The sequence below is a fragment of the Marinobacterium sp. YM272 genome (genome assembly GCF_050908845.1).
Lineage (GTDB): Bacteria > Pseudomonadota > Gammaproteobacteria > Pseudomonadales > Balneatricaceae > Marinobacterium_D.
The window spans coordinates 4,034,484-4,090,092 of the sequence record NZ_CP194171.1 but is presented as its reverse complement, the minus strand read 5'-3'; the positions used below and the strand labels follow the sequence as shown (position 1 = coordinate 4,090,092).

Here is a 55,609-nt window from a genome sequence, read left to right as displayed (position 1 = left end):
GTGTTGGCGAACATCTTCTTCTCGATCACGGTACGCATCTTCTCGTAGCTGTTCCAGGCCGGGTTTTTACCCATGTTGCTGGCCCTGGCACGCAGCACGAAGTTGACGATCTCGTGGCGGAAGTCTTTCGGGTTGCTGATACCCGCCGGTTTCTCGATCTTCTCCAGTTCCTCGTTGATCGACTGGCGGTCGAGAATGTCGCCGGTTTCGGGATCACGGTATTCCTGGTCCTGAATCCAGAAGTCGGCATAGGTCACATATCGATCGAAGATGTTCTGACCATACTCGGAGTAGGATTCCAGGTAGGCGGTCTGGATCTCCTTGCCGAGGAAGTCGATATACTTCGGCGCGATATACTCTTTCAGATAACCCAGGTAACGCTCCTGAACCTCCGGCGGGAACTGCTGTGCACTGATTTCGCGCTCCAGCACATAAAGCAGGTGCACCGGGTTGGCAGCCACCTCGGCGGCATCGAAGTTGAATACCTTGGAAAGGATCTTGAAGGCGAAACGGGTGGAAAGACCCTCCATCCCCTCATCGACACCGGCAGAATCCTTGTACTCCTGCATCGACTTGGCTTTCGGGTCGGTATCCTTCAGATTCTCGCCGTCGTAGACGCGCATTTTGGAGTAGATGCTGGAGTTTTCCGGGACTTTCATCCGTGACAGTACGGAGAACTGGGCCAGCATATCGAGCGTGTCCGGCGCACAGGGCGCCTGGTTCAGGGAGCTGTTTTCCAGCAGTTTCTCGTAGATGTGGATCTCTTCGGTCACCCGGGTGCAGTAAGGCACCTTGACGATATAGACACGGTCGATAAAGGCTTCGTTGGTCTTGTTGTTCTTGAAGGACTGCCACTCCGATTCGTTGGAGTGAGCCAACAGTATACCGTCGTAGGGAATAGCGCCCATCCCCTCGGTGCTGTTGTAGTTACCTTCCTGGGTGGCTGTGAGCAGCGGGTGCAGCACCTTGATCGGCGCCTTGAACATCTCCACAAACTCCATCAGACCCTGGTTGGCGCGGCAGAGCGCGCCGGAGAAGCTGTAGGCATCCGGATCGTGCTGCGGGTACTCCTCAAGCTTGCGGATATCGACCTTACCGACGAGGCTGGAGATATCCTGGTTGTTCTCGTCACCCGGTTCGGTCTTGGCGATGGCAATCTGGTTAAGGATAGAAGGGTAGAGTTTCACGACGCGGAACTTGGTGATATCGCCACCATACTCCTGCAGGCGTTTTGCCGCCCAGGGTGACATGATGCCGCGAAGATATCGGTTAGGAATGCCGTATTCTTCTTCCAGAATCTGGGCGTCTTCGCTTGGGTTGAACAGCCCCAGCGGCGATTCAAAAACGGGTGAGCCCTTGATGGCATAGAACGGGATATGCTGCATCAACGATTTAAGCCGTTCTGCGAGTGAGGACTTACCACCACCTACCGGGCCGAGCAAATACAGGATCTGCTTCTTCTCTTCGAGTCCCTGAGCAGCATGACGGAAGTAGGAGACAATCGCTTCGATCGCTTCCTCCATACCGTAGAATTCGTGAAACGCCGGGTAGCGCTTGATCACCTTGTTGGAAAAAATGCGGCTCATTCGAGGTTCGAGCGAGGTATCGATCAGCTCTGGTTCACCGATCGCCTGCAGCATTCGCTCTGATGCATTGGCGTAAGCAATTGGGTCCTCCTTGCACAGGTTGAGATACTCCTGCAGGCTCATTTCCTCCTGCTGGATTGATTCATAACGCGCTTTGTAATGATCAAATATACTCATTGGTCACCTTCCTGTACTCGGACGCCGATTCTTCGCATAACAACTTGTTTTCAAAGTTGTTGTCACAGCGTGTTACGCCGCATTCCTGTTTCAGTGTAGTCCAAAGCTGCTGGTTGCAAGGGCTGGTACTGACTTCTTTTCCGGCTCTCCCTGGGCGTGTTTTGCTGTGTATGTTCAGAGCTGCTGCGACAGCCGGTATGGCTACGCTTGTAGAAACAATTTGCATTAAACGTGCCGCTCTCCGCTTGCAGCGATGTTTTTACTGCAATCAGAAGCGTGGCGGGGTTAATTGATTAGACAGCATTAAACGGTCAAGTTGCATCGGATAATCAGCGGCCGGCCGCCGGATTTCGATGCTTTCGGCGGTGTACGCAGAAAAAGGTCTGAGTGGATTGGTTCTGCAGTTTCAGGCAGGGCGATAGCCAGTAAAGTGCAGAATGGAGGCTGCACCGAAGCGGAGGCCGTGAGGAAGCTGACAAAGACCTGGGTGCACAATAAGTGGTCAGTGCGTGATCAAAACAGGGCGCCCCTGGGTTTGGGTGCTCCAAGATGGGGAGTTAATCGCAGCTCGGTGTCAGGGGAGGTGGTCAATCATCTCCAGTGTCGGCTTTGGTGCCGGCAGGTCCGGCTGCAGCGCCCGTTGAGCAGAGGCTGAATACAGCGCTTTCAGATTAGCCTGAATACGGGCGAAGCTTGGATCTGTCGTGAACGCCTTTTGCAGTGTACTTATCGCGGCGCCGGTTTGCCCCTCGGCGGCCTGGATAGTCGCCAGGTTATTGTATAGCTCAGGCGCCCCCGGATGACGGTCGATAGCCGCCTCAAGCCGGGTGCGTGCCAGCGAGTAATCACCGCTCAGGAACAGTATCCGTGACTCCACCAGGGTGGCGGACAGGTCGTCGCCGGTCAGGGCTCTGAATTGCGCAGTCAGGGACAGTGCTGGCCCATATTCGCCCCGCTGAGCAAGTGCCAGGGCGGCCGCCAGTGCTTCTTCGGGCGTGCTGTTCGGTGGCGGGGCTTGCGGCGCCTCGGGGATCAGCGGTGCCGCGTCTTCCTCGACCGGAGCTGCGCCACTTAACTCCGCTTTACGGGCAGCCAGCCAGCGTTTGGTTTCTTCGAGGCGCGCATACAGCGTCTCGTCGTCGATCGGCAGATCGCGGATTCTAAGAGGGCCGGTATAGGCTTCAGGGGCATCGCTGTTGCAGTCAAAGGTCTGATCCTTGCCGGCGCTCAGGCAATACTGCTCGGCGTCAGTCTGCTTCGAATCCATCGTGCCGCAACCTGTCAGCAGCAGAGCAAGGGTAGTTTGGGCGATCCGTAATCCGTAGTGATTTGGCCGACTGGACTGAGCCATGGGTTCCGATCCTTGAATGCTTTGCGATTGTCAAAGTGTTGCCGTTGAGAGTACCAGACCTGCGATTATCAATGCACTGCCAGAGACGCGGTTCTGCCAGCGCAGTGCAGTCGGGTTCTGCATCCAGCGACTGAGGTGGGAGGCCAGACCGCTGTAACCGGTCATCACGCTCCAGTCGACGAACAGCAGGGTGGCCGCAATCACCAGCAACTGTGGCGCTTTGGGCAGGGCCGGATCCATAAACTGAGGCACCAGCGCGACCAGGAATACCATGCCCTTGGGGTTGGTGATATTGATCAGGTAAGCACTGATAAAGTGCTGGCGTTTGCGGCCGCTGGTGTCACGGTCCAGGCGCAGGTGCCCCCGCGCCCGCCAGAGGTTGATGCCGAGCCAGATCAGGTAGCCGGCGCCGATCCACTTGATGGTCTGGAACAGCAGGGGAGAGGTGGCAATCAGGCCGCCAAGGCCCACCGCGACAATCAACAACTGGGTGCCGTAGCCGGCGATCAGCCCGGCCACCGCCGGAGCCGCACCGCGGATGCCATGGTTGAGTCCAAAGGTCATGGCCGTGGCGGCCCCCGCTCCGGGGGAGAGACTGATAAGAATTGAGGCGCTCAACAGGGCCAGCCAGGCTTCCAGTGGCATAGGATTCCTTAAACAATTTTCCCTTAAACCAAAACAGCCGCCCGAGGGCGGCTGTTGTTGCTACGTGTAAAGAGCTGAGTAGGTATTACTCAGTTCGCATTTTCCCGCGCAATCGCCCGGTAGGCGATATCGGTGCGGAAGTAAGCGTCTTTCCAGCTGATCATATCGACCAGTTCGTAGGCGCGCTTCTGCGCATCGGTGACGCTGTCGCCCAGAGCGGTGGCGCAGAGCACGCGACCGCCTGCGGTGACAACCTTACCGTCAACCAGCTTGGTACCGGCATGGAACACCTTGCTGTCGGCAGGGGCTTCCGCCGGCAGGCTGATCTCGTCGCCCTTGTTGTAGCTGCCGGGGTAACCACCGGCGGCCATGACAACGCCAACGGCAGGACGCGGATCCCACTCGGCTTCCACCTGATCCAGCTTCCTGTCGAGCGCGGCGTTGCACAGTTCAACCAGGCTGGACTTGAGACGCAGCATGATCGGCTGGGTTTCCGGGTCGCCGAAGCGGCAATTGTACTCGATCACTTTCGGGGTACCGTCGGCCATGATCATCAGGCCGGCGTACAGAAAGCCGGTGTACTCGTTACCCTCTGAAGCCATACCGCGCACGGTGGGAAGAATCACCTCTTCCATGGCGCGGTTATGGATCTCCTGGGTGACCACCGGAGCCGGAGAGTAGGCGCCCATACCACCGGTGTTCAGGCCGGTGTCGCCATTACCCACACGCTTGTGGTCCTGGCTGGTAGCCATCGGCAGTACGTGTTCTCCGTCGACCATGACGATGAACGAGGCTTCCTCGCCATCGAGGAACTCTTCGACCACCACACGGTGACCAGCGTCGCCAAAGGCGTTGCCTGCCAGCATGTCGCGAATCGCGTCTTCTGCTTCTTCCAGGGTCATCGCGACGATAACGCCCTTGCCAGCGGCAAGACCGTCCGCCTTGATCACGATCGGCGCACCTTTCTCACGAACGTAGGCCAGCGCCGGCTCTACCTCGGTGAAGTTCTGGTATTCCGCGGTCGGAATCGCATGGCGGGCCAGGAAGTCCTTGGTGAACGCCTTGGAGCCTTCGAGCTGGGCCGCACCGGCGGTAGGGCCGAACACCCGCAGTCCCTGGTCGTTGAACTTGTTGACGATACCTTCCACCAGCGGTGCTTCCGGACCAACGATGGTCAGGTCAACCGCGTTCTCTTTGGCGAAGGCCGCCAGTTCATCCAGAGCCAGCACATCGATATCGACGTTCTGGCACTTGGCTTCCTGCGCCGTGGCAGCGTTACCCGGAGCAACGAAGACCTTTTCGACGGCCTCGTCACGGGCAGCGGCCCAGGCCAGCGCGTGTTCGCGCCCGCCGGAACCGATTACGAGAATATTCATCAGCAGCTAGCCTCGATCAGTGACGGAAGTGGCGCATGCCGGTGAAGACCATCGCCATACCGTGTTCGTCGGCGGCGTCGATCACTTCCTGGTCACGCATGGAGCCACCCGGCTGAATCACGGCCTTGATGCCGGCTTCAGCAGCGGAGTCGATACCGTCGCGGAACGGGAAGAACGCATCGGATGCCATCACGGAACCGGCCACTTCCAGACCCTCATCAGCGGCTTTGATGCCGGCGATCTTGGCGGAGTAAACACGGCTCATCTGACCAGCGCCGATGCCGATGGTCTGACCGTTCTTGGCGTAGACAATGGCGTTGGATTTAACGAACTTGGCCACTTCCCAGCAGAACAGCAGATCGCGGATCTCCTGCTCGGTGGGCTGAACCTTGGTAACGATCTTGAGCTGGGAAGCGTCGACCATACCCAGGTCACGATCCTGAACCAGCAGGCCGCCGTTGACGCGCTTGTAGTCGAATGCCTGGGCGCGCTGAGCACCCCACTCGCCGCACTCAAGCAGACGTACGTTCGGCTTCTTGGAAACGATATCGGACGCTTCGGCGCTGACGCTCGGCGCGATGATCACTTCCACAAACTGACGCTCGACAATCACCTTGGCGGTTTCGGCATCGAGTTCACGGTTGAACGCGATGATGCCACCGAAGGCCGAGGTCGGGTCGGTCTGGAAAGCACGGTTGTAGGCTTCGAGGATGTCATTGCCGATCGCCACACCGCAGGGGTTGGCATGCTTGACGATAACACAGGCCGGTTCCTGGAACGGTTTGACGCACTCCAGCGCGGCGTCGGTGTCGGCCACGTTGTTGTAGGAGAGTGCCTTACCCTGCAGCTGACGGGCGGTGGAAACGCTCGGCTCGGCCGGGTTGGTTTCCACATAAAACGCCGCGCGCTGGTGCGGGTTCTCGCCGTAACGCATGTCCTGCGCTTTGACGAACTGGGTGTTGAAGGTACGCGGGAAGTCCGCCGGCTCTTCAGCATCGCCTTCAACGATGGCGCCCAGGTAGTTGGCGATCATACCGTCGTAACCGGCGGTGTGTTCGAACGCCTTCACCGCCAGGTCGAAACGGGTGGCCTGGCTCAGGCCGCCGTCAGCTTCCAGCTCCTTGAGAATGGAGTCATAGTCGCTGGCGTTAACAACGATGGCAACGTCCTTATGGTTCTTCGCCGCGGAACGGACCATGGTCGGGCCGCCGATATCGATGTTCTCGATCGCCATCGGCAGATCGCAGTCCGGGCGGGCGATAGTCTGAGCAAAGGGGTAGAGGTTGACGACGACCATGTCGATCGGGTCGATGCCGTGCTCGCTCATCACCTCATCGTCGGTGCCGCGACGACCGAGGATGCCGCCGTGTACTTTCGGGTGCAGGGTCTTGACGCGACCGGCCATCATCTCCGGGAATCCGGTGTAGTCGGATACTTCGGTAGCCGGGATGTCACTGTCCTTCAGCAGCTTGAAGGTGCCACCGGTGGACAGGATTTCAACGCCGCGTGCGGACAGGGCGCGGGCAAAGTCAACAATACCGGTTTTGTCCGACACGCTGATCAGGGCGCGGCGGATCGGTGTAGTGTTCTGCTCAGACATAGTCTTAGGTTCGCTTCTCTCTATTAGCCACCTCGGAAAACCTACTGCGCGCCTCATTGACTGCGTTGCGCGGTGCTGGTACGCCAGCCCGGTCGAAATCCTCATGTATTCTTCAATACGTTCGGTTTTCGTGCGCCTTGCCTCTGAGTCGCTGCTAACGGTTTTTCGAGTTGTCTTATTCGCTCGATTACAGCAGGCCGTACTGCTTCAGTTTCTTGCGCAGGGTGCCTCGGTTCAGACCGAGAACCTCGGAGGCCTTGGTCTGGTTATCCTTGGTGTAAGCCATCACGCTTTCAAACAGCGGTGCTTCGATCTCAGACAGGACCATCTGGTACACGTCGGTTACCGGCTGCCCATCGAGCTGCTTGAAGTAGCTGGTCAGTGACTGGTGAACTGTGTCACGCAGAGTCTGTGCCGGTTTACCCGCCTGCGGCTGGGTGCTTTGTGCATACTGTTCCAAATCTTTGCTATCCACTGTACTCATGTACCCAAATCCTGGATTCAAGCAGCCACCGAATCGCCCAGCAGGACGTTAACAGCGCTTACCTGATCGCTTGCTGTTTCTAATTGATTGAAATGCTTCCTGAACCCGGCAGCCTCCGGGTGTTGCTGCAGATACCAGCCCACATGTTTGCGGGCGATACGTACCCCCATGAACTCGCCATAAAAATCGTACAGCTCCTGCAGATGTCCGGTCAGTATAGACAGAACCTCTGCGGTCTCGGGCTCGGCCAGTTGCTCACCATGACGCAGGTAAGCGTCGATCTGGCGCAGCAGCCAGGGACGACCCTGGGCAGCACGCCCGATCATCACCGCGGCGGCACCGGTGTGGTCCAGCACCTGGCGGGCCTTGACGGGCGAGTCGATATCGCCGTTGGCGATAACGGGAATGGAGACCCGGTTCACGATACGGGCGATGGTGTCGTACTCCGCGTAGCCCTGATAACGGTCGGCGCGGGTCCGGCCGTGTACGGCGAGTGCGGCGATACCGGCCTGTTCGGCCAGATCGGCGATACGCTCACCGTTACGCTGCTCCGGCGACCAGCCGGTGCGTATTTTCAGGGTCACGGGAATATCCACAGCGCTGACCACCGCGTCGAGAATCTCGGCAACCAGCTGTTCATCGCGCAACAGGGCGGAACCTGCCGCCTTGTTGCAGACCTTCTTCGCAGGGCAGCCCATATTGATGTCGATGATCTGCGCGCCGCGCTCCGCATTCATGCGGGCCGCGTCGGCCATCATCTCCGGATCACCACCGGCAATCTGTACCGAGCGGGGCTCGGTTTCGCCGCTGTGATCCAGTCTCAGGGAGGATTTGCGTGAGTTCCACAGGCGTGAATCGGAGGTAACCATCTCCGAGACCACCAGTCCGGCACCCATGCGTTTGCACAGCGTACGGAAAGGACGGTCCGTTACCCCTGCCATCGGTGCCAGTACAACCTGACTGTCAATGGTGTAAGGGCCGATTCGGAACATCATGCACCTGCCAAAAGGAAGAAGGATTCTGGCCCGGACCTAAAGGTCCGAGTCCCGGGTTCTCAGGGAAACCGAGGACGGGCTCGATCGACAACGACAAGCGACGTAAAGGATCGATACCGTACTGGCACCCTGTTTGGAAGGTGGGCAATGATACTCTTTCGGGGCAGGTGGTCCAACCCGTTTTTGTTGCTTTTTTGATCGATTTCGGGCTTGACCAGAGTGGCGTTTTAAGCGTGTGCAGCGTAGTTTCAGCGGTCCGGAAGCAGGTCCAGGCTATAGCTGATGGCGCTCTCACCGGGATCGGTGATTTCCAGCTGTATCTCCACCGGCGAGTGCGGTGGCATCATCGTGTTCTGTCGAGCGGTGGCGAGATATTCAGAGGGGTGGAACACCCGGCGGGCGACCAGCTGCCCTTTGACATCAGTGAAGGTTAACCCGAGGGAAGGATAAGGTTGAGGGAAAGCGGCATCGTTCTGCAAACGGAGATCGACGCGCAGGGCATCCGCAAATGCCGGGTGAGGCCGCACCACCATCTGCTGGTTTTCTATCTCGGTGAACGAGGCGCTGTTCAGCGCGCAGGGCAGGGATTCGCAGGCCAGGGTGTACAGCGGCCTGAGATCCGGAGCCAGGGCCAGGGTGGCGCGCTCGAACCAGAGCAGTTGCGCTGCCAGCATCAGGGCGGCAGCCAGGGAGGCGAGGGACCAACCTGCAATCGCGTAGGGATCGCTTTGCTCCCGGCTCACTTCCAGCAGTATGGGTTCGGCGTAGAGGTGAGGGATATCCTTTTCCGGCGGCGTATCGCTGCGCTCGTCTGAAGCGGGTGCTGGCGCTGCGGACTCGGTCTCCGGCGGATGCGCCTGTTTTTGGGCTGGCTCCTCCAGGGGGCTGGCGTCCATGTTGGACGCAGACCGGCTGCTGTTCTCATCTGCGCTGGCATCGGCAGGAAGGGGCTCAGCACTTTCTGAGTGCTCGGGCAGAGGCGTGTCCGCTTCGCTGGACTCTTGCTCCGGTTGCGCAAGACTGGAGGCTGGCTCCTGCTCCTGCTCCTGCTCCTGCTCCTGCTCCTGCTCCTCGGACGCCGTTACGTCAGCTTCCTCGATCGGGGAATGTAATTCTTGCAATTGGCCGGCGTCATGCAGGGGCGGTTCGGGCGGCGGTTCCGGTAATTGGGGGGGAGTGACCGGCTCTGGCGTCGCTCCGGTGTCGCTATCGCCCGGCAGGGTCTCGCTGGCGCCGGCGCCTGAAGACTGCGTCTCTGATCCGGATAAACGGGTACCGATCGCACTCATATACGATTTGAGTTCGTCGATGCGGATAACCGGTTCGCGGGGCTCATCCAACGACCCGTTCTGCGGGTCCAATGCCTGGCTCAGTATTGGTTTGGGTGGCTCGCTTTTGGCTTTCTGTTCCAGACGTCGTTCCAGACGATGGGCCTCGGTGCGGGCGTCAAACACCAGCAGGCAGGCGCCGCAGCGGACCTGCCCCTGAGCCATGCGTAACTGTCCCTGTGTCACCCGGAAGCGGGAATGACAGCTCGGGCATTCGGTGACGATCGCTTCGCTCATCCTGCCTGGTGTTTGACCCCGGTTAAACGTATCCAGCCATCTTTTTCGACCGCAGGCTCCATGTCAAACCATTCGCTGTACGCGGTTGAAACCTCGTCCGCCTGCTCGGCCAGCAGACCAGACAGCAGCAGCTTACCGCCCGGGCGCACCAGCGCCTGCAGTGTCGGGGCCAGTTCCACCAGCGGACCCGCCAGGATATTGGCGACCAGAGTGTCGGCCTGCACCTTGGGCGTGGCGGCTGGCAGGTAAACCTGCAGCAGTTCCTCGGAGAGTTTATTGCGTTCCAGGTTGTCGCGCGTGGCGGTCAGCGCCTGGGGATCGATATCGACGGCAACCACTTCGCGGGCGCCAAGCAGCAGGGCAGCGATACCGAGAATGCCACTGCCGCAGCCGTAATCGACTACCAGCTGGTCGTCGAGAGGCTGGCCATCAAGCCATTCCAGGCAGAGGGCCGTGGTGGGGTGGGTGCCTGTGCCAAACGCCAGTCCCGGGTCGAGCATCATGTTGACCGCGTCGGGGTCCGGCGCCTCCCGCCAGCTGGGGCAGACCCAGAGGCGCTGCCCGAACTGCATCGGATGGTAGCTTTCCATCCATTCCCGCTCCCAGTCCTTGTCTTCCAGGATCTCCGCCTTGAACTGCGGCAGCGGCCCCTGGCCGGCGGGGAGTTGCTGCTGCGCCAGGGCCAGCAGTGCCAGTGTCTCTTTCAGGTCATGCTCGGCGGCAAACAGGCCGGTGACAACGGTCGAGTTCCAGAGCGGCGTGGTGCCAAGGTCCGGTTCGAAGATCGGCTGGTCGGCAGCATCCTGATAGGTGACGGCGGCGCAGCCGGCGGCTAATAGCAGGTCTTCATAATGCTCGGCTTGGTCCGGGGCGGTTTCGACCTTGATCTGTAACCAGGGCATGGGGGTAAAACTCCAACATCGGCAATGGGGGAAGTATGTCGCAAACCCCGCCTGCGGGAAACCTGTGGCGGGGCTGCAGAGATCAAAAAGCCCGCATGCGCGGGCTTGTGTCTATACGGAGAGCGTTGGCTTTATAGCCCCAGCTTTTTCTCCAGATAGTGGATGTTGACGCCACCACGGGCAAAGTTGGCATCGCGAACGATGTCCTGATGCAGCGCGGTGTTGGTCTTGATGCCTTCAACCACCATTTCGTCCAGCGCGTTCTGCATCCGCAGCAGAGCGGTCTCGCGGTCTTCACCCCAGGTGATCAGCTTGGCGATCAGCGAGTCGTAGTGCGGCGGAACGGTGTAGCCACTGTACAGGTGAGAGTCGAAGCGAATGCCATTGCCGCCCGGGGCGTGGAAATAGGTTACCTTGCCGGGGCTGGGCATGAAGTTACGCGGGTCTTCGGCATTGATGCGGCACTCGAAGGCGTGGCCGTTGAGTTTCACATCTTCCTGTTTGATCGACAGCGGCATGCCGGAAGCGATACGCAGCTGCTCCTTGACGATATCGACGCCGGTAACCTGTTCGGTGACCGGATGCTCGACCTGGACGCGGGTGTTCATCTCGATGAAGTAGAAACCGCCGTCCTCGTAGAGGAACTCAAAGGTGCCGGCGCCGCGGTAGCCGATCTCGATGCAGGCATCGACGCAGGCCTTGAGAACCGCTGCACGTGCTTCCGGGTCGATACCCGGGGCCGGGGCTTCCTCAACCACCTTCTGATGGCGACGCTGCAGTGAGCAGTCACGGTCATACAGGTGAATAGCGTTACCCTGGCCGTCGGCGAGCACCTGAACTTCCACGTGACGTGGCTTCTCCAGGAACTTCTCCATGTAGACGGTTTCATCACCGAATGCAGCCTTGGCTTCGGAGCGGGTGACCTGCATCGCGTTGATCAGGTGCGCTTCGGTGTGAACGACGCGCATACCGCGACCACCGCCACCGGCAGCCGCCTTGATGATCACCGGGTAACCGATACGCTTGGCGGTCTTGTAGATCGCCTCATGGTCGTCGCCCAGCGGGCCGTCGGAACCCGGAACCGTTGGTACGCCGGCTTTCTTCATCGCTTCGATAGCGGAGACCTTGTCACCCATCAGGCGGATGGTCTCGGCACGGGGACCGATGAAGGTGAAGCCTGACTGCTCGACCTTCTCGGCAAAACCGGCATTCTCAGCCAGGAAGCCGTAGCCCGGGTGGATGCCGACTGAGTCGGTGACCTCGGCGGCGCTGATGATCGAGGGGATGTTCAGGTAGCTTTGCGTGGAGGGAGCGGGGCCGATGCAGACCGCTTCGTCAGCCAGGCGTACATGCATCAGGTCGCGGTCGGCGACGGAGTGCACGGCCACGGTCTTGATACCCAGCTCTTTGCACGCGCGAAGAATCCGCAACGCGATTTCGCCGCGGTTCGCAATGAGCACTTTATCCAGCATGGTTAGATAATCCTCGGTTCGCGGCGGATCAGGAGATAACGATCAGCGGCTGGTCGAATTCGACCGGCTGGCCATCTTCTACCAGGATCGCTTCGACGACGCCGGACTTGTCAGCTTCGATCTGGTTCATCATCTTCATCGCTTCGACGATGCAGACAACGTCACCGGCCTTGACGCTCTGGCCTACTTCAACAAATGCGCCAGCGGTGGGAGACGGCGCGCGATAGAAAGTACCCACCATCGGTGATTTTACGGAATGACCTGCAGGTTCTGCGGCGGGCGCTGCCACTGCGGCTTCCGGAGCAGCCGCCGGCTGGGCCGGAGCGGCGGCCGGTGCCGGCGCGACCATCGGCATCGGAGCGTAGGCAGCCTGCTGAACCAGGCCAGAGGTCCGGCTGATGCGAACCGACTCTTCTCCTTCTTTGATCTCGATCTCGTTGATGTTGGATTCTTCGAGCAGTTCGATCAGTTTTTTAACTTTGCGGATATCCATCGGAATAGAGTCTCGGAACTTTTGGGTGTTTGGGGAGAATAGCTTTTCTCCTGTGAACCGTTCGGCGGCGCTGATGTCTCGGAGAACTGACCGGCTGAATCGGGCGACAGAAGAGCATTAACATCTAAAGGCGTAAGTGTGCATTAAAGGGGTTTAGCTGTCCACGGGAATCGGCATCTTTCCCGCATTAGCCCGCCTGTTTGCCGACGTTTCCCGCTCTTTTGCCTTAAAGGTGGTCGATAATTACGCATCTGTCCACTTTGGCGGAAGTGACGTGTGTCTGCCCGTGAACGGGGCCGGGCGCGTTGACCGGAATGGGTAAATTGGCCATAGTGCAACGCATCATTGGGAGTGTTGCGGCCTGATATCAAAACCCCAGTGTTATTAACCGGGAGCTTGCCGAAAGCCAGCCGGTAGAGGTTACCGCCGGCGCCCCGGTATACGGGGCTCGCCGATGAAGCAGCGCGATAATTCGGACGTATAAAGGGATAGCATGTTAGAGAGTGTGCAGCGAACCTGGTTAAAGTTTTGGGATGCTCTGGTCGCCCGGCTGGGGGCTGGCAAGGTCGCCAAGGCTGTGTTGGTGCTGCTGGCCGTGTATCTGGTCGGTGCTGCCGGTATAGGTATCTACTGGAGTTTCGAGCCGGGTCGTTTCGATGTGGCCGAAGAGACCAGGATCGATGCCGAGGCTGCTGGTGAGAAGCCGGTGATCGGTTATCAGACCTCCACCGCGCTTATCCGCACGATGGAAACCCTGCTCGATAAGCCGGGCGGTTATATCACCAACGACCGTTTCCCGCCGGGACTATGGCTGGATAACATGCCGCACTGGGAGTACGGAGCGTTGGTTCAGGCCCGGGATATGGGCCGGGCGATGCGTAAGACATTCAGCCGCTCCCAGTCTCAATCCACCGAAGACCCGAACCTGGCCAAGGCGGAGCCGCTGCTGCAGTCCGACTCCAATTTCTGGATACTGCCCTCCTCGGAAGGGCAGTACCGCAAGGCACTGAAAGCGTTGCGCGCCTACCGTGCGGACCTGTCCAACCCCGCTCAGGGAACGGCCCAGTTTTACGCTCGTGCCGATAACCTGCGTGACTGGCTCGGCGATGTCTCCACCCGTCTTGGCAGCCTGTCTCAGCGGCTCAGTGCCAGCGTCGGCCAGCGCCGCCTGAACACCGATCTTGCCGGTAGCCCTGGTGCGGCCCAGTCCACGGCGACAGCGCCGGAATCGCTGATCCAGACGCCCTGGCTTGAGATAGACGATGTTTTCTACGAGGCACGGGGCACCGCCTGGGCGCTGATCCATCTGCTGCAGGCGGTGGAGGTCGACTTCGCTGACACCCTGGAGCAGAAGAGTGCCCGCGTCAGCCTGGATCAGATCATCCGCGAGCTGGAGGCGACCCAGGAAACCATCTGGAGCCCGATGATTCTCAACGGTACCGAGTTCGGTCTGCTGGCCAACCACTCGTTGGTCATGGCTTCCTACATTTCACGCGCCAACGCTGCAATTATCGATCTACGCGACCTGCTCTCGCAGGGCTGAGTGGTCGAGTTGCCTGCTGGCGCCCCAGTGCGCGAGTGATAGAGGTGTATTAATGCGTCGAGTTGTGTTCAATCAGAAAGGCGGTGTCGGGAAATCGAGTATCGCTGTCAACCTGGCGGCGATCAGCGCTGCCAGAGGGAAGAGGACACTGGTGGTCGACCTGGATCCCCAGTGCAACTCCACGCATTATCTGCTGGGTGATGGAGCCAATAACCCGGATACGGACATTCGCGACTTTTTTGAACAGACGCTGAGCTTCCAGCTTAAGCCCGCTGACCCCAATACCTTTGTCCACACCACGCCGTTCGACAACCTGTGGATCATCCCGTCCCACCCGGATCTTGGCGATCTGCAGTCGAAGCTTGAATCCAAGCACAAGATTTATAAGTTGAAAGAGGCGCTGGAAGCGCTGCTGGACGGGTTCGATGCGATCTACATCGATACGCCGCCGGCGTTCAACTTCTTCACGCTGTCGGCGCTGTGCGCGGCGGAGAGATGCCTGATTCCGTTCGACTGTGACGATTTTGCCCGCCAGGCACTCTACAGCCTGCTGAACAACGTGCAGGAAACGCGCATGGATCATAACGATGCGCTGGAAGTGGAGGGGATAGTGGTGAACCAGTATCAGCCGCGCGCGTCGCTGCCGCAGAAGATCGTCGCCGAACTGCTGTCGGAATCGCTGCCGGTGTTGAACACCCGTATCCCGTCATCGGTGAAGATGAAAGAATCTCACACGGCGGCGCAGCCGCTGATCCAGCTGGCGCCCAAGCACCGGCTGACAGCCGAGTTCGTCAACCTTTATGACGAGCTGCACCCCGCTTGAGATCAGTTTGAATGCCGGCGCGTTAGCGCTGCGGGCGGCGACCGTTCAGCGCCTTGCGGCGCAGGTTCAGCAGCCAGCACCCCAGTGCAGCCGCCGATACGGTCAGGATCACGACTTCCGTCATGGTATACCTGTTTGATTTGTAATTACCCCGATTCTAACGGCTGCTGTCTGTCACGCAACCCCTGAATCCGGACCTGTCGCGCTCAGGTAATTACAGGCCTTTCACCGCAAAGATGCCGGGGGCGTTGCGCCAGTATCCCTGGTAATCCATGCCGTAACCGAAGATGTAGCGATCCTCCACCTGCAGGCCGATGAAATCCGCTTTCAAATCCGGCCGTGCCTTACGCTCATGCAGCTTATCCACAAGCACGGCGCACTGCACGCTGGCAGCGCCGGCATCGCGGCAGTGATCGATAATGGCGGCCAGGGTATGACCCTCGTCCAGAATATCGTCGATGATCAGTACCGGGCGGTCCTTGAAGTCGATCATCGGCGGCACCTTCCACTCCAGCTCGTGGCCGGACGTGGTGTTGCGGTAGCGGGTGGCGTGCAGATAGCTTGCCTGCAGCGGGAAGTTGAGCATCGGCAGCAGTTGTCCGGCGATCACCAGGCCGCCGTTCATGACACTGAAGACCACCGGGTCGGCATCACCGAGCTGCTCTGTGATCTTCGCGGCCATCTGCTGGATCGCGGACTTGACCTCCATCTCGCTGAATAGCAGGTCTGATTCGATGTAAACCTGCTTGATGTGCGCCAGATCGGTGCTGCTCATGCTGATCCCCTGATTTCGCAGACAGTAAAAACGCGAACCATAATGCCCTTTGGCGGTAAGGGCAACTCTCATGGGTGACAGTTGGTGGTGCTTTGGTTAGTCTTGCCGCGAAATTTTGATATGTTGGTCAGATTCTTGCGTGGTAAATGTTCAACGAGGGGGTAGGTCATGAGCGTACATGAGATTCGTCATCCGCTGGTGCGGCATAAACTGGGACTGATGCGTTCGGTCAACAAAAGCACCCGCAGCTTCAGGCAGCTTGCAGCCGAGGTCGGCTGCCTGCTGACCTATGAGGCTACCAAGGATCTGGAGCTGGAAGAGTACGAAGTCGAAGGTTGGTGCGGTCCGATTCAGGCGGAGCGGATCAAGGGTAAGAAGTTTACCGTGGTGCCGATTCTGCGTGCCGGTATCGGCATGCTCGATGGTGTGTTGGAAGCGGTGCCGAGTGCCAAGATCTCCGTGGTCGGCCTTTACCGCGACGAAGAAACCCTGGAGCCGGTGCCGTACTTTGAAAAACTCGCCAGCGATATCGACTCCCGCATGTCACTGATTGTGGATCCGATGCTGGCCACCGGCGGCTCCATGATCGCCACCATCGATATGCTCAAGGAAGCGGGCTGCACCAGCATTCGTGCGTTGGTACTGGTGGCTGCGCCAGAAGGGATCAAGAAAGTGCAGGAGGCCCATCCGGATGTGGAGATCTACGCGGCGGGCATCGATTCCCACCTCAATGAGCAGGGATACATCATCCCTGGGCTGGGGGATGCCGGCGACAAGATCTTCGGCACCCGCTGATGGAGCGCGACATGGTTCAGTCCAATACCCAGTCGCTGGGCAATTTTAACTGGAAGATGATCCTGGCCGGTGCGCAGATGCTGTTCGTGGCGTTCGGCGCGCTGGTGCTGATGCCGCTGCTGACAGGCCTGGATCCCAACGTGGCCCTGTTCACCGCCGGTATCGGCACACTGCTGTTCCATCTGGTAACCGGGCTCAATATCCCTATCTTCCTGGCATCGTCGTTCGTATTTATTGCGCCGATCAGCTACTCGACGCAGACCTGGGGCGTGCCGGCGACCATGGGCGCCCTGATGGGGGCCGGTGGCGTCTACATGCTGCTGGCTCTGCTGGTGAAGCTGAAAGGTCCCGGCATTATCCATCGCATTATGCCGCCGGTGGTCACAGGTCCGGTGATCATGATTATCGGTCTTGGCCTGGCGCCGATGGCGGTGAATATGGCCATGGGCAAGACCGGCGATGGCGCCGTAGAGCTTTTCCCCTATGTCGATTCCATCATCGTTTCTATGATCGCGCTGCTGACGACACTGCTGGTGTCGGTGTTTGCCCATGGCATTTTCCGCCTGCTGCCGATCCTGTCCGGTGTCTTTGTCGGCTATCTCGCCGCCTGGGGGATGGGCATGGTGGACTGGAGCGTTATCAATGAAACGCCGATGGTCTCGGTGCCGTCGTTCGTGATGCCCGAATTCAACTGGCAGGCGCTGCTGTTTATGATTCCGGTGGCGATCGCGCCGGCGATCGAGCATGTGGGTGATGTGATCGCCATCGGCAATGTCACCGGCAAGGACTATATCCGCAAGCCCGGTCTGCATCGCACCCTGTTTGGTGACGGCCTGGCCACCAGTGCGGCGGCGTTGTTTGGTGGACCGCCCAATACCACCTATTCAGAAGTGACCGGCGCCGTGATGCTGACCCGTGCATTCAATCCGGTGGTGATGCTCTGGGCCGCCGCTGTCGCCATCACCCTGGCTTTCGTCGCCAAGTTCGGCGCGCTGCTGCAGACCATTCCGGTGCCGGTGATGGGCGGCATCATGATCCTGCTGTTCGGCTCTATCGCCTCGGTGGGTCTCAATACCCTGATCAAGGCACACGTGGATCTGGGCAAGCAGCGCAACCTGGTGATCGTGGCCACTGTGCTGGTGTTCGGTATCGGCGGTATGGCATTGGGTAATGGCGATCTGAACCTTCAGGGTGTCAGCCTCTGCGGTATTGTCGCGATTATCCTGAACCTGGTGCTGCCGGGGGCGGATCCGCTGCCCGGTGATCTGCACGAAGAGGAAGAGGTGGTCGACGATATCGTCGAGCATTCACGCTGATCAGAAAGGGCGGCCAAGGCCGCCCGGTTTGCTCCTCTGGGAATGAAAAAAGCCCGCAGTCGTTAACCGGCTGCGGGCTTTTTCAGGTGCTTTTTTCAGGAGCACTGGAAGGCGCTTATTTCTGCGCTTCGTAAGCTTCTACAGACTTGCGGACCGCTTCGCGGGCAGCTTCGGCGTCGGACCAGCCTTCAACCTTGACCCACTTGCCTTTCTCCAGCTTCTTGTAGTTTTCGAAGAAGTGAGAGATCTGGTCTTTCAGCAGCTGCGGCAGGTCGTCGACATCGTTGATGTCGTTGTAGGCCTGGCTCAGTTTCTGATGCGGAACCGCAACCAGCTTGGCGTCTTCGCCGGCTTCGTCGGTCATGTTCAGAATACCGACCGGACGGCAGCGGATAACGGAACCGGTCATTACCGGGTGCGGGGTCAGGACCAGCACGTCCAGCGGGTCGCCGTCGTCAGCCAGGGTGTTGTTCACGTAGCCGTAGTTGGCCGGGTAGAACATCGGTGCCGCCATGAAACGGTCAACGAAGATCGCGTCCGCATCCTTGTCGATCTCGTACTTGACCGGAGAGCTTTCGGCGGGGATTTCGATGATCACATAGAGGTCATCCGGCAGTTCTTTACCGGCAGGCACTTTCGCAAAGCTCATGCGTCTCTTCCTGTTAGTCGTGTTAAAGGGTCGGATCTGATACCTGAACGGCATTATACGCAACGTGCCGCTCAGGGATGAATACTACTTACTGCTGAATAATCGTCGGCGTGTCCTGGTGGTACTGCATTGCCGTTTCCACCTCTTCCTTGGACCCGAGCGCAACAGCGACACGCTGGTGAATGTGCGCCGGCTGGACGTCCAGGATGTCTTCGTAGCAGGTGGTGGAGCGTCCGCCGGCCTGCTCGATCAGCATGCTCATCGGATTGCCTTCGTACATCAGGCGCAGCTTGCCGGGCTTCTTCGGATCGCGGGAATCCCAGGGGTAGGTGAAGATGCCGCCGCGGGTCAGTACGCGATGCACTTCGGCCACCATGGAGGCAATCCAGCGCATGTTGTAGTTCTTGCCGCGCGGGCCTTCGGCGCCAGCGAGCAGGTCGCCCACATAGTTGCGCATGGCCGGTTCCCAGTGACGCTGGTTCGACATGTTGATTGCGAACTCCTTGGTGCTCTCCGGCACGCTGACCTGTTCGCGGGTCAGCAGGAAGTCACCGGTGTGCGCCAGGGTGAACATGTTGACGCCGTGGCCGGTGGTCAACGCCAGAACGGCGGACGGGCCGTAGAGTACGTAGCCGGCGGCTACCTGTTTGCGGCCAGGCTGCAGGAACAGATCGACGCTGTCCGGGGTGCCGGTTTCCGGCACTTCCAGGATGGAGAAAATGGTGCCGACAGAGACGTTGACGTCGATGTTGGAAGAGCCGTCCAGCGGATCGAAAGTGACCAGGAAACGACCGTCGGGATTGCCGAACACAGGATCGTCTTCCTCTTCCGAGGCAACGCCGCGTACCAGGCGGTTATCAAGCAGAACTTCCTTGAGGATATCGTTGGAGATGACATCCAGCTTTTTCTGGGTTTCGCCCTGAACATTGGTGTCGCTGGTGGTGCCGTGGATGCCGGCAAGTGCGCCTTCACGCAGTTGCAGGGCGATCTCCTTGCAGGCGACCATCAGGATGTCGATCAATTCGACCAGTTCGGTATCGGTGTCGTGGTTTTTTAAGTAGGCGCTGAGCAGCTGCATCGGATTAGTGGACCTTGTCAGTTCCGGGTCAAGAGTGCGCTAAATTATACGCCAACAATGGCCATATTGCATGGCGTTATGCGGCTTTCAACCCGATGGGAGTAACAGCCCGCGGGCAAAAAAGTTATCATGGCGGCTTATTTTTTCGGGGGGACCGACGTGCACATTCATATCCTCGGTATCTGCGGCACTTTCATGGGGTCACTGGCGCTGCTGGCCCGTGAACTTGGCTACCGCGTGACCGGCTCCGACGCCAATGTCTATCCGCCGATGAGCACCCAGCTCCAGCAGCAGGGTATCGAGTTGATCGAGGGCTACGATCCGGCGCAGCTGGAACCGGTACCCGACTGCGTGGTGATCGGCAATGCGATGACCCGCGGTAACCCCTGCGTCGAGGCGGTGCTGGAGCGTGGTCTGAACTACACCTCCGGTCCGCAGTGGCTGCACGATCATGTGCTCAGGGAGCGCTGGGTGCTGGCGGTGTCCGGCACCCACGGCAAAACCAGCACGGCGACGATGCTGGCCTGGATCCTGGAGCAGGCCGGTATGGCGCCGGGCTTCCTGATCGGCGGTATTCCGCACAACTTCGACAGCTCGGCGCGTCTCGGTGAAACGCCGTTTTTCGTCATCGAGGCGGATGAATATGACACCGCCTTTTTCGATAAGCGCTCCAAGTTTGTGCATTACTGCCCGCGCACGCTGATCATGAATAACCTGGAATTCGACCACGCCGATATCTTTCCGGACCTGGCCGCGATCCAGCGCCAGTTCCACCACCTGATTCGCGTGGTACCGGCGGGTGGGCAGGTGATCTGCCCCGCCGACAGCGCAGCGCTGGCCGAGGTGATCGATATGGGCTGCTGGAGTGAGACCCTGCCGACCGGACAGGATGCGCAATGGCGAGCCGAAGCACTGAGTGACGATGGCAGCCGGTACGCGATCATCCAGAGCGACGAAAACGTCGCCGAGGTTAACTGGGCGCTCACCGGTGCCCATAACGTCAGTAATGGCTTGCATGCGCTGCTGGCCGCCCGGCATGTGGGCGTGACCCCGGTGATCGCCGCCGAGGCGCTGAGCAACTTCGGCGGTGTAAAACGTCGCATGGAACTGCTCGGTGAGGCGGATGGAGTCAAGGTCTACGATGACTTCGCTCATCATCCCACGGCGATCGAAACCACCCTGGCCGGCATTCGCGCGAAGATAGGTGATGCGCCGCTGCTGGCGGTGATCGAACCGCGCTCCAACACCATGCGTCTTGGTGCTCACAAGCAGGCGCTGGCAGCGTCGGCGGCACTGGCCGATGCGGTCTACTGGTATCAGCCGGAGGGGATCGACTGGTCGCTGGACAGCGTGATTGACGCCAGTACGAACCCGGCCAGTCCGCACCGTGATATCGCTGCGCTGGTCGAGCAGCTAGCGCTGGATGCCCAGCCCGGCACTCACCTGGTGGTGATGAGCAATGGCGGCTTCGGTGGTATCCACGGCAAGCTGCTGGCACGCCTGCAGCAGAGGAGCGGGCAATGAGTGCAGAGTTTTCACGCCGCGTGACCCTGGCGATCACCGGTGCGTCCGGTGTTCAGTACGGCCTGCGCCTGCTGCAGTGCATGCTGGCGGCGGACGTGCAGGTACTGCTGCTTATCTCGCGGGCGGCGCAGGTGGTAATTGCCACCGAGACCGACCTGAAGCTGCCGGGACAGCCGGATCAGCAGGAGGCGTTTCTCAGTGAGCTTTACGACGCGCGGGAAGGGCAGCTGAAGGTCTATGGCCGTGAGCAGTGGATGGCGCCGGTGGCGTCCGGCTCTGGTGCGCCCAGCTCGATGGTGGTCTGCCCCTGCAGCACCGGCTCGCTGTCGGCCATCGCCTGCGGTGCCAGCAACAACCTGATTGAACGCGCCGCCGATGTGGTACTCAAAGAGCGGCGCCAGCTGATACTGGTACCCCGGGAGGCACCTTATTCCGAGATCCACCTGGAGCATATGCTCAAACTGACCCGCATGGGCGCGGTGGTGATACCGGCAAGCCCCGGCTTTTATCAGCGCCCCGGCAGTGTCGAGGAGATGGTGGATTTTATCGTCGCCCGCATACTTTCCCAGCTGGGGATCGAACAGTCCCTGCTGCCGCGCTGGGGCGACAATCTGCTTTGACTTAATAAAACCTCAAGCTGCGTCGCCTAGAGTGACGCAGGCTTTTAGCTTACGGAAAACCGATGTCCCGAATACTTGCCCTGGATACCTCGACCGATGCCTGCTCCGTGGCCTTGAGTCTTGAGGGGGAAATACACCACAAATTCGTCGTCGAGCCGCGCCGTCATACCCATCTGTTGCTGCCGATGGTTGAAGAGGTGCTGGCCGAGGCCGGCGTAAAACTGGCGACCCTGGATGCGATCGCCTTTGGGCGCGGCCCCGGTTCTTTTGCCGGTATCCGGATCGCCACCGGTGCGGCCCAGGGGCTGGCGCTGGGTGCGGATCTGCCGCTGCTGCCGGTCTCGACACTGGCGGCGATGGCGGTGACGGCCGGTGAGCGATTCCCCGAGGCAGTGCGCGTGGCCACGGCCCTGGATGCGCGGATGGACGAGGTCTACTGGGGCGCCTTCGATCTGAGCGGAGATCTGCCGCGGGCGTTGATCGACGAGTCGGTGCGTGCCCCCAAGGATGTTGAGCTGCCAGAAGCGGATAGCTGGATCGGCGTTGGCAGCGGCTGGCGCTATAGCGAGCAGATGCCCCAGGCGCTGACAGCGACCATCCAACAAACCGACCTGGAGTGCTACCCGGATGCCCGCGCCATGCTGGTGCTGGCCGAGGCGCAGCTGGCGGCGGGTGAGGGGCTCAAGCCGGAAGACGCATTGCCGGTGTACCTGCGTGAAGGCAGCTGGAAGAAAAAGGACCAACAGTGACACTGGCCGACTGGATTCACACCGTTTTTCTCGCCCTGATTCAGGGGCTGACCGAGTTTCTGCCGATATCAAGCTCGGCCCACCTGATCCTGCCGTCCCAGCTGCTCGGCTGGCCTGATCAGGGGCTGGCGTTCGATGTGGGGGTGCACGTCGGTACACTGGTCGCGGTGGTGTACTACTTCCGCCGCGAGGTATTAACCATCAGCCTGGCCAGCATTGCCGCCATGGGCGGGCGTCGCAGCCCGGAAGGCAAGCTGGGCTGGCTGGTGGTGTTGGCAACTATCCCGGCGGTGATCTTCGGCGGCCTGTTTGGTGACCTGGTGGATGAGTATGGCCGCTCGATCCTGGTGATCGCCGCTACTACGCTGATCTTTGGTGTGCTGCTGGGTTGGGCGGATCTGAAAGGCAGCCGCGTCAGGAAGACCGACAGCCTCGGCGTGAAGGATGCGCTCACTATCGGCCTGGCCCAGGCGGTAGCGCTTATTCCCGGTACATCGCGCTCGGGTATCACTATCACCGCGGCGCTGATGCTCGGCTTTGAGCGTCAGAGTGCGGCGCGTTTCTCTTTCCTGATGTCGATCCCGGTTATCCTCGCGGCTGGCAGCCTGAAAACCCTGGAGCTGATCCAGAGCGACGCAGAGGCCCACTGGATGATGATCGGCAGCGGCGCGGTGCTGGCTGCACTGAGCGCGTTCGCCTGTATCTACCTGTTCCTGAAATGGCTCGACCGCATCGGCATGATGCCGTTCGTAATCTACCGCCTGGTTCTGGGCTTCGTACTCCTGGGTGTCTGGTTTGCTGGCTGACGAGAATCTGCTCCTGGTGGTCGCATCGAGCTGTGCCGGGCGTCTGGACGAGGCGCGGCTGCTGGCCGAACAGCTCGGGCTGCCTTTTGCCGAATCCCCGGATCTTGAATCCACTGAGGTCGCGCAGTACCTGCTGTTGACGGAAGAGGCACTGGTGCTGCAGCAGACCGGGCGCAAGCGGCCAGGTCCGGTACTGGCCGATTTTGTCACCGGTGCCGTGGCGCACCGGCGCCAGTTTGGCGGTGGCAAGGGGCAGATGATCGCCAAGGCTTGTGGCATCAAGGGGAGTATCAGGCCAAGCATCGCGGATGTGACCGCAGGTCTCGGTCGGGATGCCTTTGTGCTCGCTACCCTGGGCTGCGAGGTCAGCCTGGTGGAACGCTCGCCGGTTGTGCATGCGCTGCTGGCCGATGGTCTGGCGCGGGCGGCGCAGTCCGAGGTGGCCGATATAGTGGCGCGGATGACGCTGCATGGTGGCGATGCCCGTGACTGGCTCCGTTCGCTGAGCGAGGCAGAGCGGCCGCAGGTGGTGCATCTTGATCCGATGTTCCCGCACAGCGATAAGTCGGCGCAGGTGAAAAAAGAGATGCTCGCCTTCCGTGATCTGGTCGGTGCCGATGCGGATCAGGCGCAGCTGCTGGAGGCTGCTCTGGACGTGGCGCAGTGCCGGGTGGTGGTGAAACGGCCGCGCAAGGCGCCCCCGATCGACGGTCCCGAGCCCTCCTATCGGCTGGAGGGCAAGTCAGGCCGCTATGATGTGTATGCGCTGAAAAAACTGGATTAGTGCTGGCTCAGCCAGTGGTCGCTTTCACGTATCAGTACATCGGGCAGCAGTTTTCGGCCCACGCGCAGGATCGGGGACAGATCCCGGGCTGCGCTCAGGCGGCCCTCCCTCCTGTTCAGCAAATGCTGTCTTTCCAGGGTATCCACCAGCGGTTTCAGCTGGCGCTCGTCGGCATAATCCGGCGCTTGGTGCCCGTACCAGCGGTGAATATGGGTGGCCAGTGCGCAGGTGGTTTCCACCAGCTGCTGCTCCCGGATCTCCGGTTGCTGGGCGATCAGCCGCACCAGCAGATATTGGCGCAGCAGCAAGGTTTCGGCCAGACGCATCAATGCCAGTGCCAGCAGACTTTCCCTTGGTCGTAGATAGATCCCTTCGGCTCTCAGCAGCCCCTGCGTCAGCAGAACCTCTCGTGTCTGCTGGGCCGAGAGTGCCTGCGGCGCCAGGGTGAATTCTGCCGCGATATAGGGTTCCAGTGCGTTCATCAGCCGGGTGAGAGTGGAGCGGTTCGGTGCGGGCAGACGGGCGGCGAGCAGCAGGAGCAGGCCGGGCATGATCAGTGCGTGTGCCAGATTGTTACGGTAATAGCAGAGCTCGCCGCTCTGTTTTTCCGAGGCGACCAGATGCTGGCCGTACAGACTGAGTTGCTGTCTGCGGATAACCGACTTGAGCAGCTGCTGCGGCGGTTGGTCCCCGGCCGGCAGGGCAACGCCCAGCCCGGGAAGCAGTTGGTTGATATCCGCGATCCCCTGTTCCAGTGACTGCCGCTGGATTGAGTTGTCGGCACCGCCGAGGACCAGTGTGGCAACGCGGGCGGTTTCCGAGGCCAGGGTAGCGCCGCTGATCTGCTGCATAACCTGCTGTGCGATCTCTGGGGTGGGCTGGCGCGCCTGTGTGGGAGCGGTGAACAGCGGTTCCCCCACCTTCAGATAGGCACCGCCACAGCGGCGGAACAGCAGGGTGATCGAGGAGAGCAGGCCAAGCAGGCTTTCCGGACGCTTGGGGGTGCCGGCCAGTTCACGCTGGTACTGGCTGTTATCGAGGCAAAGGTCGTAATTGACGGAGATAGGTACCAGTGCCAGCGGGGCCGCCTTCTGCTGTTCCCCGTGGCTCAGCAGCATCTCCAGCAGACCCAGTTTGGGAGGCAGCAGGCGACCGGTACGACTGCGTTGCCCCTCGATAAACAGCTCGAAGCTGTGCTCTTTGAGCAGTAGTTGCTCCAGATAGACGCGCACCAGGCAGGTATAGAGTGGATCGTCGAGAAAGCTGCGCCGCAGGAAAACCGCGCCGCCACGTTTCAGGATCCGGCCGACCAGCGGCAGGTTCAGGTTTTCCCCGGCGGCGATGTGCGGCAACGGCAGACCGCGCTGGTACAGGCCCCAGGAGATCAACAGGTAGTCGATATGGCTGCGGTGGGCCGGCAGGTAGACAAGCTGATAGCTCTCGCTCAGTTGCTGCAGGCGCTGCAGGCCTTCGAACTCGATACGTGGATAGAGATGTCGCAGTAGCAGCCCAAACAGCGGGTCGAGCCAGCGCACGGTGTTGTGGTGATAGTGGGCGCTCATTGACTCAAGTCTCTGGTGCGCCTCTCTTTCCAGCTCGAAGGCCGGCCTGTCGAGCCGCTGCGCCTCGCTGGCGATCGCCTGGCGCACCCGCTCGTCCGAGAGTATCTCCCCGATCTGGCTGCGCCGCTGCTCCTGCCGGGCTTTCAGTGCGCGGGGCAGGCGACGGATACGTGCGTAGAGTGAGGCCAGCATCGACATGCGGCTGTCAGTAGTGAGGTGGGGGTTGGTCGTTTTCCTCGATGCCGGCTGACTTGATTTCGGTGTTCAGGAACTGAATCATCCGCTTCAGCTGTTCAAGGTCTTTCTCCTGCCTGGCCACGATATCGCTGAGTTTGTCGATCGCTTCTTCCTGGAACGCGATGCGCGATTCGAGCTCGGCGATCCTGTCTGCTTCCGACATGGCGATCTCCTGTTTCTGGTGGTGGATGGCTTTTGGGGAAGCATAGTCAAAACCGGCGGGAGTTAAAACAACCCGAACCGCTGTATTTAGGGTATAAGTTGTTGAAAAAATGCGCTTAATGCGATATATCTCGACGGTTGACCGTGTCGGAAGCACAGGCACGGCGTTTCTAACGATAAAATTTTTACTGAGAAGAGAAAACGTATAAATGAGTGGTATTCAGGTATTTAAAAGCATAGTTCTTAGCATCGTTGCGGCTGTGGCTATTCCGTCCGTATTGTCGCAGGTGACGTCTGCAGAGATTGAACTGAACGCAGTGGTGTTGGGCGTTACGTTTGTTATCGTACTGGCGGCGACACTGGTGTCTGCGCTGGGTAATTCTGCTGGCGCCACTGCGAAACCGCGTCCGCAGGCAGCACGTACCGAGCAGGTCGAGGATGACGAAGAGTCAGAAAACGACGGCCGCGAAGAGGGTACGGTCAAGTGGTTTAATGTCTCCAAGGGGTTCGGTTTTATCACCCGCTCCAACGGTGATGATGTGTTTGTACACTTCCGCAACATCCGTGGTCGCGGTCATCGTTCCCTGACCGAAGGTCAGCAGGTGCGATTCAACGTGCATCAGAGCGACAAAGGGCTGCAGGCGGAGGACGTATCGGTCGTTCGCGGCTGATCTGTCAGCAGCAGTAAAGAGGGGAGCCCGATGGCTCCCCTCTTTCGTTTCTGGCCTTAGCAGCCTTGGTCATCGAGCCACGCTGATGCAGTCAGGCGCTTCAGGCTTTCTGGATCACGCTGTTCAGCATCTGCTTGAACAGGTTGATCTCGGTATCGTCAAACTCGCTGAACACCTGGTTCTGCTCTTTTTCGGCCAGTACCCAGTATTCCCTGGCTCGCTCAGCCCCCGCTTCCGACAGCTCCAGCACCGGGCCGGACCGGGTGACCAGTCCCCCCATCTCCAGGTTGTCGGCTGCTTCAACCACCTCAGACCCCGGCAGGCTGGATTCTTTCTGCAGACGCTCCACACCGGAGGGGCCGAGCACGCTGAGCAGGATCAACAGGCGAGCTTCGCTGACACTGAGACCCAGCGCCTGCTGCTTGGGCAGATAGCTGCTCTGGTAGGCATTAACCGCCTGCAGCATCAGGTAGAGCAGGTTATTGGACAGGTTCTGCGCCAGCGCACTGCCCGCGGTGCTCGTGGCGGGCGGGTTTTTCTCCACTCTGGGATGCGGCAGGGCGACGGAATAGGCGCCCTGATGATAGAGCAGCGGAGCGCGGCCGAGGTCGTCGAAATCGAGTACCCGTCCGATCAGGATCCAGTGATCACCGGCTTCGACAAACTCATGCAGGGCGCAGTGAAAGCGCGCCGCACAGCTCTCCAGCAGCGGCGAACCGCCTGGGCCCTCGGTATACTGGATCAGCGCAAACTTGTCGTCCTGGGGGCGGGCGAAATGGTTCGACAGATCCAGCTGGTCGGCAGCCAGCACATTGACGGCAAAGTGCCCCGCTTCGCGGATCACCTCCAGGCTGTCGGCGGAACGCTTGTCCAGACTCCAGAGTATCAGTGGTGGATCCAGCGAGACGGAGTTGAAGCTGTTCACCGTCAGGCCTATCCGTTCGCCGGCCGGATTCTGGGCGGTGACGATGGTGATGCCGGTAGCGAAATTGCCGAGAGCACGGCGGAAGGCATGGGGGTCCAGTGTGTCGGTCATCGGCTCACTCCTGTTGGGAAGGGGCGTCAAAGAGGTTAGGATGCAGGTCCGGCCTAATTGCCGGACGTCTTTATGAACCATAGCACCCATGGACGAGATGTCTCCACGGAGGACTGCTTTTGAAATCGACATTGAACCGTTTGAGTATCGCTTTCGTCGCCCTGATGACGCCGTGGACCGCCTCCGCCGCGGATTCTGCAGCGGCCTGTGCCGAGCAGACCCTGGGCCGCTTTGCCGGCGCCACACTTGAATACCAGGTGAACTGGAAAGGGTTTTCGCTGGAGAGTACCCGTTCACTGGACAAGCTGGATGACGGAGTCTGGCAGGCCAGCAACAACAGCAGCCTGCTGTTCATGTCTATCGACGAAGAGAGCCGCTTCAAACTCCAGGATGCCAGCCTTTATCCCCAGGATTACCGCTACGAGCGCAAGGGGTTAAGCAAAAAGAACAATCTACATCTCAGCTTTGAAAATGCGGGCAAGTACCAGGTCTACTCCCCCCGCGGAGATGACGAAATCGCTTACCAGGGCGCCATCTATGACCTGTTGAGCCATCAGATGCAGATCCGCATCGACCTGGCCTGCAAGCCGCCCCGGGATGATTATCAGTACCCCGTGGCGCGGCGAAAGGGGATCAGTGACTACAACTACCGCTATGTCGGTGAGCAGAGTGTGGAAACGCCGGCCGGCAGCTTTGAGGCGGTGCTGCTGGAGCGCGGCGAGGAGGGCGATAAAATGGACCGTATCTGGCTGGCGCCGGAACTGGGCTATCTGATCGTGCGTCTGATACACCAGGAGGATGATGACGAGCCGGCGGAGCTGCTGCTGACCCGCCGGCCCGGTTAATCGGCTGTAGCTGCTGCCCGGGCCGGTTCAGCTGCCCAGCAGCAGCGCGGCGGCGATGCCCCAGGTCATCGCCCAGATAGCGCCATCCAGCACTTTCCAGGCCAGCGGTTTGCGAAACAGCGGCGCCATCCAGCGGGCGCCGGCGCAGATGCCGGTAAACCAGATCGCTGAAAAACAGACCGCTCCGACACCGAACCAGAGTTTCAGATTGGCGTCGTACTGACCGCCGATGCTGCCGATCAGTACCACCGTATCGATCCACGCGTGTGGGTTCAGCAGGGTGACGGCCGCAGTCATCAGCAGGGCACCCTTGAGACTCGAGATCTCACGGCCGCCGGTTTCCATCACCTCATCGCGGAATACCCGCTGCGCAGCGCCAAAGCCAAACCAGAGCAGAAACAGTGCGCCTCCCCAGCGGGCCAGCTCGGAGAGCAGGTCAGACTGGCTGATCAGTACGCCCAGCCCGGCAACCCCGGCGGTAATCAGCAGCGCATCGAAGAAGATGCACAGCAGCGCTATGGGCCAGTGAAACTGGCGCCTGAGGCTTTGTGTCAGCACAAAGGCGTTCTGTGCGCCGATCGCCATAATCAAACCGGCGGACGTGGCCAGTCCCTTGCCCCAGGCAAGCCATTCCAAGCTCATTACCGGCAGCATTTCCCCTCCAAAAAACTGATTCGTGGTTGCTGGCGCCATGTTGCGGTCTGACCCTATGTAAGTAAAACTAATGTTTTTAATAACTCATTAGATAAATTAATAATGTTGGATTCCCGGCAACTGGCCGCGCTGGCGGCGGTAATCGATGAGGGCAGTTTCGAGCGCGCGGCGCGGCAGCTGCATGTGACCCAGTCCGCCGTGTCTCAACGGGTCAAACAGCTGGAGGAGCGTCTCGGGCAGGTGTTGGTGGTGCGCTCGACGCCGGTACGGGCTACCGAGACGGGACTGCAGGTGCTGAAACACTATCGCCAGGTTGCCCTGCTTGAGCAGGAGCTGCTCGGCGCCCTGGCGCAGCGCGACGAGCGCGGTTACACCCGGGTCTCCATTGGCGTCAACGCCGACAGTCTCGAATCCTGGTTTGCCGATGCGATGGCACGCCTGGTGGAGCGGGAACGGTTGCTGATGAACCTGAAAGTGGATGACCAGGATGCCACTCAGCAACTGCTTAAAGATGGCGAGGTGGTGGGCTGCGTCACATCCGAGGGCCGCGCCATGCCCGGCTGTGTCAGTGTGCCGCTGGGGGTGATGGTGTACCGCTGTCTGGCGACGCCCGCATACATTGAGACCTACTTTGCCGACGGGATCACGGGTGAGGGATTTCGCCGGGCGCCGGTGGCCGAGTTCAGCCACAAGGATCAGCTACAGAACCGCTATCTTGAGCAGTTCTTTGGCGTAAAGCCCCACGAGTACCCGCGTCACCGGGTTCCCTCGCTCTATGGTTTCAACGGCATCGTCGAACGCGGTCTGGCCTGCGGTATGATTCCGGACCAGCTCGGCAGGGAGATGCTGGAGCGGGGAAAAGTGGTGGATATGAGGCCGGGGTATTACATCGCGGTGCCGCTGTACTGGCACGCCTGGAACCTGGGATCGAAACTGATCCGGCAGATCACCGATGAACTGGTTCGCAGCGCCGCCGAGACGCTGGAACCGATGGCGCAGCACCCGGGGCTGGGTTAATCAAAACACGCGGATCAGCCCAGTCCGATCTTGATCCCCAGGGCAACCATGGCGCCGCCGAGAAAACGCTCCAGCTTGCTTTTTACCCGCATCAGCCAGGTTCTGATTGCCGGCGTTCCCAGCAGCGCCAGTACCAGCATGAACCAGCTGATTTCAGCCAGCGCCGGTGTCGCCACGTAGAGCAGCTTGGTCGCCAGGGACTGATCCGGCGACAGTACCTGGGAGAAGATCGCCAGAAAGAACACCAGCACCTTGGGGTTGAACAGGCTGATCAGCAGCCCGGCCAGGAAGGGGGAGCCGCCCGGCTGCGGTTCCACCCTGTCCTGGGGCGGCTGACGATGGAACAGCTGCCAGCCACCGAGAATGATCAGGTAACCCGCGCCGAGCCAGCGGATCGCTTCAAAGGCAGCGGGTGAGTTCTGGATCAGCGCGCTGATACCGAGCAGCGTCAGGGTGCCATGGATCATCAGTGCCGTGGCCAGTCCGCAGACCGTCAGCAGGCCGGTGCGGCGGGATCCGTTCAGGGTGTTACGCAGCACCACGGCGAAATTCGCCCCCGGTACCATGGCGCCACCGACAGTGATTCCCAGAAAAAGCAGCCAGTCCAACATCCCGTTCTCGCATAATCTGAAGTGATGCGGGCCAGTCTATTGGCTCAAAAGCAGTGCTTCCAATCGTGCTTTTTCATTTGGGTTATAACAAAAAGTGATGACGTGGCGGCGGTCTGAATGGCGTGCCTATACAGCGCGTCAGCGGGAGAAGGGGGAGTCGATCAGTGCCCGGTGCAGCCGTTCACGCAGATAACGGTGGGCCGGGTCATGCTGCTGGCGCCGGTGCCAGAGCAGGTAATACTGCACCGGCTCCAGCTTCAGCGGCAGGGGGCGCAGTACCAGGCCGAAATCCGGGGCGATATTGGCCGCCATGTGTGCCGGTAGTGTCAGCAGGGCATCGCTGTTGGCGGTGAACGCCAGCGCCGCCTGAATAAAGGGTACGCTGGTGCGGATACGTCGACGCATACCCTGCCCGGCCAGCGCCTCGTCCACCGCGCGGTTTTTGTCGCCGCCGCCGCTGATGCTGATATGGTCCGCCGCGGTGTAGGCATCCATATCCAGAGGTCCCGAGGCCAGCGGATGATCCCGGCGCATCAGGCAGGTCCAGTGGTCCGAGCCGACGGCCCGGCCATGAATATCATCGGGTACCCGGTCCAGCAGACAGGCCGCCATATCCAGGCGTCCTTCACGAAGATCGCCCACCATACCCGGCTCCCAGAGGCGAAAATGCAGCCGCAGACCGGGCACTTCCTGCATCAGCTCACCCACCAGCTCAGGCAGAATTCGCTCGGCGATATAGTCGGTGATGGCGATATTGAAGCGCCCGCGGAAGGTCTCGGCGTTGAAGTTGCCAGGGGTGAAAAACGCCTCCAGTGGCTGCAGAACCCCGGGCAGCTGCTGCTTCAGCTCTTCGCCACGGGGTGTCAGCTGCATCTGGTTGCCCACCCGCACCAGCAAGGGATCGGCGAACAGCTCGCGCAGCTGTGCCAGACTGCGGCTGATCGCCGGCTGGGTCAGGTTCAGGTTGCGGGCCGCCTGACTGACGCTGCGCTGCTCCAGCAGTTGCTGCAACACCAGCAGCAGGTTCAGGTTGATGCGCGATAGATCCATAGTCTTAAGCGACCTGTCCCCCGGTAACAGACTTATCCCCGATAACTGCGGCCAGTATATCGCCGCCCTGTCAGGATTGCGCGCCGGAGCGGCGACGCGCAATCCTCAGGTTGCGCAGGCGCACGCCGGCAATGGCCGAGCCGGCGACGATCAGCAGGCAGGCGATCAACAGTCTTGGTGTGGCCTGTGCCTCGCCGGCGGCGATCAGCAGCAGCGTGGAGATCAGCGGTGCCGCGTAGGCCAGAGTGCCGAGCAGCTGGATATTGCCCTTCTTGACGCCGATATCCCAGGTCAGAAACGCGATACCCACAGGCCCTAATCCCAGGCCGACAATACCGATCCACTGTAGCGCACGCTCCGGCCAGACGGTCTGCTCAAACAGTAGATGGCAGACCAGGCCCAGCAGCGCCGTGCCGGCACAGAACCAGCCCACCGTATCCGTGGGTACATGCGCGTGACGGCGGCTCAGCACCGAATAGCTGGACCAGATCAGCGAACAGGCGCCGGCAGCCAGGTAGCCGGCGCTGTATTCGCTGCTGAAGCCCGATTCACCCTTGAGCAGCAGCATGGCACTGCCACCGGCGGCCAGCAGTGCGCCGACAATATGGGCAAGGCGCAGCTGCTCGCCGGGTAAAAGTGCAGAGAGCAGCACGATCAGCAGGGGCCAGAGGTAGGCGATCAGCCCGGCCTCCGCCGCCGGTGCGTTGGCGAGGGCGATAAAGTAGAACAGGTGATAACAGAACAGCCCGCCGATACCCAGCAGCCAGACCGGCAGCGGCTGGCGCAGAAAGCGCGCACCACTCTCGCCGCGCAGCCACCAGCGTGTCTGCATCAGCAGCCAGGCCAGGGTGAAGGTCATCGTCAGGAGCTGAAAAGGAGGAATCTGCGCATCGGTCCAGCGGGTCATCAGGGCCAGAGTACCCCAGAGCAGGATAGAGATGCTGCCGATCAGCGTGGCATTGTGGGTTTTCATGCGCTTTTCCGGTCCGATTGAAACAGGCTGTTATGTTAGCCCCGGGCGCAGCGACGGTCTTTGCCGATCTGGCAGTATTGTTTGTGCAAATGGGGCGTGTAAGCAGCGAGCCCAGTGGCAAGTGACTTCCGGCCCTGTTGGCTGATCGCCGTTGTTTGTCCGGTATAACCTGTAGCGCTTTTCCGGAATGGGACAGCCGAGTAACATTTCCTGTGCCAACCAAGGCAGTGTGGGATCCGGAAGGCTTCAGCGGTGTAAATCTGTTAAACGAGAGCGTATATGAACGTAATGATCGATCTCTGCGTCATCCCCATGGGCGTGGGTGTTTCTGTATCCGAGTATGTCACCGCCTGCCAGCGGGTACTTGAGGATGCCGGGCTAGAACATCAGTTACATGCCTACGGCACCAACATAGAGGGTGAGTGGGATGAGGTGATGGCGGCGGTGAAGCGCTGTCACGAAGTCATGCATGAAATGGGTGCGCCACGCGTAAGTTCGTCCATGCGTTTAGGCACCCGGACTGATCGCGAACAGAGTATCGAGGATAAAATTCAGAGCGTTACATCCAAGCTGGCAGCGGATTGAGCGCTAGCCCTGCGTATTTGACCACCAGGCCTCCGATACCCGCGTATCAAGCTGCTGCAGCGGGATCGGCTTGCCGATCGTTGGTGTAACCAATCCAAACGAACGGTTACGACTGGCTTCGGTAATACGCTCGAACGGTTCCTGCCAAGGGTGTTTGGCGAGGGCATATTTGCCCACATGGGATGGCAGCAGGAATTGGGCACCCAGCTCTTCGGCAGCCAGGGCGGCTTGTTCCGGCGTCATGTGAATGTTGGCCCAACGGTCGTCGTATTGCCCCTGATCCAGGGCGGCCAGGTCAAAGCGCTCGAACTTGTTGCCCAGCTCGGTGAAGTGAGGCCCGTAGCCGCTGTCACCACTGAACAGCAGGCGATAGCTCGGTGATTCCACGATGAAGCCGGCCCAAAGCGTCTGGCGGCGTTTCAGGGCGCGCCCCGAGTAGTGGCGGGCCGGAATGACATGGATTTTCAGATCGCCGTCCAGGCCGAACTCGTCATACCAGTCACCCTCGGTGATCCGCGCCGAATCAAATCCCCAGCCCTGCAGATAAGCGCCAACGCCCAGTGGGGTGATCACTTCCGATACCCGGCTCTGCAACGCGGTGAGGCTGGGATAATCCAGGTGGTCCCAGTGGTCGTGGGTAATCAGCAGATAGTCGATCGCTGGAAAATCTTCAACGGTGTAGGGAGTTGTGCCCTGAAAAGCGGGGATCATGCCCGGTACGGGAGCGGCGTTGGGGCCAAATACCGGATCGATCAGAAAGCGTTTACCCGCCAGTTGCAGGTAGAAAGAGGAGTGCCCCAACCAGATCAAAAGATCCTCAGCGGGATCCAGTGAGCGGATATCGACCTTGACCGAAGGCAGTGCGTTATCTGGCGCGAGGCCGGCAGAACTCGAGGTCAGATTCTTCCATACCACCGACGCAAAAGACTCCTCGCCGGTAAAAATCGGCGTCTCGATCTGATTGCGGAACTCACCATCCACGTAGTTGGGTGAAGATTGAATCTTGCCAAGATGATCGCCATCCGGCAGGCGCCCGAATTTGGGGTGTTGCATGTAGGCGAATATGGCAGATGCCGCAATAATCAGAAATCCAGCCAACCAGAACATAAGCGTCTTGATGCGTTGCCTCAGTGTTTTAGTGGAGTGGGTCGACACCTGTTTGTACCTTTAGTCCGCAGGCGGAGGGTTGTATCAGCCGGTCATTGCCATCCGCGGCTATCCCGGCCAAAGCCGCGATTCGTCAACGGCTTCATGAGCTGATCTGAGTATTAAAACAGTAGCAAGGTAATCGGGCGTACAACGATTCTTCATATTTCTTGCCTGATACGCGCAAACGCCTTCTACTTTTGCACAGGCTGGCAAAAAAGATCTTCAGTGACAGCGTCGAAAATGGCTTGGCGCAACGCCAAAATGGCGCCGGAAGCGGTCGCTGAACGCGGCGAGGCTCAGGTAGCCGCACTGCTCGGCGATAGCCTGGATGCTAAGGCGCGTCTCCAGCAGTAGCTGACGGGCGTTATTCATGCGCAGCCGCAACAGGTACTCCGATGGAGAGCAGTCGAGCTGACGCTGGAACAGCGTATGCAGCTGGCGCCGGCTGAGGTGGGCGATGGCACAGAGCTGTTCCAGTTTGACCGGGTTGCTGAACTGCTCGTCAAGGTAGGTTTTGGCGAGCAGCAGGCGACGGTCTATCGCTGCTGCCTGGCTTTCATTCTGCTCAGAAAGCAGGTCGACCAGCAGGGCACAGCTGGAGCGCGCAACCGTTGCGCCGAGAGTGCCGCTGTTCAGCAGCCGCGCGAGAAAGCCTGCGTATTCGAGTGCAGGGTGCTGCAGGGGCAGGAACGCAGGCAGAGCTTCCAGACGCTCGCAGTCGGCCGAAGGCAGGTCAGCTACAAGGAAGGCGTTACGGCCGCGGGCCTGAAAGCAGTGCTCCTCGCCGCTGTGGATAACCGCAGCGCGATGTGCAGCTACCTGGCCGCCGCGTCCGCCGATCTCGATCTCCAGCGCACCACTGACCGGCAGCACCAGCTGAGAGTAACCGTGGGAATGGCGGTCGATATCGGCGCTGTAACTGCGCAGCTCCAGTTGCGGGCTCATCGGTTCAGGCTTGTGGCTTGTCGCTGTTTGAGGCGGCGTCATCGGCCTGCGCCTCGGCGGCTTTACGCGCTGCTTCCGCCTGGCGCCAGGCGTGCATCTCCTCGTAGTAGGTGTCCCAGACGCAGGGGCTGCATTCGCTCTCGCAGCACTCACCGTCCATCGGCGGGGTGGGTTTCTCTAACATCGCTTGCTCCGCTGTTGGTGCTTGGCTATCGCTGGCTAGTTTAACGCGATTGGCCCTGAGATTTCTTGGTACGCGCGGTGGCGACCGCCTCCAGTGGGTTGTCGGGCCAGGGATGTTTGGGATAGCGGCCTTTCATCTCCTTTTTCACCTCCGCGTAACTGTTCTGCCAGAACCCCTCAAGATCCTGGGTGACCTGCAGCGGGCGTCTTGCCGGCGACAGCAGATGCAGCTTCAGTGCGACGCCAAAACCGATGGTCGGTGTGCGGGTGCAGCCGAACATCTCCTGCAGTTTTACCGCCAGTACCGGCGGATCCTCAGAGTAGTCGATGCGTAGCCGGGCACCGGAGGGCACGCGGATCCGTTCCGGGGCCAGTTCATCGAGCTGCGGTGGCAGCGGCCAGGGCAGCTGCTCCTTGAGAATCGAATCCAGGTCGAGCTTGGCGAAGTGGTTGATATGGCTGACCGGGTCCAGGTAGGGGGCCAGCCAATCGTCCAGTGTGTCGAGCAGTGCCCTGTCCGACAGATCCGGCCAGTCTCCGTTCGGATCCTGGCGGTGACAGAAGGCAACCCGCTGGCGCCACAGCTGCAGTTCATCGCTCCAAGGCAGCAGGGCAAGTCCGCGTTTTCGTACCAGGCTGGTCAATGCGGCGCTGCGCGCCTCGGGGGAGGGCGTAGCCAGCGGTTCTGCATCCAGCACCAGCTGGCCGACTCGGCGCTGTTTCTCGGCGATCAGACGTTCATCCCGTTCGCTCCACTCCACCAGCTCCCGGCTGGCAACCAGTGACGCCAGTTGATGATCGAAGAGCGCAGGATCAAGCGGGGCCGCCAGTCTGATTCGGTCAATGGCATCGCCGCTGCGGCTGCTGAGTTCAGCGACCACCAGCCAGCGCTCACGGGCCAGGCGGTCGGTGTTGTCAAGCTCGGCACCGCGACCGGCGGCGAGGCGGTAGGCGTTGCCACCGGCGCGGCGGTTCTGGGCTATCCGGTCCGGGTAGGCGCAGGCCAGCAGAAAACCGATCCAGCGCGGGTGCGCCGGCTCGCTGACCTGTTGTTCAATGCTGATCTGCCTGGCCTGGTTGTGAAACTGTTTGGCGAGCTGGCGGAAACGCTGGCGCTGCGCTTTCGATCCCGGCCCTTCGCCGCGCAGCCAATCCAGACGCAGTGACAGGTCGGCCCGGTTGTCACGCAGCGGGTCGCGCTCACTGAGGATCGCGGCGATATCAGCAGCCAGTGTCAGCAGGCCGCTCTTTGCCCCGATCAGCAGCAGGTGAGCCAGGCGCGGATGAGAGGGCAGGCCCGCCATCGCCTGGCCATGTTCGGTCAGGCGGTGGCGGCCGTTATCCAGGGTTTCGACAGCGCCGAGGCGCATGAGCAGGTCCATCCCCTGCTGCCAGGCGGCTCTTGGCGGGGCGTCGAGCCAATTCAGTTCGTCTGGATCTTCACAGCCCCAGTGCATCAGTTGCAGTGCCAGCGGTGCCAGGTCGGCCTGCTGAATCTCCGGGGGAGTAAAGGCGGCAAGCTGCTCCTGTTGTCCTTCAGACCAGAGCCGGTAACAACAGCCGGGGCCCAGGCGTCCCGCGCGCCCGGCTCTTTGTGTTGCGGCAGCGTTGGAGACCCTAGTAGTGTGCAGCCGGGTCATGCCGGATGCGGGATCAAAGCGGGCCAGGCGGGAAAGCCCGGAATCGATCACGGTATCTATGCCTTCGATGGTCAGGCTGGTCTCGGCCACGGCTGTGGATAACACGATCTTGCGCTGTCCCACCGGTGCCGGCTCGATGGCGCGTCGCTGCTGCTCCAGCGACAGCTCGCCGTAGAGCGGAGCAAGCAGCAGGTCGGGATTTGCTGCAAACCGGGTTTCCAGCTCCTGCTGCACGCGGCGTATCTCGCCCTGGCCGGGCAGGAACACCAGCAGGCTGCCGCTTCGCTCCGCGATGGCCTGCTCGATAACCCTCACGACACGGGGTTCTATCCACTCACCGGGTTCGGCGGTGCCGGTATAGATCAGGTCTACGGGGTAGCTGCGCCCTTCGGAGCGTACGATCGGGGCACCGTTCAGCATCTCTGAGATGCTGCCGCCATCCAGGGTTGCCGACATTACCAGCAGTTTCAGGGGCGGGTCGTCACGCAGCAGCTCGCGGCCCTGCAGGGTAAGCGCCAGGCCGAGATCGGCATCCAGGCTACGCTCATGGAATTCGTCAAAGATAACCAGTCCGATGCCATCAAGGCCCGGGTCGGACTGCAGCATCCGCGTCAGCACCCCTTCGGTGACCACCTCGATACGGGTGTTCGGACCGATACGGTTATCCAGCCTGACACGGTAGCCAACGGTCTCTCCGGGTTTTTCGCCCAACTGGCGCGCCAGCTGTTCGGCGGCGGCGCGGGCGGCCAGGCGTCGGGGTTCCAGCATGATGATCTTCTGCCCGGCCAGCCAGGGCTGATCCAGCAGAGCCAGCGGTACGCGGGTGGTTTTACCGGCGCCGGGGGGCGCTTCAAGCACAACTTCGTTGCGCCCATTAAGGGCGTCGACAAGCGCCGGCAGGATTGAATCGATCGGCAGTGAATCCATCTATAGCTATATGCGTTATGACTGTACATGAGTGTAATTAAGCGCAAATACTACCTGAAATAGCCTTTACACGGTGGGGAGATGCCCCGCCTGGGGAGTCAAGATGCGAGAACAGGGCAACGGCCGCCACTACGGACGCCATCAGGCGCTGCTGAATGCGCTGCAATCGGTGGCGCTGATCCTGTTTATGGGTGGTTTCATGGCGCTGCTGGGCTGGCTGTTGTGGGGGGGCAGTGGCGTCATCATGCTGCTGACGCTTGGCATGGTGACGACGCTGTTCAACCCGGCTCTCTCGCCCCGCTGGGTGATGAAACTGTACGGCGCAAAGCCGCTGTCGGACGGGCAGGCGCCCGCCCTGGGCGAGCTGAAAGCCTGGCTGTGCCAGCGTGCCGGGCTGGATAAGCCGCCCGAGCTTTACCTGATTCCGAGTCGGGTGATCAATGCGTTCTCGGTGGGATCTTCCGGGCGCTCGGTGGTGGCGCTCAGTGATGCCTTGTTACGCCAGCTTAGTCTCCGGGAACTGGCCGGCGTGCTGGCCCATGAAGTCAGCCATATCCGCCATAACGATCTCTGGGTATTGGGCTTGGCGGATCTGTTCAGCCGTCTGGCCAGCCTGATGGCGTTTGTGGGGCAGGTGTTACTGCTGATGAACCTGCCGCTTCTGTTGATGGGGATGGTGACGATCGACTGGGGCCTGATTCTTCTGCTGGTGATCGCGCCGCTGGTCAGTGCGCTGGCGCAACTGGCGCTGTCCCGCACCCGTGAATATGCTGCCGATCTGAATGCCGCCCGTCTTACGGGGGACCCGCGTGGTCTGGCGGCGGCACTTGAGAAGATCGAGCAGGCGCAGGGCGGCTGGGTTGAGCACATCCTGACGCCGGGCCGGCGGGTGCCCGATCCTTCGCTGCTGCGGACCCATCCTCGCACGGAGGAGCGGGTGGAGCGCCTGCTGGAACTCGACAAGGAGCTGGAGCTTGAGGATCGCCTGCCACTGGAGCAGCTGCTACACCAGTTCGATCACCCTGAAGTGACCCGGCAGCCAAAGCGTCGTTTCCTCGGTACCTGGTGGTAGATTTTCAGCGCTGTTTTCTCCACACCAGCAGCCGGTTGTTGGCCGGCATGGTGTTGTCCGCTTCCAGGCTGAGGCCTGCCTGCCTGGCGAGATCGCGCACCTCTTCAAAATCCCGTATTCCGCGCGCCGGATCAAACTGCTTGAGCCAGAGGTCGAAGCGGGCGTTGCTGTCGCTGGTGAAGCGGCCTGCATAGTTGAACGGACCGTACTGGCAGAACACACCACCCTCGGGCAGCAGCTCGCCGATCCGGCTGATCATCTCGATAACCGCCGGCCAGGGCATGATATGGGTCGTATTGGCGGTAAAGACGGCGTCGAAACCGCCGGGCCAGTCCGGCTGGGTCACATCCAGCTCGATGGGGGGATGCAGGTTGCCAAGCCCCGCCTCTTCGAGCCAGAGCAAAATGCCCTGATGATTCTCTGCCAGATCGCTGGTCTGCCAGCGCAGGTGCGGGAGCTGCGCGGCAAAGTGCACCGCGTGCTGGCCGGTGCCGCTGCCTATCTCCAGCACCGAGCTGCAGTCACTGAACGCATCGCGCAGCACTTCGAGGATCGGCTCCTTGTTGTTCTCGCAGGCGGGGGAGAAGGGTTTGTCCGCGTTAGTCATTAGATTTGTCCTTTATCCAATCAGCCAGCGTACCCGTAGCGTTCTGGTTCAGGGGGCTTCTGCCTACTGTTGGTGCGTGAGTGACTGGTTTTGGTGCTTATTGATCGCTGCTTACGCGTCTGGCGAGACGACTGATCATCATCTGATTTCTATTAATGCCCATTAAATCAAAGAATTTAATTCTGTGCCGTTTTGCACCTTTCGCGGCAAGGGTTTTGCATAGGTTTTTCTATCGGATGCTCGGAGCAGGATAGGATTTTTTAAATCCAAGTTGTAGTCACCCGACCAACAGCCTCGATAGAGCACCTCACTGATCAATCTGCTAATCCTTGGAAGGTAGGGCAATGAACTTTACTCTTAAGCAGCTTAGATACTTTGTCCTGGCTGGTGAGCACAGCAGTGTAACCAAAGCGGCAGAGCTGATGTACGTTTCCCAGCCCTCGATCTCATCGGCCATTCACCACCTGGAGGATGTGACCGGCCTGCAGTTGTTTATCCGCCATCACGCCCAGGGGCTTACGCTAACGTCTCAGGGATGGCAGTTTTTCCGCAAGGCAAAAAGCCTCCTGAAAGAGGCGGATGAACTGGCACAGTTTGCCAATAGTCTGGGCAAGGACGTCAGTGGCAACCTGAACCTGGTCGGCTTTCCCACCTTCACCTCTTTGATGATGCCGAGCATCCTGAAGCAGTTTGTCGAGCGCTACCCGGAGGTGGATGTTCACTGTGATGAAATGCATCAGCGTGATCTGATTCAAGGCCTGCTCAACAGTGACTACGAACTGGCGATTACCTACGACATGGAGCTGCCTGGTTCCATAGAGTTTCTGCCGTTGATGTCCCTGCCGCCCTATGCCGTGGTGTGTCGGGATCATCCTCTGGCCGAACGGGGCAGGGTTTCACTGAAAGAGTTGGCGGACCTGCCCATGGTGATGCTGGATTGGCCCATGAGCCGCGAATACTTCAGCTCTCTGTTTTTAAGTCAGAACCTGGCGCCGAACTGTGCGTATAAGGCGCACTCACTGGGGATGGTCCGGGGAATGGTCGCTAACGGTTTTGGCTACTCGCTCTTCAATACACCCGCTGTTAGCAATATCGCCCTGGATGGTTCGGAGTTTGTTGCACTTGAGCTTGAAGAGGAGCTGATGCCTCTGAAAATGGGCGTCGCCAGATTGGCGCAGCAGCGACTGACACCGGCCGGTAACGCCTTCATTGAAATGCTGCAAAGTTACGCAGATCAGCTTCTTGGCGGAAGCGGTATGGAGGCCAAGAAACTGGCGTCCTGATTCAGTGACGATGAGCTAGACAAAAAGCACCTCACAAAAGGTGCTTTTTTCGTTTCAGGCCTCAGCGTTAAATTCGCCGCAATGGCGTGAGTTATCTGCTGCCTGCACCTGCGCCGGGACCTGCATACTCGTTCTCAGCTATGAGACATCGAGGTCTTCGCTTTAAATGCTGGCGAATTCGGACAGGCGGAATAAAAAAGGGAGCCGTCAATGGGCTCCCGAAGGGGTGATAGATCAGAAGGTGCGTGAGACCGTCACCACCAGGGTGTTATCGTTGCGGAACAGACCACTGTTGGTCTCCTCTGCCTTGTCGATGCTGTTGAAAATGTAGGCGGCGGACAGATCAAGCCCGGCTACGCTGCCCGACAGTCCGATAGAGTAGTCTTCGTAGTCTTCGATATCCGCCTTGCCCCAGTAATCACCAAAGCTGTGGCCGGCATGCAGGTCCAGGCTGATGCCTTTCGGCAGCGGCTGGCTGTAGGCAACGGCGATATACTGCCCGGACTCACCGGTGTTGAAGTAATCGTCGGCGTATCCGTAGCTGAGGCTGGCATTGCCGTAGTAGAGGCTCATATTCAGCTGGCCGTAGTCGCCGTCATAGGCGTCATAGCCCGGGTAGCTGTACCAGGCCAGGTTGACGTCGTAGCTCAGATCATCGGTGAGGCTGTTGCCATAACCGACGTAGTAATCGATTTCCAGGTTGGCATCGTCGCCGAAATCCACGTTGCTGCCCCAGATACCGGCGTAGATGCCGTTATCGAACGCAACATCCAGACTGCCCTGGACCGCGGCATCTCCAGCCGTTTGGGAGATGCCATTGAAGCGGTAGTCATTGGTGAAACTGATGGTGCCAGAAGTTTCTGCTGCGTAGAGCTGAGTGACGGTCAGTGCGCTGACCAGACCAAACAGTACTTTTTTCATTTACTACATACTCCTGAAGTGCAATATCGTCTTTTAGGGTTTTTTTGCGTTTCGCAGTACCAGGGGCGCGAATGAGTTCCCTCTAACCCGGGCAGCCAGGGTGCGCCCGGGTTAGGGGAGCCGCCAAACAGGGATTCAGCGGCGGGGCACTTTGTCGTTATTGGTAAATCAGGCTTGCTTTCTGTCTGCGTAAACAGCTGTATGGCGAGCTGTGGGCCCGGCATACCGGCAGTGAACGCCGTTCATGGCCTGCTTATTCGTCGCCAGGTACGCCGTAGCTTTCAGCGTTGTCCGGGTCCAAAGCCCGCGTGATGTAAGCCTGCATCTGCGGCTGGTAGTTCTGCCAGACCATGCGCAGCTCGCTGATCGGCTCTATGTGCCAGTCAACGCGGAGGTCGACCACCGGCCACTTCGGCTCGGCACACATCAACAGACCCGCCGAATGAACGGGACCCAGTTCACCGCCAGCGGCGAGACCCGCTTCCAGCGCCTGTAGCAGGCGTTCAGCCAGATGGCCTTTGCTGGCTTCAAACGCCTCAACCATCGCGGCGGGTACGCCTTCATTTGCCAGCAGGTTACCCATGGCAATACAGTTGTTACCCACGGCTGTGGCGTGCAGGCCCAGGGCCTTTTCACCACTGAAAGTGGCACCGGCACCCTGGTTGTTGAGGATGCCCAGCTGGCGCCAACTAACGTCGCTATCTGCTTCGCCCAGCGCGGCAATAACCTGCTCCGGCGTTTTGCCTTCGGCCAACAGCTCAAGCCCCAGAGGACCCAGGTCCGGGTTGGTCACGTTCTGGGTCAGGGCGACACCGGTACCGCTTCCCACAAAGGCGCAACGGCTGGTGACGCAGATGCTGGAAGAGCTGATGGCGCAGCCCAGCATGCCTGTCTCCGGACAGAATCCGGCTACGGAAAAAGTCATGGTTGCTCCTTATTCGTCGTCAGGGATAACCGCAATCACGTCAATCTCCATCAGCCATTCGGGCTGAGCGAGGCCGGCGACCACCAGGCCGGTTGAGATCGGGAAAACACCTTTGAGCCATGCACCGACTTCACGGTAGACCGGCTCACGGAAGCGCGGGTCGGTGATGTAGGTGGTGGTTTTAACAATGTGGGACAGGTCGGAACCCGCCTCTTCGAGCAGTTGCTTGACGTTTTTCATCGCCTGCTCGGCCTGGGCGCGAGGGTCACCAAGACCCACCAGGTTACCGTTAAAATCGGTACCGACCTGGCCTCTGACATAGATCGTGTTACCCGCTTTAACCGCCTGGCACAGGTCGTTGTCCAGGGTCTGGTTAGGGTAGGTTTCCTTGGTGTTGAACATGCGAATTCGAGTGTGTGTAGGCATCGGCATTCTCTCGGCTTACTAGGGGTGACAGGTGAAACAATGCGGCGGGCCTTTCGGCCCGCCGCCTACACTCAGCGCTGTTCAGTCTGGCGCTCGGAGGCGTCCTGATATTCCAGGTACTTGCGCTGTGTCGCGATGTGGTCGGCGACGTGCTTGGCATCGTGCCAGACACCCCAGATGAAGGTGGAGCCGCGGCGGGACAGCCAGGGCAGACCAATGAAGTAAATGCCAGGTTCGGTGGAAACACCGCGCTGGTGCTGAGGCTTGCCGTTTTCATCGAAGGCATTTACCTGCAGCCAGCTATAGTCAACGCTGAAACCGGTGGCCCAGATAATGGTCTTGATACCGGCTTCGGCCAGGTTCAGATCCAGAATCGGGTTGGTCATGCATTCCGGGTCCGGCAGCATGCGACGGGCTTCCGGTTCTTCCGGCAGATCCAGGCCGTTGCGCTCGATGTAGGCATCGGCAGCATCCAGCAGAGCGAGGTAGTTCTCGTCGCCGCGGTTAACATTTTCCACCAGGTTCGGTGCAAAGGTAGCGACGCCGTTGTCGAACTTCTCGGTCAGGCCGACCAGTTTGATGCCCTGGGCGCCGAGCTCACGGAAATCGACGGTGCCTTTTTCACCATGGGCACCGGTAACGGCGATGGTGACATGCTCGGTACCGGGCTTCATCGCTTCCAAATCCCAGAGGCCCAGTACACCCAGCCACCAGACGAAGTCACGGTTACGGTAAGAGCGCGGCGGGCGGTCATGGGCACCGACAGACAGGTACACATCCTTGCCGGCACGGTTCAATTCGTCGGCAATCTGCACGCCAGAAGAGCCGGCACCGACCACCAGTACGCCACCTTCGGGCAGCTGCTCAGGATTGCGGTAGTTGGCAGAGTGGAGCTGTGTGATCTGCTCGTCTTTGGGAGCGATCGGCGGAATAGACGGCTTTTGGAACGGTCCGGTCGCCGCGACAACGCGGTTGGCCTGAATCACGCCTTCGGAGGTCTCTACGGTAAAACCGGGACGATCCGTGTTGCGGATGACCTGTTTTACTTCTACACCGGTGCGAATAGGCGCTTCGAATTTCTTCGCATATTCGACAAAGTAATCGGCAACCTTCTCTTTGGGAACGAAATCATCCGGGCCGAAACCGCTGAACTCCAATCCGGGAAAGCGGTCATGCCAGGCCGGGCCGTTCGCGACCAGGGAGTCCCAGCGTGCGGTGCGCCAGCGCTCCGCGATGCGGTTTCTCTCAAGTACCAGGTGCGGCACGCCCAGTTTGCTGAGGTGTTCACTCATAGCTACGCCGGCCTGACCAGCGCCTACAACCAGTGTATCGATCTCTGTTTTTGTAGCTGTCATTTCTGCATCCTGTGTTGCGATTCGGGCCTTCATGGAAAGGGGCGGTTCAGTGAGGTGGGCCAGACGTCCAAAGGGGGCAGGCTTGCTTACTGAGTTGGTTTCAAGCCTAGGGGATGGGTTTGTATTGTTAAAATATTATTAATTTAACGATAGCATTAGAAAAACAAATTTAGATCCTGGATATAGGATTAAGGGGGCGTGCCTGGCCGATTGCTCGGTCTGGGGTTATCCATGGAAAGGAATATTTGATCCCCTGGGGGCAGCTGAATTTGTTTTTCATATGCTATAAATCAAGCCGTGGTCCGGCGGCAGGTGCGGGCAAATGCAATACAACAATAAGAGATAATACCGATGCGATTTACCCTGAAGCAGCTTCACTATTTTGTCGCAGCGGGCGACCTCAATAGCGTGACCCAGGCAGCGGAAGCACTTCATGTGTCACAGCCGTCCATCTCCTCCGCGATATTGCATCTGGAGGAGGAGACCGGGCTGCAGTTGTTCGTTCGGCATCATGCCCAGGGCCTGTCGTTAACCTCGCCGGGGCGTCGTTTCATGCGCAAAGCGAAACAGTTGCTCGCCGATGCCGAGGGGCTGGCTAGTTATGCCCATTCGCTGGGTGAAGAGGTGTCGGGCTCGATCAAGATAGCGGGTTTCCCCACCTTCGCGCCGATACTATTGCCCGGGCTGATCAAGCGCTTTCAGGCAAATTACCCGGCTGCCCGGGTACAGTGTGATGAGATTCATCAGAAAGATATTATTCACGGACTTGCGACCGGCAAGTATGAGCTGGCGCTCACCTATGATCTGCAACTGCCCGCCGATGTCGAATTCCATCCCCTGATCGAGTTCCCCCCTTATGCGGTGCTGGGCGTTGATCATCCCCTGGCGGATCAGGCTGAAGTGTCGCTGAAACAGCTGTCCGAGTACCCCATGGTCCTGCTTGACTGGCCGATGAGCCGCGAATACTTCTTTTCACTGTTTCTCAGCCTGGAGCTGGAACCCAATTACGCCTACGAAGCTCAGTCATTGGCGATGGTTCGTGGACTGGTGGGCAACGGCTTTGGCTACTCACTGGCGAATACACCCATGGCCAATAACCTGGCGCTGGATGGTACCGAGCTCAGGCAGGTGCCGTTGAAAGAGAAGCTAAGGCCGCTGCGTATGGGGGTGGCACGCCTCTCCGACCTGCGCCTGACCCCTGTCGCTGAAGCCTTTATCAAGCAGATAGAAGCTCAGGCACAGGAAATGTCCGACGCAGTTTTTGCCATGGATACACAGGCTAACGCCTGAAAATGTCAGGGCCGGAGACGGCCGACATGCCTGGGGCAGGCTCAGGCCAGCAGTATTTGAAAAACTGATGCAAACGGTAAATTAATAGTATTTTACAAATATTGGTGCCCTTCTTAGGCTGGATTGTACGGTTTCTCGAGCCGCGGGTTCGAGGTTTTAGTCCTGTCTAAAACTGATGCCACAGCGCATCCAGAAGTGAAATGAACGCCAATAAAAAGAAATGTATTAAGACGGTTCTGAATTGCGAGCAGCTTGCGGCGGATGAGTTTGGCGCCCTGTTGGGCTTTACCGCAGTGAGAGAGCTGAAGTCCGGGGTACGAGTCAACCTGGCCGATCAGCCCGACCATCTGACGATTTTGTTGGAGGGGGAGTGCCAGTTTGAGCATGAAGGGCAGAACGCACGGCTGCTAGGACCTGTTCTCTGCAGTGAGATTGAGCTGCTTTACCGGTCGGCCAAGCCGACGGGGTGGCTTGCCGCCAGGAGCGACGCAACGTTGATGCTGTTGGATCTGGTCGCGTTGCGAAAGTGGCTGGAGTGCTCCGGCCCAGCGGCGGCGGTAGTTCTGCAGTTGATGAAACTGGCGGCCAAGCGCGAGGAGGCGCTTGCGCTTTCTGCCAACAACGTTAATACGCGGCGCGAGAAAGATCTTCTGGGTGAGCGGGATGTGCCCTGCAGTGCCTACTATGGGGTGCAGACCCTGCGTGCGATGGAGAACTTCTCTATCACCGATATCCAGCTGCAGCACTTTCCACGTCTGGTCGTGGCGCTGGCAATGGTTAAAAAGGCCGCAGCGCGGGCCAACTGCAAGCTGGATCTGCTCGACGAACAGCGCGCCAACGCAATCAGCCAGGCGTGCGATGAGATCATTGCCGGCCAATGGCATGAACACTTTGTTGTGGACGTGATTCAGGGAGGTGCCGGCACCTCAACCAACATGAACGCCAATGAGGTGATTGCCAACCGGGCGCTCGAGCTGATGGGTTATGCCAAAGGCGAGTATCAACACCTGCACCCCAACAACCACGTCAACCTGTCCCAGTCCACCAATGATGTCTACCCCAGCGCGATCCGACTGGGCATTCTGCTCAGCCACGATGAATACGTGAAAGCGCTGTCTGGACTCTGCTATGAACTCAAGCAGAAGGCGGTGGAGTTTTCCGATGTGGTGAAGATGGGACGCACGCAGTTGCAGGATGCCGTGCCGATCACCCTGGGCCAGGAGTTCGACGCCTGGTACGCGACGCTGAAAGAGGATATCGAGGAAGCCAAGGATGTGGTGGAGTTCTTCCGCGAGATCAACCTGGGTGCTACCGCCATCGGCACCGGTATCAACAGCGATCCGGAGTACTCCAGTCTGGCAATAGAGGAACTGTCCAATATTTCCGGCAGAGAACTGGTCCGGGCCCGTAACCTGATCGAAGCGACCTCAGACATGGGGGCCTTCGTGACCTTTTCCAGCGTGCTGAAGCGCAACGCGGTCAAACTCTCCAAGATGTGTAATGACCTGCGCCTGCTCTCCAGTGGACCGCGCGCGGGCCTGCAGGAGATCAACCTGCCACCGATGCAGCCTGGCAGCTCAATCATGCCGGGCAAGGTGAACCCGGTGATCCCTGAGATGGTGAACCAGGTGGCGTTCCAGGTGATCGGCAACGACATCACCGTGACCCTTGCTGCTGAAGCGGGTCAGTTGCAGCTGAATGTGATGGAACCGGTGCTGGCGTTCAATGTTCTGCAGTCACTGCGGCTGCAGATCCGCGCGATTAACAGGCTTTCCGCCAGCTGTATTCACGGTATCACGGCAAACCGTGAACGCTGTCTTGAACTTGTTAATAACAGTATTGGCATCATCACTGCGCTCAACCCCTATATTGGATATGACAATGCCAGCCGAATCGCCAAACAGGCGGTGACCACCGGCGAAAGCGTGCGCAATCTGGTCCTGGCTGAAGGGCTGCTGAGTGCAAGCGAATTAGACGACGTGCTTAGCGTTGACAATATGACCGCTCCGCGACGCATGCGGAAGCAGGCAGAAATCAGTAAGGCCGTCTAACACGGCAGCCAACGGAGTAATTTATGACTGTACAGACCAAAGAATACTGGCTCGCCAAACAACAGCAGATCGAGCTCAAAACCCAGGCTTTCGTTGACGGTAAATTCGTCAGTGCCAGTAACGGCGAAACCTACGATACCTTTAACCCGGCGACCGGCGAGTTGCTGGCTAGCACAGCTGCTTGCAGTGCTGCCGATGTGGATAGCGCCGTGGCTTCAGCCCGTCGTGCGTTCGACTCCGGTGAGTGGTCCGAAGCCGCTCCGGCGCAGCGCAAGGCTGTGATCAAAAAACTGGCTGCACTGATCCTTGAGAATGTTGAAGAGCTGGCGCTGCTGGAAAGCCTTAACGTGGGCAAGCCGGTACAAGATACCCTGAACCTGGATATTCCAGGCTCCGCTGCCTGCTTTGAATGGTATGCCGAGGCCGTCGATAAGCTATACGGTGAAGTGGCGCCGACCGATGGCAACAACATTGCTACCATCACCCGTGAGCCGATCGGTGTCGTTGCCGCTATCATCCCCTGGAACTTCCCGCTTGATATCGCTGCCTGGAAGCTGGCACCAGCACTGATCGCGGGCAACTCCGTGATCCTGAAGCCGGCTGAACAGTCGCCGCTGACTGCGCTGCGCCTGGCCGAGCTGGCGAAAGAGGCAGGCCTGCCGGATGGTGTACTGAACGTGGTGACCGGTTATGGACAGGTTGTCGGCAAGGCGCTTGGCCTGCACAACGACGTGGACTGCCTGACCTTCACCGGCTCCACCGGCGTAGCCAAGCTGCTGATGGGCTACTCGGCAGAATCCAACATGAAGCCGGTGTGGCCGGAAACCGGCGGCAAGAGCCCGAACCTGATCTTCGCCGACTGCGATCTGGACGCCGCGGTGGAGAACGCCGCCATGGGTATCTTCTTTAACCAGGGCGAAGTGTGCTCCGCCAACTCCCGTATACTGGTTGAGAGCAGCATCAAGGATCAGTTTATCGACAAGCTGATCACCAAGGCACGTTCAATGAAAGTGGGTGATCCGCTCGAGGCTGATACCCAGGTTGGTGCGCTGATCGACAGCAACCATGCCCGTCGGGTACGCGGTTTTATTGCCCAGGCTGAAGAGCAGGGCGCCAAGATCCTGACCGGCGGCGTCGGTGATGAAGCCACCAACTATGTTGCGCCGACCATCGTTGATGGCGTAACACCGGATATGACCATTGCCCGTGACGAAGTGTTCGGTCCGGTTGTGGCGGTGATCACCTTCGACAGTGACGAAGAAGCGGTGGCTATCGCCAACGATTCCATCTACGGCCTGGCGGCATCTGTCTGGACCGAAAGCCTGAATCGTGCCCACCGCGTCGCGCGTAAACTCAAGGCCGGTACCGTGTCCGTCAACACCATGGATGCACTGGACTTCTGCACGCCGTTCGGTGGCTACAAGCAGTCCGGCTTCGGCCGTGACCTGTCTCTGCATGCCCTGGACAAGTTTACCCAGCTCAAGACCACCTGGATCAAACTGGGTTGATCCAATCGGGACCACTGGAACTCTCCGGTGGTCCCTTGTCCCGCACTCACACTCCGGCCATCTTTTCGTTATCGACTAAGGCTTACTGAAATAGGCCGCGTCCCCTCTGAACACTTCCTTCCCATAGCACCCGTTCACGCAATCAGTCTTTATGATTGGTTTGGCCCAGAGTGCTGAGAGCGTATTTCAATGGCCCTAGGTTTTGCTGCATACAGAGAGAAGCATGAAGGCACTTACGGTAGAGCTTGGATAAGTTCACCAACAGGCTTGTCATTGGGCGTTCACTATTGGTCATTAGTCTGCTTCCGGTTAAATAACCTGAAGTAGGAAATGGTGTGAATAAACGTCTACCCATTGAACCCCTCCTGGACCCTGAGGTGGAGATCCGCGATGTGGAGTTTGGCCGGTACAATGAAATTGGTGCTCGCTGCAAAGTGGTCAACACCAGCCTCGGTGATTACTCCTACATCGGTGACGACTCTGATGTAATCAACACGCGGATTGGACGATTCTGCTCCATCGCTGCTCATACTCGCCTGAACCCGGGTAATCATCCGGTTGAAAAAGCGGCCATGCATCATTTTACCTATCGCAGTTCACTTTATGGATTTGGTGACGACGATGAGAGCTTTTTCCAGTGGCGCCGAGATCAGCCAGTATCCATTGGACACGATGTATGGATCGGCCACGGAGCTGTTGTGCTTGCCGGTGTAAGTGTGGGCAATGGTGCCGTTATCGCGGCGGGTGCCGTGGTGTCCAGGGACGTGGCTCCCTACACGATTGTCGGTGGTGTGCCCGCAAAGCCGATTCGCAAACGGTTTAGTGATTCTGTCATCGACGGATTTGAACGTCTGGCCTGGTGGGACTGGTCCCATGAGCGTCTGGCTGAGTCATTGGCTGACTTCCGCTCACTGCCTGGTGAGGCCTTCTTGGCAAAGTATTTAGACTGACATTCAGTTGTAAGAAAGGCGCAATTTTTTCGCAACCAAACAAACATATCTAGACAACCTACGTGTCATAAAGCCCCTCTAGGATTGCGGCATGCGATTACATGAGGGGCGATTCATGCCAGCCATCCAAATTACCAACCTGCAGAAATCCTTTGGTGATGCTCGGGTTCTCAAGTCTATTTCCCTGAGCGTTGAAGAGGGGGAGATGGTCGCTCTTATCGGCTCTTCCGGTTCAGGTAAGTCTACGCTGATGCGTCACCTGTCCTGCCTGACAATGGCCGACAAAGGCAGTAACTCCCAGATCGAAGTCCTGGGCGTTCCGGTCCAACAGAAGGGCCGAGCCTGTAAGGATATCCGTCGCACCCGGGCGCGTGTAGGCAACATCTTCCAGCAATTCAATCTCGTCAATCGGCTCAGTGTTCTGACCAACGTCCTTATCGGTGGTCTCAGTCGCGTACCGGTATGGCGCAGCATGCTGGGCTGGTTTACCCGCGAAGAAAAGCTTGAGGCGCTGCAGGCGCTGGAGCTGGTGGGTTTGCGAGAGCATGCCTTGAAACGCGCTTCAGAACTCTCCGGCGGTCAGCAGCAGCGTGTCGCCATTGCCCGGGCATTGATGCAGAAGGCTGAAGTGATTCTGGCCGACGAGCCCATCGCTTCTCTAGACCCGGAATCCTCCCGCTTGGTGATGGAAACCCTGGAGCGGATCAACCGAGAGTTGGGCATTACCGTCGTTGTTACCCTGCACCAAGTTGATTACGCACAAAAATACTGCCGTCGCGCGATAGCGCTGCAAGGCGGCGAGATCTTTTTCGATGGACCGATTACTGCCCTGGACGGGCAGATGCTCAGTCGCCTTTATGGCACTCAGATGAGCCCGGAGCCCGCGTCCGATCCGGTCGCAGCTTCCTCTGCAAGCCCTGCTTACCAACTTAACCCTGCTTAAAAAACGAGTTTAGGAGCCTTTGATGAAACTCAAGAAGCTGTTCTCTGGAATTACCGCCGGCCTTGCTTTTACCGCTGCGCTAACCGGTACCCAGGTTGCCCAGGCCGAGGAGATGAAAGAGCTGAACTTCGGCATCATCTCTACCGAATCTTCCCAGAACCTGCGCACCGTGTGGGAGCCGTTCCTGGCCGATATGTCTGAAGATCTGGGTATGGAAGTGAAGCCGTTCTTCGCATCCGATTACGCAGGCATTATCCAGGCGATGCGTTTCGACAAGGTTGATGTGGCCTGGTACGGAAACAAGTCTGCTATGGAAGCGGTAGATCGTGCCGGTGGCGAGATCTTCGCCCAGACCGTCGATGTGTCCGGCAACCCGGGATACTGGAGCCTGCTGATCGCGCAGAAGGATAACGATGCGCTCAACAATGTGGATGACATGCTGGCACAGGCCGACAATCTGGCTTTCGGTAACGGTGACCCGAACTCCACCTCTGGCTTCCTGGTACCGGGTTACTACGTTTTCGCCAAGAATGGTGTTGAGCCGAAAAAAGCGTTCAAGCGTGTAACTAACGCCAGCCACGAATCCAACTTCCTTGCCGTGGCTAACGGTCAGGTAGATGTGGCCACCAACAACACCGAGAACCTGGCCCGCATCAAGGTCACTCACCCGGACAAATATGACCAAGTAAAAGTGATCTGGAAATCTCCGCTGATCCCGTCCGACCCGATCGTATGGCGCACCAATCTCGAGGAGAGCGCTAAGTCCAAGATTTACGACTTCTTCATGACCTACGGCACTACCGGTGATGCTGAAGAGCTGGCGGTTCTTGAAGGCCTGCAGTGGGCTCCGTTCAAGGCTTCCAGCAATGATCAGCTGCTGCCGATCCGTCAATTGGCGCTGTTCAAGAAGCGTGCTTCCATCGCCAACGATGAAAAACTTTCTGCCAAGGACAAAGAGACTCAGCTGCGTGAAATTGACGACCAGCTGGCGGTCCTTAACCGTCGTATGAATGCTCTGGAAGCAGCATCTGCTAACTGATCTTCCAGCCTGACCGGCACCCATCGTGGTGCCGGTTATTTCGTTCACTGTTAGCCGAGTTCACTTTCATGATCGAGTCTAGTGCCCATAATCTGACTCTGGAACGTAAGCCGTTCAATTGGATCGCAGCGATTAGCTGGGTTGTACTTTTCTCCCTGCTGGGCTGGGGTTGGGACGCGGCAGAAATCAATCCGCTGGTACTGATTACCGAAAGCGGCAACATGGCCGAATTTGCCGCAGATTTCTTTCCTCCTGATTTCGGTGATATCGGTTTTTACCTGGAAGAGATGGTTATCACCATCCATATAGCGCTCTGGGGCACCGTACTCTCCATTATTTTGTCCGTGCCTTTCGGAATTCTCAGTGCCGAAAACCTGATGCCGGTCTGGGTTTATCAGCCGGTGCGCCGTTTGATGGATGCCACTCGTGCGATCAACGAGATGGTGTTCGCCATGCTGTTTGTTGTTGCCGTAGGGCTTGGTCCCTTTGCCGGCGTGCTGGCGCTGTTCGTTCACACCACTGGTGTGCTAGCCAAACTCTTTTCTGAAGCAGTGGAAGCGATTGACCCGGGCCCCGTGGAAGGGGTTCGTGCCACCGGCGCCAATATGCTGGAAGAGATTCTCTATGGCGTGATTCCCCAGGTGCTGCCGCTGTGGATCTCCTATTCACTCTATCGTTTCGAATCCAATGTTCGCTCCGCCACCGTGGTAGGCATGGTCGGTGCCGGCGGCATCGGTGTGATTCTCTGGGAGAGCATCCGTGGTTTCCAGTTTCAGCAAACCTGCGCGGTGATGATCGTCATCATTATCAGCGTGACGCTCACTGACCTGCTGTCTCAGCGGTTGCGCAAGGCATTTATCTGAGATGAATGCTGCTATCTGAGGACATGTATAGACAAATGGCCCTGTATCTAAAAATCGCAACTCAGTTGCGTAACGAAATTATCTCCCAGTACAGCGCCGGTGACCTGTTGCCGCCGGAAAGTCGCCTGGCCGATCGTTTCTCGGTCAATCGACATACAGTTCGGCGAGCTATTGATGAGCTGGTTCAGGATGGACTGGTGCGTCGCTACCAGGGACTGGGATGCAAAATTGTGCAGACGCCGATCGACTATGCCCTGCATGACCGGGCGGCGTTCTCTCATAACCTCAACCAGATCGGGTTGGGGCTCGAAACCGAGGTGCTTCACTGCAAGCGAACAACATTGCCGGAGACATTGGCCCAGCAGCTGGATATGGCGCCGGACACTCGAATTCACGAGCTAAAAACCCGACGTCTGATTGAGGGTGAGCCGGTCTGCCTTATCCGTCACTACCTGTTCGGGCTGTCCGATGATGCGTTGAGCACCTTCGGGGGTGGATCGCTGCATCAATTCCTGCGCGATAACTGGGAAATCGAGCTGCGCAGAGGTACCACCCGTCTGCGGGCGCGTATGCCTACTTTCCAGGAGTGCGATCAGTTGTCGATCACGCGAGGCGTGCCCGTCATGGAGGTGCATACCCGCAACCACTGCCGGCAGACCGATGAATTGCGGGAATACTCCATCGCTCGCAGTCGCAGTGATCTTTTTGAATACAGTGTGGAACCCAAACCATGAATACCGCCATAGAACAACGCCAGCACTGGATGTCGGTGTTGGCCAAAGCCCCGGTTGAGGTGCTTCTGGAGTTGTCCGAAGAGGCCATCAAAGAGGTGAGTTTTGAGTTGATCCGAGCACCCGAGATCGGATTGACCCAGGTCCGCGCTCGGATGGGTAACAAGGGCGAACGCTTCAATCTGGGTGATATGACGCTTACTCGCTGTGTGGTGCGGTCCTCGCTGGATACTGTGGGGTACAGCTATATCGCCGGTCGCAATAAGACCCATGCGCTTCGCGCAGCTCAGCTCGATGCGCTGCTGCAGGATCCACAGATGGGGGAAACCTTGATTGCTCGCGTAATACAGCCGATCGAATCGATGCTCTCCAAAGCGCGCAGCCAGAAACGCCGTGAGACCGATGCGACCCGTGTCGACTTCTTCACGCTCGTCAGGGGGGAGGACTGAGATGACTGATACCCAACTGCAAAAGGGTTTTACCGAGCCGGTACGCGATGCTCAGCAGGCATTCCGACAGCTCCTGAAAGTGATGAGTGAACCCGGTGTCATCCGCACACTTGATTATGCCGATGCGTTAGCGGAGCTGTCGCCGGCAGCACTGAGCACGCTGCTATCGTTGATGGATCAGACCACAGGGCTCTGGTTAAGTCCGTCGCTGGACACTGACCTGATCCGCACCAACCTCAATTTTCACGCTGGGGCTCCCTGTGTGGATGAGCCGGCCGAGGCAGATTTTGTGATGGCGAAGGCGGGCGAACTGACCTCGCTCGACGGACTCAAGATCGGCGAGCCCGAGTATCCTGATCGCAGCTGCACACTGGTAATCCAGGTTGATCGCATTGAGCCGGACTGCGGCGACAGCGAATTGTTGACGCTGCAGCTCAGTGGGCCCGGAATACCGGGTCGGCGCAAACTCTCGTTGAGCCATCCGGGCGAAGCGCTGCTTGCTTATCTTCAGCAGCGTCCTGATCCCTTCCCGCAGGGGCTGGACATGATTCTGGTGAGTGGTACCCAGGTAGCCGCCATTCCCCGCACGACTCAAGTGGAGGTGATCTGATGTACGTCGCAGTCAAAGGGGGCGAAAAGGCGATCCGCTCTGCCCACGAGTTACTGGCCCGGCGCCGTCGCGGCGGCGATGAGCAGCCTGAGCTGGCGGTTTCCCAGATTGAAGAGCAGTTGTCACTGGCGGTGGACCGGGTGATGACCGAGGGCTCGGTTTACGATCCTGAGCTGGCGGCTCTGGCGATCAAACAGGCGGCCGGGGATCTGGTGGAAGCGATTTTTCTTC

The 55,609-nt window shown here is 59.2% G+C and carries 56 protein-coding genes (2 of these 56 only partly in view); 26 read left to right on the top strand and 30 right to left on the bottom strand.

Translation table 11 applies throughout. The features are described 5' to 3' along the window. From ACQUQP_RS18285 to accB, 11 genes are all read right to left on the bottom strand, one after another. Nucleotides 1-1,763 carry the 5' portion of a PrkA family serine protein kinase gene (locus ACQUQP_RS18285; protein ID WP_432696468.1) on the bottom strand. It extends 160 nt beyond the left edge of the window, so 1,763 of the gene's 1,923 nt are visible here — the first part of the coding sequence; it begins with the start codon at nt 1,761-1,763; the stop codon falls past the left edge of the window. Between the two features lie 574 nt (nt 1,764-2,337). Beyond that, the gene (locus tag ACQUQP_RS18280; protein ID WP_432696467.1) at nt 2,338-3,030 is read right to left on the bottom strand and encodes a tetratricopeptide repeat protein; all 693 of its coding nucleotides are present in this window, start codon (nt 3,028-3,030) and stop codon (nt 2,338-2,340) included. Between the two features lie 114 nt (nt 3,031-3,144). Next, entirely contained in the window at nt 3,145-3,759 is a 615-nt protein-coding gene (locus ACQUQP_RS18275) for a LysE family transporter (protein WP_432696466.1), read from the bottom strand. Nucleotides 3,760-3,848: 89 nt separating this feature from the next. Continuing rightward, a complete protein-coding gene (gene purD, locus ACQUQP_RS18270) occupies nt 3,849-5,135 on the bottom strand; it encodes a phosphoribosylamine--glycine ligase (RefSeq protein WP_432696465.1) in 1,287 nt (428 codons plus the stop codon). Nucleotides 5,136-5,151: 16 nt separating this feature from the next. After that, complete coding sequence (purH, locus tag ACQUQP_RS18265) at nt 5,152-6,735, bottom strand: bifunctional phosphoribosylaminoimidazolecarboxamide formyltransferase/IMP cyclohydrolase (RefSeq protein WP_432696464.1); 1,584 nt, start codon at nt 6,733-6,735, stop codon at nt 5,152-5,154. Nucleotides 6,736-6,922: 187 nt separating this feature from the next. After that, nucleotides 6,923-7,219 carry a DNA-binding transcriptional regulator Fis gene (fis, locus tag ACQUQP_RS18260; RefSeq protein ID WP_104004338.1) on the bottom strand — a complete coding sequence of 99 codons (297 nt, stop codon included), beginning with the start codon at nt 7,217-7,219 and terminating at the stop codon, nt 6,923-6,925. A gap of 17 nt (nt 7,220-7,236) precedes the next feature. Then, complete coding sequence (dusB, locus tag ACQUQP_RS18255) at nt 7,237-8,211, bottom strand: tRNA dihydrouridine synthase DusB (protein WP_432698719.1); 975 nt, start codon at nt 8,209-8,211, stop codon at nt 7,237-7,239. A gap of 251 nt (nt 8,212-8,462) precedes the next feature. Further along, nucleotides 8,463-9,779 carry a zinc-ribbon and DUF3426 domain-containing protein gene (locus ACQUQP_RS18250; RefSeq protein WP_432696463.1) on the bottom strand — a complete coding sequence of 439 codons (1,317 nt, stop codon included), beginning with the start codon at nt 9,777-9,779 and terminating at the stop codon, nt 8,463-8,465. Continuing rightward, nucleotides 9,776-10,681, bottom strand: coding sequence for a 50S ribosomal protein L11 methyltransferase (prmA, locus tag ACQUQP_RS18245; RefSeq protein ID WP_432696462.1), 906 nt, complete (start codon nt 10,679-10,681; stop codon nt 9,776-9,778). Before prmA ends, ACQUQP_RS18250 begins: the two co-directional genes overlap by 4 nt. A 131-nt stretch (nt 10,682-10,812) precedes the next feature. Beyond that, nucleotides 10,813-12,153: an acetyl-CoA carboxylase biotin carboxylase subunit gene (gene accC, locus ACQUQP_RS18240; RefSeq protein ID WP_432696461.1), complete on the bottom strand. Its 1,341-nt coding sequence runs from the start codon at nt 12,151-12,153 to the stop codon at nt 10,813-10,815. A gap of 28 nt (nt 12,154-12,181) precedes the next feature. Beyond that, nucleotides 12,182-12,646, bottom strand: a complete 465-nt coding sequence (gene accB / locus ACQUQP_RS18235; protein WP_432696460.1) for an acetyl-CoA carboxylase biotin carboxyl carrier protein — start codon at nt 12,644-12,646, stop codon at nt 12,182-12,184. A gap of 493 nt (nt 12,647-13,139) precedes the next feature. On the opposite strand from accB, the gene ACQUQP_RS18230 reads away from it, so the two are divergent. Both ACQUQP_RS18230 and ACQUQP_RS18225 read left to right on the top strand, forming a co-directional pair. After that, nucleotides 13,140-14,189: a DUF2333 family protein gene (locus ACQUQP_RS18230; RefSeq protein ID WP_432696459.1), complete on the top strand. Its 1,050-nt coding sequence runs from the start codon at nt 13,140-13,142 to the stop codon at nt 14,187-14,189. A gap of 52 nt (nt 14,190-14,241) precedes the next feature. Beyond that, on the top strand, nt 14,242-15,012 hold the full coding sequence (locus tag ACQUQP_RS18225) for a ParA family protein (RefSeq protein ID WP_432696458.1): 771 nt from the start codon (nt 14,242-14,244) through the stop codon (nt 15,010-15,012). A 214-nt stretch (nt 15,013-15,226) separates the two neighbouring features. Here the strand turns inward: ACQUQP_RS18225 and ACQUQP_RS18220 are convergent, their stop codons facing one another. Continuing rightward, nucleotides 15,227-15,787, bottom strand: coding sequence for a hypoxanthine-guanine phosphoribosyltransferase (locus tag ACQUQP_RS18220; protein ID WP_432696457.1), 561 nt, complete (start codon nt 15,785-15,787; stop codon nt 15,227-15,229). A 168-nt stretch (nt 15,788-15,955) separates the two neighbouring features. Between ACQUQP_RS18220 and upp the strand changes: the two genes are divergently transcribed. Beyond that, complete coding sequence (gene upp, locus ACQUQP_RS18215) at nt 15,956-16,582, top strand: uracil phosphoribosyltransferase (RefSeq protein ID WP_432696456.1); 627 nt, start codon at nt 15,956-15,958, stop codon at nt 16,580-16,582. An 11-nt stretch (nt 16,583-16,593) separates the two neighbouring features. Continuing rightward, nucleotides 16,594-17,898, top strand: a complete 1,305-nt coding sequence (locus tag ACQUQP_RS18210) for a uracil-xanthine permease family protein (protein ID WP_432696455.1) — start codon at nt 16,594-16,596, stop codon at nt 17,896-17,898. Between the two features lie 115 nt (nt 17,899-18,013). Here the strand turns inward: ACQUQP_RS18210 and ppa are convergent, their stop codons facing one another. Beyond that, on the bottom strand, nt 18,014-18,547 hold the full coding sequence (ppa, locus tag ACQUQP_RS18205; RefSeq protein ID WP_432696454.1) for an inorganic diphosphatase: 534 nt from the start codon (nt 18,545-18,547) through the stop codon (nt 18,014-18,016). Between the two features lie 88 nt (nt 18,548-18,635). Continuing rightward, a complete protein-coding gene (locus ACQUQP_RS18200) occupies nt 18,636-19,625 on the bottom strand; it encodes a class 1 fructose-bisphosphatase (protein ID WP_432696453.1) in 990 nt (329 codons plus the stop codon). 159 nt (nt 19,626-19,784) lie between these two features. Here ACQUQP_RS18200 and mpl point away from each other — a divergent pair, with 159 nt between their 5' ends. From mpl to ACQUQP_RS18175, 5 genes are all read left to right on the top strand, one after another. Further along, complete coding sequence (mpl, locus tag ACQUQP_RS18195; protein WP_432696452.1) at nt 19,785-21,149, top strand: UDP-N-acetylmuramate:L-alanyl-gamma-D-glutamyl-meso-diaminopimelate ligase; 1,365 nt, start codon at nt 19,785-19,787, stop codon at nt 21,147-21,149. Then, nucleotides 21,146-21,769 (top strand): flavin prenyltransferase UbiX, encoded by a 624-nt coding sequence (locus tag ACQUQP_RS18190; RefSeq protein ID WP_432696451.1) that lies wholly within the window; start codon nt 21,146-21,148, stop codon nt 21,767-21,769. The genes mpl and ACQUQP_RS18190 overlap by 4 nt, the downstream gene beginning before the upstream one ends. A 62-nt stretch (nt 21,770-21,831) precedes the next feature. Beyond that, nucleotides 21,832-22,518 (top strand): tRNA (adenosine(37)-N6)-threonylcarbamoyltransferase complex dimerization subunit type 1 TsaB, encoded by a 687-nt coding sequence (gene tsaB / locus ACQUQP_RS18185; RefSeq protein WP_432696450.1) that lies wholly within the window; start codon nt 21,832-21,834, stop codon nt 22,516-22,518. Next, nucleotides 22,515-23,324 (top strand): undecaprenyl-diphosphate phosphatase, encoded by an 810-nt coding sequence (locus tag ACQUQP_RS18180; RefSeq protein WP_432696449.1) that lies wholly within the window; start codon nt 22,515-22,517, stop codon nt 23,322-23,324. The genes tsaB and ACQUQP_RS18180 overlap by 4 nt, the downstream gene beginning before the upstream one ends. Beyond that, a complete protein-coding gene (locus tag ACQUQP_RS18175) occupies nt 23,314-24,108 on the top strand; it encodes a class I SAM-dependent methyltransferase (protein ID WP_432696448.1) in 795 nt (264 codons plus the stop codon). Before ACQUQP_RS18180 ends, ACQUQP_RS18175 begins: the two co-directional genes overlap by 11 nt. On the opposite strand, the gene ACQUQP_RS18170 is transcribed toward ACQUQP_RS18175, so the two are convergent. Next, on the bottom strand, nt 24,105-25,868 hold the full coding sequence (locus ACQUQP_RS18170) for a 1-acyl-sn-glycerol-3-phosphate acyltransferase (RefSeq protein ID WP_432696447.1): 1,764 nt from the start codon (nt 25,866-25,868) through the stop codon (nt 24,105-24,107). The genes ACQUQP_RS18175 and ACQUQP_RS18170 overlap by 4 nt on opposite strands. Nucleotides 25,869-25,875: 7 nt before the next feature. After that, complete coding sequence (locus ACQUQP_RS18165; RefSeq protein WP_432696446.1) at nt 25,876-26,070, bottom strand: SlyX family protein; 195 nt, start codon at nt 26,068-26,070, stop codon at nt 25,876-25,878. A gap of 208 nt (nt 26,071-26,278) precedes the next feature. Between ACQUQP_RS18165 and ACQUQP_RS18160 the strand changes: the two genes are divergently transcribed. Continuing rightward, on the top strand, nt 26,279-26,740 hold the full coding sequence (locus tag ACQUQP_RS18160; RefSeq protein WP_432696445.1) for a cold-shock protein: 462 nt from the start codon (nt 26,279-26,281) through the stop codon (nt 26,738-26,740). Nucleotides 26,741-26,840: 100 nt separating this feature from the next. On the opposite strand, the gene ACQUQP_RS18155 is transcribed toward ACQUQP_RS18160, so the two are convergent. After that, a complete protein-coding gene (locus ACQUQP_RS18155) occupies nt 26,841-27,776 on the bottom strand; it encodes a p-hydroxyphenylacetate 3-hydroxylase reductase component (protein WP_432696444.1) in 936 nt (311 codons plus the stop codon). Nucleotides 27,777-27,895: 119 nt separating this feature from the next. Here ACQUQP_RS18155 and ACQUQP_RS18150 point away from each other — a divergent pair, with 119 nt between their 5' ends. After that, nucleotides 27,896-28,621, top strand: a complete 726-nt coding sequence (locus ACQUQP_RS18150; RefSeq protein ID WP_432696443.1) for a DUF3108 domain-containing protein — start codon at nt 27,896-27,898, stop codon at nt 28,619-28,621. A gap of 27 nt (nt 28,622-28,648) precedes the next feature. Here ACQUQP_RS18150 and ACQUQP_RS18145 read toward each other — a convergent pair whose 3' ends face one another. Then, nucleotides 28,649-29,263, bottom strand: coding sequence for a LysE/ArgO family amino acid transporter (locus ACQUQP_RS18145; RefSeq protein ID WP_432696442.1), 615 nt, complete (start codon nt 29,261-29,263; stop codon nt 28,649-28,651). Nucleotides 29,264-29,377: 114 nt separating this feature from the next. Between ACQUQP_RS18145 and ACQUQP_RS18140 the strand changes: the two genes are divergently transcribed. Further along, nucleotides 29,378-30,292, top strand: a complete 915-nt coding sequence (locus ACQUQP_RS18140) for a LysR family transcriptional regulator ArgP (RefSeq protein ID WP_432696441.1) — start codon at nt 29,378-29,380, stop codon at nt 30,290-30,292. A 14-nt stretch (nt 30,293-30,306) separates the two neighbouring features. Here ACQUQP_RS18140 and ACQUQP_RS18135 read toward each other — a convergent pair whose 3' ends face one another. From ACQUQP_RS18135 to yddG, 3 genes are all read right to left on the bottom strand, one after another. Further along, nucleotides 30,307-30,903: a LysE family transporter gene (locus ACQUQP_RS18135; RefSeq protein ID WP_432696440.1), complete on the bottom strand. Its 597-nt coding sequence runs from the start codon at nt 30,901-30,903 to the stop codon at nt 30,307-30,309. A gap of 138 nt (nt 30,904-31,041) precedes the next feature. Next, the gene (locus tag ACQUQP_RS18130; RefSeq protein ID WP_432696439.1) at nt 31,042-31,953 is read right to left on the bottom strand and encodes a LysR family transcriptional regulator; all 912 of its coding nucleotides are present in this window, start codon (nt 31,951-31,953) and stop codon (nt 31,042-31,044) included. 70 nt (nt 31,954-32,023) lie between these two features. After that, on the bottom strand, nt 32,024-32,926 hold the full coding sequence (gene yddG / locus ACQUQP_RS18125) for an aromatic amino acid exporter YddG (RefSeq protein WP_432696438.1): 903 nt from the start codon (nt 32,924-32,926) through the stop codon (nt 32,024-32,026). Nucleotides 32,927-33,205: 279 nt separating this feature from the next. On the opposite strand from yddG, the gene ACQUQP_RS18120 reads away from it, so the two are divergent. Next, nucleotides 33,206-33,511 carry an MTH1187 family thiamine-binding protein gene (locus ACQUQP_RS18120; RefSeq protein ID WP_432696437.1) on the top strand — a complete coding sequence of 102 codons (306 nt, stop codon included), beginning with the start codon at nt 33,206-33,208 and terminating at the stop codon, nt 33,509-33,511. A 3-nt stretch (nt 33,512-33,514) separates the two neighbouring features. Here the strand turns inward: ACQUQP_RS18120 and ACQUQP_RS18115 are convergent, their stop codons facing one another. The 4 genes from ACQUQP_RS18115 to hrpB all read right to left on the bottom strand — a co-directional run bounded on the left by ACQUQP_RS18115 (nt 33,515) and on the right by hrpB (nt 38,355). Continuing rightward, nucleotides 33,515-34,666, bottom strand: a complete 1,152-nt coding sequence (locus ACQUQP_RS18115) for an MBL fold metallo-hydrolase (protein WP_432696436.1) — start codon at nt 34,664-34,666, stop codon at nt 33,515-33,517. 216 nt (nt 34,667-34,882) lie between these two features. Further along, complete coding sequence (locus ACQUQP_RS18110; RefSeq protein ID WP_432696435.1) at nt 34,883-35,605, bottom strand: helix-turn-helix domain-containing protein; 723 nt, start codon at nt 35,603-35,605, stop codon at nt 34,883-34,885. Between the two features lie 4 nt (nt 35,606-35,609). After that, complete coding sequence (locus ACQUQP_RS18105; RefSeq protein ID WP_432696434.1) at nt 35,610-35,789, bottom strand: oxidoreductase-like domain-containing protein; 180 nt, start codon at nt 35,787-35,789, stop codon at nt 35,610-35,612. Between the two features lie 40 nt (nt 35,790-35,829). Further along, nucleotides 35,830-38,355 carry an ATP-dependent helicase HrpB gene (gene hrpB / locus ACQUQP_RS18100; protein ID WP_432696433.1) on the bottom strand — a complete coding sequence of 842 codons (2,526 nt, stop codon included), beginning with the start codon at nt 38,353-38,355 and terminating at the stop codon, nt 35,830-35,832. Nucleotides 38,356-38,458: 103 nt separating this feature from the next. On the opposite strand from hrpB, the gene ACQUQP_RS18095 reads away from it, so the two are divergent. Then, a complete protein-coding gene (locus tag ACQUQP_RS18095) occupies nt 38,459-39,427 on the top strand; it encodes a zinc metalloprotease HtpX (RefSeq protein WP_432696432.1) in 969 nt (322 codons plus the stop codon). 4 nt (nt 39,428-39,431) lie between these two features. Here the strand turns inward: ACQUQP_RS18095 and ACQUQP_RS18090 are convergent, their stop codons facing one another. Beyond that, nucleotides 39,432-40,034, bottom strand: coding sequence for a DUF938 domain-containing protein (locus ACQUQP_RS18090; RefSeq protein ID WP_432696431.1), 603 nt, complete (start codon nt 40,032-40,034; stop codon nt 39,432-39,434). A gap of 344 nt (nt 40,035-40,378) precedes the next feature. Between ACQUQP_RS18090 and ACQUQP_RS18085 the strand changes: the two genes are divergently transcribed. Continuing rightward, nucleotides 40,379-41,317: a LysR family transcriptional regulator gene (locus tag ACQUQP_RS18085; protein ID WP_432696430.1), complete on the top strand. Its 939-nt coding sequence runs from the start codon at nt 40,379-40,381 to the stop codon at nt 41,315-41,317. A gap of 234 nt (nt 41,318-41,551) precedes the next feature. On the opposite strand, the gene ACQUQP_RS18080 is transcribed toward ACQUQP_RS18085, so the two are convergent. The 4 genes from ACQUQP_RS18080 to ACQUQP_RS18065 form a co-directional block, all read right to left on the bottom strand. Further along, nucleotides 41,552-42,238: a TorF family putative porin gene (locus tag ACQUQP_RS18080; RefSeq protein ID WP_432696429.1), complete on the bottom strand. Its 687-nt coding sequence runs from the start codon at nt 42,236-42,238 to the stop codon at nt 41,552-41,554. 253 nt (nt 42,239-42,491) lie between these two features. Beyond that, the gene (locus ACQUQP_RS18075) at nt 42,492-43,163 is read right to left on the bottom strand and encodes a DUF1028 domain-containing protein (RefSeq protein WP_432696428.1); all 672 of its coding nucleotides are present in this window, start codon (nt 43,161-43,163) and stop codon (nt 42,492-42,494) included. 9 nt (nt 43,164-43,172) lie between these two features. Beyond that, entirely contained in the window at nt 43,173-43,589 is a 417-nt protein-coding gene (locus ACQUQP_RS18070; RefSeq protein WP_432696427.1) for a RidA family protein, read from the bottom strand. Between the two features lie 71 nt (nt 43,590-43,660). After that, nucleotides 43,661-44,944 carry a flavin-containing monooxygenase gene (locus ACQUQP_RS18065; RefSeq protein ID WP_432696426.1) on the bottom strand — a complete coding sequence of 428 codons (1,284 nt, stop codon included), beginning with the start codon at nt 44,942-44,944 and terminating at the stop codon, nt 43,661-43,663. 351 nt (nt 44,945-45,295) lie between these two features. Here ACQUQP_RS18065 and ACQUQP_RS18060 point away from each other — a divergent pair, with 351 nt between their 5' ends. The 11 genes from ACQUQP_RS18060 to ACQUQP_RS18010 form a co-directional block, all read left to right on the top strand. Next, nucleotides 45,296-46,234 (top strand): LysR family transcriptional regulator, encoded by a 939-nt coding sequence (locus ACQUQP_RS18060; protein ID WP_432696425.1) that lies wholly within the window; start codon nt 45,296-45,298, stop codon nt 46,232-46,234. A gap of 200 nt (nt 46,235-46,434) precedes the next feature. After that, a complete protein-coding gene (aspA, locus tag ACQUQP_RS18055) occupies nt 46,435-48,285 on the top strand; it encodes an aspartate ammonia-lyase (protein WP_432696424.1) in 1,851 nt (616 codons plus the stop codon). 23 nt (nt 48,286-48,308) lie between these two features. Next, nucleotides 48,309-49,793 (top strand): aldehyde dehydrogenase, encoded by a 1,485-nt coding sequence (locus ACQUQP_RS18050; protein ID WP_432696423.1) that lies wholly within the window; start codon nt 48,309-48,311, stop codon nt 49,791-49,793. 335 nt (nt 49,794-50,128) lie between these two features. Further along, nucleotides 50,129-50,743, top strand: a complete 615-nt coding sequence (locus ACQUQP_RS18045) for a DapH/DapD/GlmU-related protein (RefSeq protein ID WP_432696422.1) — start codon at nt 50,129-50,131, stop codon at nt 50,741-50,743. A 115-nt stretch (nt 50,744-50,858) separates the two neighbouring features. Continuing rightward, a complete protein-coding gene (gene phnC / locus ACQUQP_RS18040) occupies nt 50,859-51,686 on the top strand; it encodes a phosphonate ABC transporter ATP-binding protein (RefSeq protein WP_432696421.1) in 828 nt (275 codons plus the stop codon). Between the two features lie 22 nt (nt 51,687-51,708). Further along, nucleotides 51,709-52,725 (top strand): phosphonate ABC transporter substrate-binding protein, encoded by a 1,017-nt coding sequence (gene phnD, locus ACQUQP_RS18035; RefSeq protein WP_432696420.1) that lies wholly within the window; start codon nt 51,709-51,711, stop codon nt 52,723-52,725. A gap of 68 nt (nt 52,726-52,793) precedes the next feature. Beyond that, nucleotides 52,794-53,588 carry a phosphonate ABC transporter, permease protein PhnE gene (phnE, locus tag ACQUQP_RS18030; protein WP_432696419.1) on the top strand — a complete coding sequence of 265 codons (795 nt, stop codon included), beginning with the start codon at nt 52,794-52,796 and terminating at the stop codon, nt 53,586-53,588. A gap of 35 nt (nt 53,589-53,623) precedes the next feature. Continuing rightward, on the top strand, nt 53,624-54,322 hold the full coding sequence (phnF, locus tag ACQUQP_RS18025; RefSeq protein WP_432696418.1) for a phosphonate metabolism transcriptional regulator PhnF: 699 nt from the start codon (nt 53,624-53,626) through the stop codon (nt 54,320-54,322). Then, a complete protein-coding gene (phnG, locus tag ACQUQP_RS18020) occupies nt 54,319-54,768 on the top strand; it encodes a phosphonate C-P lyase system protein PhnG (RefSeq protein ID WP_432696417.1) in 450 nt (149 codons plus the stop codon). Before phnF ends, phnG begins: the two co-directional genes overlap by 4 nt. A gap of 1 nt (nt 54,769) precedes the next feature. Further along, nucleotides 54,770-55,378, top strand: coding sequence for a phosphonate C-P lyase system protein PhnH (phnH, locus tag ACQUQP_RS18015; RefSeq protein ID WP_432696416.1), 609 nt, complete (start codon nt 54,770-54,772; stop codon nt 55,376-55,378). Then, nucleotides 55,378-55,609: the 5' end (the start) of a carbon-phosphorus lyase complex subunit PhnI gene (locus ACQUQP_RS18010; RefSeq protein WP_432696415.1), read on the top strand. Its footprint extends 860 nt past the window's final position; only the first 232 of its 1,092 coding nucleotides appear in the window; it begins with the start codon at nt 55,378-55,380; the stop codon falls past the right edge of the window. Before phnH ends, ACQUQP_RS18010 begins: the two co-directional genes overlap by 1 nt.

Excerpts from the sequence above, each read along its gene's own strand:
- ACQUQP_RS18090 (WP_432696431.1), bottom strand. The coding sequence starts at position 40,034 with ATGACTAACGCGGACAAACCCTTCTCCCCCGCCTGCGAGAACAACAAG.
- ACQUQP_RS18135 (WP_432696440.1), bottom strand. The coding sequence starts at position 30,903 with ATGTTGGACTGGCTGCTTTTTCTGGGAATCACTGTCGGTGGCGCCATG.
- ACQUQP_RS18145 (WP_432696442.1), bottom strand. The coding sequence starts at position 29,263 with ATGAGCTTGGAATGGCTTGCCTGGGGCAAGGGACTGGCCACGTCCGCC.
- ACQUQP_RS18050 (WP_432696423.1), top strand. The coding sequence starts at position 48,309 with ATGACTGTACAGACCAAAGAATACTGGCTCGCCAAACAACAGCAGATC.
- yddG (WP_432696438.1), bottom strand. The coding sequence starts at position 32,926 with ATGAAAACCCACAATGCCACGCTGATCGGCAGCATCTCTATCCTGCTC.
- ppa (WP_432696454.1), bottom strand. The coding sequence starts at position 18,547 with ATGAGCTTTGCGAAAGTGCCTGCCGGTAAAGAACTGCCGGATGACCTC.
- phnC (WP_432696421.1), top strand. The coding sequence starts at position 50,859 with ATGCCAGCCATCCAAATTACCAACCTGCAGAAATCCTTTGGTGATGCT.
- ACQUQP_RS18160 (WP_432696445.1), top strand. The coding sequence starts at position 26,279 with ATGAGTGGTATTCAGGTATTTAAAAGCATAGTTCTTAGCATCGTTGCG.
- ACQUQP_RS18210 (WP_432696455.1), top strand. The coding sequence starts at position 16,594 with ATGGTTCAGTCCAATACCCAGTCGCTGGGCAATTTTAACTGGAAGATG.
- accB (WP_432696460.1), bottom strand. The coding sequence starts at position 12,646 with ATGGATATCCGCAAAGTTAAAAAACTGATCGAACTGCTCGAAGAATCC.
- ACQUQP_RS18230 (WP_432696459.1), top strand. The coding sequence starts at position 13,140 with ATGTTAGAGAGTGTGCAGCGAACCTGGTTAAAGTTTTGGGATGCTCTG.
- ACQUQP_RS18225 (WP_432696458.1), top strand. The coding sequence starts at position 14,242 with ATGCGTCGAGTTGTGTTCAATCAGAAAGGCGGTGTCGGGAAATCGAGT.
- dusB (WP_432698719.1), bottom strand. The coding sequence starts at position 8,211 with ATGTTCCGAATCGGCCCTTACACCATTGACAGTCAGGTTGTACTGGCA.
- fis (WP_104004338.1), bottom strand. The coding sequence starts at position 7,219 with ATGAGTACAGTGGATAGCAAAGATTTGGAACAGTATGCACAAAGCACC.
- aspA (WP_432696424.1), top strand. The coding sequence starts at position 46,435 with ATGAACGCCAATAAAAAGAAATGTATTAAGACGGTTCTGAATTGCGAG.
- ACQUQP_RS18275 (WP_432696466.1), bottom strand. The coding sequence starts at position 3,759 with ATGCCACTGGAAGCCTGGCTGGCCCTGTTGAGCGCCTCAATTCTTATC.
- hrpB (WP_432696433.1), bottom strand. The coding sequence starts at position 38,355 with ATGGATTCACTGCCGATCGATTCAATCCTGCCGGCGCTTGTCGACGCC.
- ACQUQP_RS18190 (WP_432696451.1), top strand. The coding sequence starts at position 21,146 with ATGAGTGCAGAGTTTTCACGCCGCGTGACCCTGGCGATCACCGGTGCG.
- tsaB (WP_432696450.1), top strand. The coding sequence starts at position 21,832 with ATGTCCCGAATACTTGCCCTGGATACCTCGACCGATGCCTGCTCCGTG.
- ACQUQP_RS18120 (WP_432696437.1), top strand. The coding sequence starts at position 33,206 with ATGAACGTAATGATCGATCTCTGCGTCATCCCCATGGGCGTGGGTGTT.
- upp (WP_432696456.1), top strand. The coding sequence starts at position 15,956 with ATGAGCGTACATGAGATTCGTCATCCGCTGGTGCGGCATAAACTGGGA.
- phnE (WP_432696419.1), top strand. The coding sequence starts at position 52,794 with ATGATCGAGTCTAGTGCCCATAATCTGACTCTGGAACGTAAGCCGTTC.
- ACQUQP_RS18075 (WP_432696428.1), bottom strand. The coding sequence starts at position 43,163 with ATGACTTTTTCCGTAGCCGGATTCTGTCCGGAGACAGGCATGCTGGGC.
- purH (WP_432696464.1), bottom strand. The coding sequence starts at position 6,735 with ATGTCTGAGCAGAACACTACACCGATCCGCCGCGCCCTGATCAGCGTG.
- ACQUQP_RS18130 (WP_432696439.1), bottom strand. The coding sequence starts at position 31,953 with ATGGATCTATCGCGCATCAACCTGAACCTGCTGCTGGTGTTGCAGCAA.
- ACQUQP_RS18200 (WP_432696453.1), bottom strand. The coding sequence starts at position 19,625 with ATGCAGCTGCTCAGCGCCTACTTAAAAAACCACGACACCGATACCGAA.
- ACQUQP_RS18170 (WP_432696447.1), bottom strand. The coding sequence starts at position 25,868 with ATGTCGATGCTGGCCTCACTCTACGCACGTATCCGTCGCCTGCCCCGC.
- ACQUQP_RS18165 (WP_432696446.1), bottom strand. The coding sequence starts at position 26,070 with ATGTCGGAAGCAGACAGGATCGCCGAGCTCGAATCGCGCATCGCGTTC.
- ACQUQP_RS18220 (WP_432696457.1), bottom strand. The coding sequence starts at position 15,787 with ATGAGCAGCACCGATCTGGCGCACATCAAGCAGGTTTACATCGAATCA.
- ACQUQP_RS18065 (WP_432696426.1), bottom strand. The coding sequence starts at position 44,944 with ATGACAGCTACAAAAACAGAGATCGATACACTGGTTGTAGGCGCTGGT.
- ACQUQP_RS18070 (WP_432696427.1), bottom strand. The coding sequence starts at position 43,589 with ATGCCTACACACACTCGAATTCGCATGTTCAACACCAAGGAAACCTAC.
- ACQUQP_RS18140 (WP_432696441.1), top strand. The coding sequence starts at position 29,378 with ATGTTGGATTCCCGGCAACTGGCCGCGCTGGCGGCGGTAATCGATGAG.
- ACQUQP_RS18085 (WP_432696430.1), top strand. The coding sequence starts at position 40,379 with ATGAACTTTACTCTTAAGCAGCTTAGATACTTTGTCCTGGCTGGTGAG.
- ACQUQP_RS18095 (WP_432696432.1), top strand. The coding sequence starts at position 38,459 with ATGCGAGAACAGGGCAACGGCCGCCACTACGGACGCCATCAGGCGCTG.
- ACQUQP_RS18250 (WP_432696463.1), bottom strand. The coding sequence starts at position 9,779 with ATGAGCGAAGCGATCGTCACCGAATGCCCGAGCTGTCATTCCCGCTTC.
- prmA (WP_432696462.1), bottom strand. The coding sequence starts at position 10,681 with ATGCCCTGGTTACAGATCAAGGTCGAAACCGCCCCGGACCAAGCCGAG.
- accC (WP_432696461.1), bottom strand. The coding sequence starts at position 12,153 with ATGCTGGATAAAGTGCTCATTGCGAACCGCGGCGAAATCGCGTTGCGG.
- phnD (WP_432696420.1), top strand. The coding sequence starts at position 51,709 with ATGAAACTCAAGAAGCTGTTCTCTGGAATTACCGCCGGCCTTGCTTTT.
- ACQUQP_RS18105 (WP_432696434.1), bottom strand. The coding sequence starts at position 35,789 with ATGTTAGAGAAACCCACCCCGCCGATGGACGGTGAGTGCTGCGAGAGC.
- ACQUQP_RS18110 (WP_432696435.1), bottom strand. The coding sequence starts at position 35,605 with ATGAGCCCGCAACTGGAGCTGCGCAGTTACAGCGCCGATATCGACCGC.
- ACQUQP_RS18060 (WP_432696425.1), top strand. The coding sequence starts at position 45,296 with ATGCGATTTACCCTGAAGCAGCTTCACTATTTTGTCGCAGCGGGCGAC.
- ACQUQP_RS18280 (WP_432696467.1), bottom strand. The coding sequence starts at position 3,030 with ATGGATTCGAAGCAGACTGACGCCGAGCAGTATTGCCTGAGCGCCGGC.
- ACQUQP_RS18080 (WP_432696429.1), bottom strand. The coding sequence starts at position 42,238 with ATGAAAAAAGTACTGTTTGGTCTGGTCAGCGCACTGACCGTCACTCAG.
- phnF (WP_432696418.1), top strand. The coding sequence starts at position 53,624 with ATGGCCCTGTATCTAAAAATCGCAACTCAGTTGCGTAACGAAATTATC.
- phnH (WP_432696416.1), top strand. The coding sequence starts at position 54,770 with ATGACTGATACCCAACTGCAAAAGGGTTTTACCGAGCCGGTACGCGAT.
- phnG (WP_432696417.1), top strand. The coding sequence starts at position 54,319 with ATGAATACCGCCATAGAACAACGCCAGCACTGGATGTCGGTGTTGGCC.
- ACQUQP_RS18155 (WP_432696444.1), bottom strand. The coding sequence starts at position 27,776 with ATGACCGACACACTGGACCCCCATGCCTTCCGCCGTGCTCTCGGCAAT.
- purD (WP_432696465.1), bottom strand. The coding sequence starts at position 5,135 with ATGAATATTCTCGTAATCGGTTCCGGCGGGCGCGAACACGCGCTGGCC.